The organism is Peribacillus deserti, from assembly GCF_002863585.1.
Taxonomy (GTDB): Bacteria; Bacillota; Bacilli; order Bacillales; family DSM-1321; genus Paraperibacillus; species Paraperibacillus deserti_A.
The window spans coordinates 57,672-115,342 of the sequence record NZ_PGUY01000003.1; the positions used below are offsets into that span (position 1 = coordinate 57,672).

At 43.7% G+C, this 57,671-nt stretch carries 44 protein-coding genes, 1 tRNA gene and 1 pseudogene (2 of these 46 cut by a window edge); 43 read left to right on the forward strand and 3 right to left on the reverse strand.

Annotated features, from left to right (window positions below):
- From CUU66_RS01690 to CUU66_RS01825, 27 genes are all read left to right on the forward strand, one after another.
- A protein-coding gene (locus CUU66_RS01690) for a M16 family metallopeptidase (protein ID WP_101639954.1) crosses the window boundary here: on the forward strand, positions 1-976 show its 3' portion. The gene continues 257 nt to the left of window position 1, outside the view; 976 of the gene's 1,233 nt are visible here — the last part of the coding sequence; the start codon falls outside the window, past its left edge; the stop codon is at positions 974-976.
- Between the two features lie 263 nt (positions 977-1,239).
- On the forward strand, positions 1,240-1,491 hold the full coding sequence (locus CUU66_RS01695; RefSeq protein ID WP_101639955.1) for a YlmC/YmxH family sporulation protein: 252 nt from the start codon (positions 1,240-1,242) through the stop codon (positions 1,489-1,491).
- 1,208 nt (positions 1,492-2,699) lie between these two features.
- Positions 2,700-3,602: a dipicolinic acid synthetase subunit A gene (gene dpaA, locus CUU66_RS01705; protein WP_101639957.1), complete on the forward strand. Its 903-nt coding sequence runs from the start codon at positions 2,700-2,702 to the stop codon at positions 3,600-3,602.
- Positions 3,599-4,198: a dipicolinate synthase subunit B gene (locus tag CUU66_RS01710; protein WP_101639958.1), complete on the forward strand. Its 600-nt coding sequence runs from the start codon at positions 3,599-3,601 to the stop codon at positions 4,196-4,198. The genes dpaA and CUU66_RS01710 overlap by 4 nt, the downstream gene beginning before the upstream one ends.
- Positions 4,199-4,330: 132 nt before the next feature.
- Positions 4,331-5,386 (forward strand): aspartate-semialdehyde dehydrogenase, encoded by a 1,056-nt coding sequence (gene asd / locus CUU66_RS01715; protein WP_101639959.1) that lies wholly within the window; start codon positions 4,331-4,333, stop codon positions 5,384-5,386.
- 70 nt (positions 5,387-5,456) lie between these two features.
- On the forward strand, positions 5,457-6,713 hold the full coding sequence (gene dapG, locus CUU66_RS01720) for an aspartate kinase (protein ID WP_101639960.1): 1,257 nt from the start codon (positions 5,457-5,459) through the stop codon (positions 6,711-6,713).
- A 9-nt stretch (positions 6,714-6,722) separates the two neighbouring features.
- Positions 6,723-7,601, forward strand: coding sequence for a 4-hydroxy-tetrahydrodipicolinate synthase (gene dapA / locus CUU66_RS01725; protein WP_101640011.1), 879 nt, complete (start codon positions 6,723-6,725; stop codon positions 7,599-7,601).
- Between the two features lie 329 nt (positions 7,602-7,930).
- Complete coding sequence (locus CUU66_RS01730; RefSeq protein WP_101639961.1) at positions 7,931-9,598, forward strand: ribonuclease J; 1,668 nt, start codon at positions 7,931-7,933, stop codon at positions 9,596-9,598.
- A gap of 148 nt (positions 9,599-9,746) precedes the next feature.
- Positions 9,747-10,487: a ClpP family protease gene (locus CUU66_RS01735; RefSeq protein WP_101639962.1), complete on the forward strand. Its 741-nt coding sequence runs from the start codon at positions 9,747-9,749 to the stop codon at positions 10,485-10,487.
- Positions 10,484-10,714 carry a YlzJ-like family protein gene (locus CUU66_RS01740; RefSeq protein WP_101639963.1) on the forward strand — a complete coding sequence of 77 codons (231 nt, stop codon included), beginning with the start codon at positions 10,484-10,486 and terminating at the stop codon, positions 10,712-10,714. Before CUU66_RS01735 ends, CUU66_RS01740 begins: the two co-directional genes overlap by 4 nt.
- A 332-nt stretch (positions 10,715-11,046) precedes the next feature.
- A complete protein-coding gene (locus CUU66_RS01745) occupies positions 11,047-13,401 on the forward strand; it encodes a DNA translocase FtsK (RefSeq protein WP_101639964.1) in 2,355 nt (784 codons plus the stop codon).
- A 1,041-nt stretch (positions 13,402-14,442) separates the two neighbouring features.
- A complete protein-coding gene (locus tag CUU66_RS01750; RefSeq protein ID WP_101639965.1) occupies positions 14,443-15,168 on the forward strand; it encodes a GntR family transcriptional regulator in 726 nt (241 codons plus the stop codon).
- A 63-nt stretch (positions 15,169-15,231) separates the two neighbouring features.
- Positions 15,232-16,308 carry a BMP family lipoprotein gene (locus CUU66_RS01755; RefSeq protein ID WP_101639966.1) on the forward strand — a complete coding sequence of 359 codons (1,077 nt, stop codon included), beginning with the start codon at positions 15,232-15,234 and terminating at the stop codon, positions 16,306-16,308.
- A gap of 195 nt (positions 16,309-16,503) precedes the next feature.
- Positions 16,504-18,042, forward strand: coding sequence for an ABC transporter ATP-binding protein (locus CUU66_RS01760; RefSeq protein WP_101639967.1), 1,539 nt, complete (start codon positions 16,504-16,506; stop codon positions 18,040-18,042).
- Positions 18,035-19,081 (forward strand): ABC transporter permease, encoded by a 1,047-nt coding sequence (locus CUU66_RS01765; RefSeq protein WP_101639968.1) that lies wholly within the window; start codon positions 18,035-18,037, stop codon positions 19,079-19,081. Before CUU66_RS01760 ends, CUU66_RS01765 begins: the two co-directional genes overlap by 8 nt.
- On the forward strand, positions 19,082-20,041 hold the full coding sequence (locus tag CUU66_RS01770; protein WP_101639969.1) for an ABC transporter permease: 960 nt from the start codon (positions 19,082-19,084) through the stop codon (positions 20,039-20,041).
- An 869-nt stretch (positions 20,042-20,910) separates the two neighbouring features.
- Positions 20,911-22,188, forward strand: coding sequence for an EF-P 5-aminopentanol modification-associated protein YfmF (yfmF, locus tag CUU66_RS01775; protein WP_101639970.1), 1,278 nt, complete (start codon positions 20,911-20,913; stop codon positions 22,186-22,188).
- A gap of 1 nt (position 22,189) precedes the next feature.
- On the forward strand, positions 22,190-23,476 hold the full coding sequence (gene yfmH, locus CUU66_RS01780; protein WP_101639971.1) for an EF-P 5-aminopentanol modification-associated protein YfmH: 1,287 nt from the start codon (positions 22,190-22,192) through the stop codon (positions 23,474-23,476).
- A 110-nt stretch (positions 23,477-23,586) separates the two neighbouring features.
- Positions 23,587-24,309 carry an elongation factor P 5-aminopentanone reductase gene (gene ymfI, locus CUU66_RS01785; protein WP_101639972.1) on the forward strand — a complete coding sequence of 241 codons (723 nt, stop codon included), beginning with the start codon at positions 23,587-23,589 and terminating at the stop codon, positions 24,307-24,309.
- Between the two features lie 1,316 nt (positions 24,310-25,625).
- Positions 25,626-25,889: a DUF3243 domain-containing protein gene (locus CUU66_RS01790; protein ID WP_101639973.1), complete on the forward strand. Its 264-nt coding sequence runs from the start codon at positions 25,626-25,628 to the stop codon at positions 25,887-25,889.
- 294 nt (positions 25,890-26,183) lie between these two features.
- Positions 26,184-26,975 (forward strand): YmfK family protein, encoded by a 792-nt coding sequence (locus CUU66_RS01795; RefSeq protein WP_101639974.1) that lies wholly within the window; start codon positions 26,184-26,186, stop codon positions 26,973-26,975.
- Positions 26,976-26,990: 15 nt separating this feature from the next.
- Positions 26,991-27,875 (forward strand): helix-turn-helix domain-containing protein, encoded by an 885-nt coding sequence (locus CUU66_RS01800; protein WP_101639975.1) that lies wholly within the window; start codon positions 26,991-26,993, stop codon positions 27,873-27,875.
- Positions 27,876-27,933: 58 nt separating this feature from the next.
- A complete protein-coding gene (gene pgsA / locus CUU66_RS01805) occupies positions 27,934-28,542 on the forward strand; it encodes a CDP-diacylglycerol--glycerol-3-phosphate 3-phosphatidyltransferase (RefSeq protein WP_257967872.1) in 609 nt (202 codons plus the stop codon).
- Positions 28,543-28,561: 19 nt separating this feature from the next.
- A complete protein-coding gene (locus CUU66_RS01810; RefSeq protein WP_101639977.1) occupies positions 28,562-29,812 on the forward strand; it encodes a competence/damage-inducible protein A in 1,251 nt (416 codons plus the stop codon).
- A 479-nt stretch (positions 29,813-30,291) separates the two neighbouring features.
- Positions 30,292-31,335 carry a recombinase RecA gene (gene recA / locus CUU66_RS01815; protein ID WP_101639978.1) on the forward strand — a complete coding sequence of 348 codons (1,044 nt, stop codon included), beginning with the start codon at positions 30,292-30,294 and terminating at the stop codon, positions 31,333-31,335.
- A 318-nt stretch (positions 31,336-31,653) separates the two neighbouring features.
- Complete coding sequence (rny, locus tag CUU66_RS01820) at positions 31,654-33,213, forward strand: ribonuclease Y (RefSeq protein ID WP_101639979.1); 1,560 nt, start codon at positions 31,654-31,656, stop codon at positions 33,211-33,213.
- A gap of 301 nt (positions 33,214-33,514) precedes the next feature.
- Positions 33,515-34,312, forward strand: a complete 798-nt coding sequence (locus CUU66_RS01825) for a TIGR00282 family metallophosphoesterase (protein ID WP_101639980.1) — start codon at positions 33,515-33,517, stop codon at positions 34,310-34,312.
- Positions 34,313-35,111: 799 nt separating this feature from the next.
- On the opposite strand, the gene CUU66_RS01830 is transcribed toward CUU66_RS01825, so the two are convergent.
- Complete coding sequence (locus CUU66_RS01830) at positions 35,112-35,876, reverse strand: SDR family oxidoreductase (RefSeq protein ID WP_101639981.1); 765 nt, start codon at positions 35,874-35,876, stop codon at positions 35,112-35,114.
- A 399-nt stretch (positions 35,877-36,275) separates the two neighbouring features.
- Here CUU66_RS01830 and spoVS point away from each other — a divergent pair, with 399 nt between their 5' ends.
- From spoVS to CUU66_RS01880, 9 genes are all read left to right on the forward strand, one after another.
- Positions 36,276-36,536, forward strand: coding sequence for a stage V sporulation protein SpoVS (gene spoVS / locus CUU66_RS01835; protein ID WP_003211281.1), 261 nt, complete (start codon positions 36,276-36,278; stop codon positions 36,534-36,536).
- A 343-nt stretch (positions 36,537-36,879) separates the two neighbouring features.
- Positions 36,880-38,631 (forward strand): 2-oxoacid:acceptor oxidoreductase subunit alpha, encoded by a 1,752-nt coding sequence (locus tag CUU66_RS01840; protein ID WP_101639982.1) that lies wholly within the window; start codon positions 36,880-36,882, stop codon positions 38,629-38,631.
- The gene (locus CUU66_RS01845; RefSeq protein WP_101639983.1) at positions 38,618-39,484 is read left to right on the forward strand and encodes a 2-oxoacid:ferredoxin oxidoreductase subunit beta; all 867 of its coding nucleotides are present in this window, start codon (positions 38,618-38,620) and stop codon (positions 39,482-39,484) included. Before CUU66_RS01840 ends, CUU66_RS01845 begins: the two co-directional genes overlap by 14 nt.
- 222 nt (positions 39,485-39,706) lie before the next feature.
- Positions 39,707-40,747 carry an L-threonine 3-dehydrogenase gene (gene tdh, locus CUU66_RS01855; RefSeq protein ID WP_101639985.1) on the forward strand — a complete coding sequence of 347 codons (1,041 nt, stop codon included), beginning with the start codon at positions 39,707-39,709 and terminating at the stop codon, positions 40,745-40,747.
- Between the two features lie 154 nt (positions 40,748-40,901).
- Positions 40,902-42,077 carry a glycine C-acetyltransferase gene (locus tag CUU66_RS01860; protein ID WP_101639986.1) on the forward strand — a complete coding sequence of 392 codons (1,176 nt, stop codon included), beginning with the start codon at positions 40,902-40,904 and terminating at the stop codon, positions 42,075-42,077.
- A 604-nt stretch (positions 42,078-42,681) separates the two neighbouring features.
- Positions 42,682-43,230 carry a 2TM domain-containing protein gene (locus CUU66_RS01865; protein WP_101639987.1) on the forward strand — a complete coding sequence of 183 codons (549 nt, stop codon included), beginning with the start codon at positions 42,682-42,684 and terminating at the stop codon, positions 43,228-43,230.
- Positions 43,231-43,516: 286 nt separating this feature from the next.
- Positions 43,517-44,107 carry a TetR/AcrR family transcriptional regulator gene (locus CUU66_RS01870; RefSeq protein WP_101639988.1) on the forward strand — a complete coding sequence of 197 codons (591 nt, stop codon included), beginning with the start codon at positions 43,517-43,519 and terminating at the stop codon, positions 44,105-44,107.
- A gap of 183 nt (positions 44,108-44,290) precedes the next feature.
- Positions 44,291-45,835, forward strand: a complete 1,545-nt coding sequence (gene miaB / locus CUU66_RS01875; protein WP_101639989.1) for a tRNA (N6-isopentenyl adenosine(37)-C2)-methylthiotransferase MiaB — start codon at positions 44,291-44,293, stop codon at positions 45,833-45,835.
- Positions 45,836-46,264, forward strand: coding sequence for a RicAFT regulatory complex protein RicA family protein (locus CUU66_RS01880; protein WP_101639990.1), 429 nt, complete (start codon positions 45,836-45,838; stop codon positions 46,262-46,264).
- Positions 46,265-46,371: 107 nt separating this feature from the next.
- On the opposite strand, the gene CUU66_RS23720 is transcribed toward CUU66_RS01880, so the two are convergent.
- On the reverse strand, positions 46,372-46,800 hold the full coding sequence (locus CUU66_RS23720) for a hypothetical protein (protein ID WP_142383688.1): 429 nt from the start codon (positions 46,798-46,800) through the stop codon (positions 46,372-46,374).
- A gap of 287 nt (positions 46,801-47,087) precedes the next feature.
- On the opposite strand from CUU66_RS23720, the gene cotE reads away from it, so the two are divergent.
- The 4 genes and pseudogenes from cotE to CUU66_RS23900 all read left to right on the forward strand — a co-directional run bounded on the left by cotE (position 47,088) and on the right by CUU66_RS23900 (position 53,052).
- Positions 47,088-47,636, forward strand: coding sequence for an outer spore coat protein CotE (cotE, locus tag CUU66_RS01890; RefSeq protein WP_101639992.1), 549 nt, complete (start codon positions 47,088-47,090; stop codon positions 47,634-47,636).
- A gap of 134 nt (positions 47,637-47,770) precedes the next feature.
- Positions 47,771-50,380: pseudogene (gene mutS / locus CUU66_RS01895) on the forward strand (DNA mismatch repair protein MutS).
- 302 nt (positions 50,381-50,682) lie between these two features.
- Entirely contained in the window at positions 50,683-52,599 is a 1,917-nt protein-coding gene (gene mutL, locus CUU66_RS01900) for a DNA mismatch repair endonuclease MutL (protein WP_101640012.1), read from the forward strand.
- A gap of 360 nt (positions 52,600-52,959) precedes the next feature.
- Positions 52,960-53,052, forward strand: a tRNA-Sec gene (locus tag CUU66_RS23900).
- 139 nt (positions 53,053-53,191) lie between these two features.
- On the opposite strand, the gene CUU66_RS01905 is transcribed toward CUU66_RS23900, so the two are convergent.
- The gene (locus CUU66_RS01905; RefSeq protein ID WP_101639993.1) at positions 53,192-54,016 is read right to left on the reverse strand and encodes a hypothetical protein; all 825 of its coding nucleotides are present in this window, start codon (positions 54,014-54,016) and stop codon (positions 53,192-53,194) included.
- A 557-nt stretch (positions 54,017-54,573) separates the two neighbouring features.
- Between CUU66_RS01905 and CUU66_RS01910 the strand changes: the two genes are divergently transcribed.
- From CUU66_RS01910 to CUU66_RS01920, 3 genes are all read left to right on the forward strand, one after another.
- The gene (locus tag CUU66_RS01910; RefSeq protein WP_101639994.1) at positions 54,574-55,542 is read left to right on the forward strand and encodes a tRNA dihydrouridine synthase; all 969 of its coding nucleotides are present in this window, start codon (positions 54,574-54,576) and stop codon (positions 55,540-55,542) included.
- A 1,061-nt stretch (positions 55,543-56,603) separates the two neighbouring features.
- On the forward strand, positions 56,604-57,065 hold the full coding sequence (locus CUU66_RS01915) for a RidA family protein (protein WP_101639995.1): 462 nt from the start codon (positions 56,604-56,606) through the stop codon (positions 57,063-57,065).
- 114 nt (positions 57,066-57,179) lie between these two features.
- Positions 57,180-57,671, forward strand: the 5' portion of a protein-coding gene (locus tag CUU66_RS01920; RefSeq protein WP_101639996.1) for a helix-turn-helix transcriptional regulator. 150 nt of this gene lie beyond the right edge of the window; 492 of the gene's 642 nt are visible here — the first part of the coding sequence; its start codon is at positions 57,180-57,182; the stop codon falls past the right edge of the window.

Below are 57,671 nucleotides of genomic sequence, written 5' to 3' on the forward strand. Positions count from 1 at the left end.
TTACGCAAAGGTTCTTGATAATCATGCCAGCTATGCACTAGAAGTTTTGGCGGATATGTTTTTTAATTCTACTTTTGTAGAAGAAGAGCTTACAAAAGAGAAAAAAGTGGTCTACGAAGAAATTAAAATGTATGAAGATACTCCGGATGACATTGTCCACGACCTTCTCAGCAAGGCCGTTTATGAAAATCATCCATTGGGCTACCCCATCCTTGGTACGGAAGAAACACTGGAAACCTTCACAGGCGAAACTCTGAAACAGTATATCCATGATTTCTACACTCCGGATAACGTCGTAGTTTCAATCGCAGGCAATATTGATGAATCCTTTATCAAGGATGCCGAGAAATACTTTGGTGAGTATAAGGGCGGAAAAGGCAGCGGACCTGTGGTCAAAGCGGACTTCCATCAAAATACCCTCAGCAGGAAAAAAGAAACAGAACAGGCCCATGTCTGCCTAGGCTTTAACGGGCTGCCTATCGGCCATGAGCAGGTTTACAGCCTTGTGGCCCTGAACAATATTCTAGGAGGCAGCATGAGCAGCCGCTTGTTCCAGGAAGTAAGGGAACAAAGAGGACTGGCTTATTCCGTCTATTCCTACCATTCAGCATACCAGGAGAACGGCTTAGTCACCATCTACGGAGGCACAGGAGCAAGCCAGCTTGATGTACTTCTCGAAACCATCCAGGAAACCCTGGCGAAGCTAAAAGCAGAGGGCATCACTGAACGAGAACTACGAAACAGTAAAGAGCAGCTAAAAGGAAGCCTGATGCTGAGCTTAGAAAGCACAAACAGCCGAATGAGCCGCAACGGGAAAAATGAATTGCTGCTGGGCAGACATCGTTCACTGGATGAAATAGTCGAAGAAATCGACAGTGTATCTGAGGAAAGTGTAAATACACTGGGCAGGGAAATCTTCAACGACCAATATTCATTATCATTGATCAGCCCGCTTGAAGGCTGGGTGCAGAAATAATAGGCATGAAGAGAGACAGATTGATTCTGTCTTTTTTTTTTGGACTAGAAGAGGAATTGCCGTGTTAAAGTCCCCGCAGGGTTTTGTTGTAGGTTCATGCTCCGCGCATGATGTTTATAAAAGAGTTCGTAGACCATTCACTTCAAAATCCTGGGAGATTAAACTCAAAAAATCACGCCTTCACTAAAAATATTTTTTCAGGCTTCTATATTGTGTCCCCTCTTTATAAGATGTAGTAATGGGACAAATCGGAGGTGATGCCTGTGAGGCTAAGTGAACTAAGCGGCAAAGAGATTGTGGATGTGAAAAGGGCGGAAAGGCTTGGAGTGCTCGGGCAGACGGACCTTGAAATAAATGAAAAGGGCCAGATAACCGCTCTCATCATTCCCAATGTTAAATGGTTCGGCTTCAAGAAGAACGGTACAGAGATCAGGGTGCCGTGGAATCACATTAAAAAAATTGGAACAGATATGATCATCATTGATATACCGGGCGCCGGACCGGAAACTGAATAAAGGAAAAAGGGCAGTTCTCTGTGAAGGAGAACTGCTCAGGCTGCCGGGCAAGTCTCGGCGGCTTTTTCTTACTGTCCTGATATACGCGTAATTAGCTTGTTTCCCTGGGAAATAGGCGAGCCCTGCCTGATCTTCTGCAAATGGATTGAAGCGCTGCTATGGATACAAAGGACTCCCGCTCGGTAATAAGCATATTCCTCACAAGAAGAACATAAAGGCGGCTGGAAAAGCATAAAGCAACAAACATAAGCATAGAAAGAAGCGAGATAATCATAAACATGGAAAACATAAGCATAAAACCTAGAAACATAAGCGTAAACCTTCAGCATATAAGCATATCTCTATAGAAGGTAAGCATAAATCCTATTGCATGGTTCCATTCCCTTCAAAATTTAATAAAAACTCTTCCAAAGAGCCTGTTTTTCCAAAGCTCCGGGAGACAAACTGTAAAACGTAACGAAGAATTGCGGTGCATCCGTAAAAAATACTTGTTTTTCGACAGATTTCCCCAATACTGCAATCGTGCGGAATCAAAAAATCGATACCCTAAAATGGAATCAAACCGGATGAAATTTGCAGAGCAGTTCTCTGTAAAGGAGAACTGTTCTTTTTACGGAAGTGTTGATTGATGAAACAGAATAAGCAGGTACATCAAGGTTTACGAGAGGGAGGACATCAACCATATTTTCTATATGTCCTTTTATATACTAACAGGGACTATAAAGTGGACTATAGATGTTGAGAATGTGCTCAGGGTGTGTATTAGGGTTCTATTAGGCTAGATATTTTCCAAAGTTCCTTTGTTTTCGAGATGGCTCATTTTCCTTCCTTCGCATACCCAAAAGGTCGATTTCCCTATCTCCTGTGTCCCCTTGTATTCATCGGACCTATCCATTTTTTGACTCGTTGTAATTTAGCCGCACTACTCTGGTCTTCCAAGCAAATCAGGGCCATTCCAAAAGGCCTAAAACCTTCGGTTCGTTTTTATATATTCCCCAATACACCTTCCTCTGCCGCCGCAAGTCCCCTTAACTGCCTCCCCCAGTGTATTCACCTTAATCACTGATACCTCATATTATAAAAAGTATTGAGAGACTTCCTTCGATTCATGATGTATTTTCTAAACAAAAGCGCAGTTCGATAATTTGTCTGGCAGGCCTAAATACTGCAAGCTTAGAACATTTTCTACAGAAGAAGGTGACATGTAAATGCTGACGGGCATACAAATCGCTGTTATCGGCGGAGATGCAAGACAGCTTGAAGTGGTGAGGAAGCTGACACAGCTTGATGCCAAACTCTGGCTGGTGGGCTTTGAGCAATTAGACCATGCGTTCACCGGGGCGGTTAAGGAAAAGCTGGGAGACCTTAATATGAGCGGCATTGACGCAATTATACTTCCCGTTCCCGGAACAAATGCGGAAGGCAGTATAGAAACCATTTTTTCCAGTGAAAAGGTTACGTTAACAGAAGATATATTAAAAAAGACACCGGAACATTGCACCATCTACTCCGGTATTTCCAATGCTTACTTAGATAAAATAACCAAAAATGCAGACAGGAAGCTTGTAAAGCTGTTTGAACGTGATGATGTAGCAATCTATAATTCTATACCTACTGTTGAAGGAACCATCATGATGGCAATTCAGCACACAGACTACACGATTCATGGATCAAATGTAACGGTGCTTGGCCTCGGCAGGGTTGGGATGAGTGTAGCCAGGACATTCCATGCTCTAGGAGCCAAGGTGAAGGTTGGCGCACGGAAGAGCGAAGACCTTGCGCGGATTACGGAAATGTCTTTAATTCCATTCCATATTAAGGATTTAGAGCAGGCCGTCAAGGATACCGACATTTGCATTAATACGATACCTTTTCCGGTTGTCACAGCGGCTATATTGGCTAATATGCCAGCGCACACACTCGTCATTGATCTAGCATCAAAGCCCGGCGGAACGGACTTTAGATATGCGGAAAAAAGAGGGATCAAGGCATTGCTTGCACCGGGGCTTCCCGGTATTGTGGCACCGAAAACAGCAGGGAAAATCCTGGCCAATGTGCTTGCCCAGCTTCTCGATCACGATATGAAACAGCGAAAGGGGAATACACCATGAGTTTGAAAGGCAAAAGAATTGGTTTTGGATTGACCGGGTCTCACTGTACGTACGATGCAGTCTTCCCAGAGATTGAAAAATTGGTGAATGAAGGGGCGGAGGTTATCCCGATCGTTACCCATACGGTCCAAAATACTGAGACACGTTTTGGAAAAGGCGATGACTGGGTCAAACGGATCGTCGAGCTGACAGGCAACAATGTGGTTGATTCAATCGTTAAAGCAGAGCCGCTTGGACCGAAGCTTCCACTCGATTGCATGGTCATTGCGCCGCTCACGGGAAGTTCGATGAGCAAGCTTGCGAACGCCCAGACCGATTCCCCTGTGCTGATGGCTGCGAAAGCCACGATGAGAGGCCACAGGCCCGTTGTATTGGGGATTTCTACCAATGATGCCCTCGGCTTAAATGGAATCAATTTAATGCGTTTAATGGCAGCTAAAGATTTGTATTTTATCCCTTTTGGCCAGGACGATCCGGAGAAGAAACCAAACTCGATGGTGGCCCGGATGAGCCAGTTAAGAGACACCATTATCCACGCAATGAATAAAGAACAAATTCAACCCGTTATTGTCGAAAGGTATCGGGATCCAAATTAATTCAACAAAATTCAATGCCTTTAGTCTGCTATTATGTTAAAATAGATATGTTTTATTAGATTATTAAACAGATAAACATTACAATAACATCTAAAGTCAATTTACATTAGTAATTATGGAGGGTAATAGAAAATGGGGGAAGCAAAAGGTTTAAATATAGCAGTAGTCGGAGCAACCGGAGCTGTTGGACAGCAGATGCTCCGCACACTAGAAAATAGAAATTTTCCTATCAAACATTTAACCCTGTTGTCTTCAGCAAGATCTGCAGGAACAAAAGTCACATTTAAAGGTGAAGAATATGTTGTCCAGGAGGCGGCCCCAGACAGCTTTGAAGGTATAGATATCGCTCTTTTCTCAGCAGGAGGATCCGTTTCAAAAGCACTTGCACCGGAAGCCGTTAAACGCGGTGCGATCGTGGTGGACAATACAAGCGCTTATCGCATGGACACAGATGTCCCGCTTGTTGTGCCTGAAGTGAATGAAGAGGACCTTAGAGGCCATAATGGTATTATTGCGAATCCGAATTGCTCTACAATCCAGATGGTGGTGGCGCTTGAGCCATTAAGACAGCAGTACGGATTAAATAAAGTAGTTGTATCCACATACCAGGCAGTTTCAGGTGCCGGTGCAGCGGCTGTGGCTGAAATGAAAGACCAGGCTCGTGCCATTTTGAATGATGAAGAATTTACACCTCAAATTCTTCCGGTTGGCAGTGACGTGAAAAAATACCAGATTGCGTTTAATGCCGTACCGCAAATCGATAAGTTTCAGGATAACGGATTTACCTTCGAAGAAATGAAGATGGTGAATGAAACGAAGAAGATTATGCATATGCCTGAACTGAAGGTTGCCGCAACCTGTGTGCGCCTTCCTGTTGAAACAGGACATTCAGAATCTGTCTATATTGAAATCGATCAGGAAGGCGTTACCGCATCAGATATTCAACAGCTTTTGGAAAAAGCGCCTGGGGTAGTGCTTCAAGACAACCCAAGCGAACAAATTTATCCAATGCCTGCACACAGCGTTGGTAAAAATGACGTGTTTGTGGGAAGAATACGCAAAGACCTAGATGAAGAAAAAGGCTTCCACATGTGGATTGTTTCAGATAATCTGTTAAAAGGTGCTGCATGGAATTCAGTTCAGATTGCAGAAAGCCTGTTAAGAATGGGTTTAGTTGAAGAAAAATAAGATTACGGATTAATAGCATAACGAACAGCCTTCCAAAAACGGAGGGCTGGACTTCATTTGAGGTGTAAACATGAAAATCATCGTTCAGAAATTCGGCGGGACATCGGTACGTGATGAACAAAGCCGCAGCCATGCACTTCGACATATCCAGCGGGCATTGAAGGAAGGATACAAAGCCGTAATAGTCGTCTCTGCAATGGGACGTAAAGGCGAACCCTATGCGACCGATACTCTTCTATCGCTGGTAAATGGAACAGACAGCAAGATCACAAAGCGTGAGTATGATTTATTATTATCTGTGGGAGAAACGATTTCATCAGTTGTATTTACAAACCTCCTGCTTGAAAATGGGATTAAGGCAACCGCCTTTACAGGAGCGCAGGCAGGCTTCCGCACCACCAATGACCATACGAATGCGAAAATCGCTGAAATGAAATGCGATAGAATCAAAAGGGAACTCGAACATTATGATGCCATTGTGGTGGCTGGTTTCCAAGGGGCAGCAAGGAACGGAGATATCACTACACTCGGACGCGGCGGCAGCGATACATCAGCAGCGGCACTCGGGGCAGCCCTGAATGCAGAATGGGTGGATATTTTTACGGATGTAGAGGGTATCATGACTGCAGATCCCCGCATTGCCGAAAATGCAAGGCCTCTAGAAGTGGTAACGTATAACGAGGTCTGTAATATGGCATATCAGGGAGCAAAAGTGATTCATCCTAGAGCAGTTGAGATTGCGATGCAGGCAAAAGTTCCGATCAGGATCAGGTCCACCTATACAGACGGCATGGGTACTCTTGTTACGTCGATCAGCAAGGATAAGCGCGGTACAGATATTAAAGAACGGCTAGTTACCGGAATTGCCCATGTTTCCAGCATTACGCAAATCAAGGTTTCCGCCAAAAAGAATCAGTATGATCTGCAGGCAGAAGTATTTAAAGCGATGGCGAACGCACAAATCAGTGTAGACTTTATCAATATTTCTCCACAGGGTGTTGTATATACAGTCAGTGAAGAGATGACTGACCTCGCTGTCGAGATTCTTGAAAAATTGGATTATGATCCTAAAGTACAGCGCAACTGTGCCAAAGTTTCAGTTGTTGGAGCTGGTATTACCGGGGTTCCGGGGGTAACTGCAAAAATTGTTACAGCCCTTTCAGAGCAGGGGATCAGTATTCTGCAGTCAGCGGACAGCCATACTACCATTTGGGTCCTTGTGAAGGCAGAGGATTTAATACAAGCAGTGAATGCATTGCATGATGCATTTGAGCTGCATATAGAAACATTAGAAAATGGGCCTGGGGAAACTGCCCCTAAGAATTAAGGAGTGAATATTGTGCATTTTGGAAGAGTTTCGACGGCAATGGTAACCCCATTTGACGCCAAGGGCAATATTGATTTTGCCAAAACTACTCAGCTTGTAAATTATTTAATTGAGAATGGCACCGATTCTTTAGTCATTGCCGGTACAACCGGGGAATCGCCGACACTTTCTACTGAAGAAAAAATCGCGTTGTTCCGCCATGTGGTTAAGGCTGTAAACAATCGTATTCCTGTTATCGCGGGAACCGGGAGCAATAACACACGGGCTTCAATCGAACTTACAAAAAAAGCGGAGGAAACTGGTGTCGATGCCATCATGCTGGTTGCCCCGTACTATAACAAACCAAATCAAGAAGGCCTTTACCAGCATTTTGCAGCCATTGCTGAAAGCACTTCTCTTCCAGTCATGATCTATAATATTCCTGGCAGAGCTGTTGTTAATATAGCTGTTGATACAGTTGTAAGACTTTCTAAAATTCCTAATATCGTAGCAGTCAAAGAAGCAAGCGGAGACTTGAACGCTATGACAGAAATATTAGCAAATACGGATGAGGACTTTATGCTATACAGCGGAGATGACAGCTTAACCCTTCCTGTCCTTGCAATTGGCGGAACGGGCATTGTTTCTGTATCTTCCCATATTGTCGGAAACGAAATGCAGAAAATGATTGAAGCATTCTACACAGGAGACTACAAGGGGGCTTCAAGCCTTCATCAGCAGTTAAGTCCGATCATGAAAGGCCTGTTCGCTGCCCCAAGCCCGGTGCCTGTGAAAACAGCGCTGCAATATAAAGGCTTGAATGTCGGATCGGTAAGACTGCCGCTTGTATCTTTAACAGAAGCTGAAAGAAGTTCATTGATCAATCTGCTTCAGCAGATGCCTCATTAATGATTGCATGACCTGCCTCTGGCAGGTTTTTTTATGGGCAATGTTTAAAGGTATTGTTGATTTGCATTGCGTTGATCTCGCTGCAGGTCCCGAAGACATCCTGCGGAATTATCTGGTCAAGGGGAGACCCCACGAGCATAAGCGGGAAAGGGAGGCATCCCCAGCCGCCCGGCGGAAAACAAATCCTACCCTCTGATAAACAGGGGAGTTTAACAGGCTTATAATAAATGAAATTAATATTTTAAGAGTCTATTGGTTGTCACCTGTTTTTTGATTCATGTATAATGAAAATAATTGGAATGGGACGGTTTATTTCAGCATAGGAGGACATGAATTTGAAAACAGAAAATAAAATAAGAATCATTTCACTTGGAGGCCAGGGAGAGTCAGGGAAGAACATGTATCTGGCCGAAGTGGACGAAGATATATACATACTAGATGCAGGACTGATGTATCCGGAGGTTGGCATGCTGGGAATAGATGTAGTGATCCCGGATATTTCCTATCTGCTTGAACATAGAAATAGAATACAGGGGATCTTTCTAACGCATGGCCATGAAGACCATATTGGAGCACTCCCTTTTATTCTAAATCAGCTGAAAGTGCCTGTTTATGGTACGAAGCTGACGCTTGAACTCGCCAAAGCGAATTTAAGAGAGCACGATTTCACTGAAGATGTGGACTTTGAATTAATCAATTCTTCATCCATCCTTCAATTCCCGGCAAGTACCATTTCTTTTTTCAAAACCAATCATAGCATTCCAGACTCTGTAGGGATTTGTATTGATACTACCGAGGGTGCCATTGTATACACAGGCGACTTTAAGTTCGACCAGGCAGCTGCAGAGCTGTACCAGCCTGAGATAGGGAAAATGGCAGCCATTGGGGAAAAAGGAGTAGCTGTCCTATTATCTGTCAGCTCAGGAGCCGAAAAACCAGGATATACAGCATCGGAAGCGATTGCGGCTAAAGGGATGATGGACGTTTTTTACAACGCAAAGAAACGGATTATTGTTGCATGCTTTGCGTCTCATATTAACAGGATCCAGCATGTATTCAATGCAGCATCCGAAAATGGAAAAAAAGTGGCGGTTGTCGGCAAAAGCCTTCAGCGGGTTTACGATATTGCACTTTCAAATGGGTATCTAGATGTACCTGAAGATATTATTATTCCCATATCCGAAATTGGGAGCTATCCCGATAACGAAGTGGTTGTCCTGGTGACTGGTTCACAGGGGGAGCCTATAGAAGCCTTACAAAAAATGGCCAAAAAAAACCATAGGCAGATTAATATCCAGGAAGGCGATACGGTACTGATTGCTGCACCTCCAATTAAAGGCGGCGAGATCAATCTCTACAAAACCATGGATATGGTATATCGAGCTGGAGCTGAAGTGGTGTCTGGCCGGAAAGTGATAAATGTACCAGGCCACGGAAGCCAGGAAGAATTAAAAATGATGCTGAACCTGATGAAGCCTAGTTTCCTGCTTCCTGTCCACGGCGAATACAGGATGCTCAAGGCACATGCAAAGCTTGCTGCAGAGTGGGGGATGCCTAAGGAAAGAATCCTGATTCCTGACAAAGGCGAAATTGCTGAAATTCAGGGTGATCACATCAATACGACAGGGAAGGTCCCAGCGGGTAATGTGCTGATAGATGGAAGCGGTGTTGGGGATGTGGGAAATATCGTCCTGCGCGACCGCCGTCTCCTTTCCCAGGATGGCATCCTGATTGTTGTCATCAGTTTAAATAAATCACGCAAAGCCATCTCGGCCGGACCAGAAATCATTTCACGCGGCTTTGTCTACGTCAGGGAATCTGAAAAGCTGATGGATGAAGCCAATTCACTTGTAAAAGGAATCGTCCAGAAGAAAATTTCAGGTGAATCATTTGAATGGGCCAGCTTAAAACAAGAAATACGAGATGGCTTAAATCAATTCTTATATGAGAAAACAAAACGCAGACCTATGATTCTTCCTATCATTATGGAAGGTTAAATCCCATGAAACCCCCTGCCCCGTATGTAGCGGCAGGGGGTTTTGCCGCCTATCCTTTCAATGAAATAATTCGATTCTCTTCAGGCTGGAATGAACTTATTCAAAAAAGTTCATACTACCTATTATCAATAGTGAAGGGGAAATGAATATGACTAACGATGAAAAGCGGGTAGAAGGCGAACGGCAGGAAACAGGCAAGCCTGCTTCTTCGCTTATAGAAAAAATCCAACAGCTTGGACAGACAGATGTCCCCCAGATGTCAAAGGATTCAAAAATTCATTGTTTAACGATTGTAGGCCAGATCGAAGGGCATATGCAGCTGCCTCCGCAAAATAAAACAACTAAATATGAACATGTTATTCCTCAAATCGTGGCAATCGAACAAAATCCAAACATCGAAGGACTTTTGGTGATTTTAAATACAGTCGGGGGTGATGTAGAAGCGGGACTCGCAATCTCTGAAATGCTTGCTTCCCTGTCAAAGCCTACTGTTTCCATCGTGTTAGGCGGAGGTCACTCAATCGGCGTACCAATTGCTGTCTCATGTGATTACTCCTTTATCGCTGAAACGGCAACCATGACCATACATCCAATCAGGCTTACAGGGCTGGTCATCGGTGTGCCGCAGTCCTTTGAATATCTGGATAAAATGCAGGAGCGGATTGTAAACTTTGTAACTAAGCATTCTAATATCTCCGAGGAAAAATTTAAAGAGCTTATGCTTTCAAAAGGCAACCTGACACGGGATATTGGAACAAATATCGTAGGATCGGAAGCCGTGGAAAGCGGTTTGATACATGCTGTAGGCGGCGTCGGCCAGGCAATGAAAAAATTAAATGAATTAATTTCGGCCAGGGCAGATGATAAGAATGGCGGGCTGATCCAATGATCATTTACACGCCGATGCCTCATGAATTAATTTTTGAAAATGAAGCAAAAGAACAGCTGCCTGTAATGGAAATCGATTATATGGGTATTCCTGTACAGGTACAGTTACAATCTGCGTTCAGCTGCAGGGTCGAAAGGATCATAAGCACCAATCCCGATGATTATTTAGACCCTCGTATCCAGCCGGGTGCAGTCCTGCATTATTCCCCGTCGGAATTTGCAAGATGAAAGCTCGTCCAATTCAAGATAATTATGATATAATTAGCAGTATCATCCATAGGCAGCCATAAGGCTGCTTTATTTTCTGCAAATATCTGTGCTAGTGTAAAGGGCGAAATGTTCGGTTCTGCCCTGGGCTGCTAAAGGCTCGGCGACCGCCGGGTTTTTATTATTATTGGATATAGTGAAAATAGCTGCTTTTCTTTCTAGTAAACGCGGATCATTAAGGTGGAGTTCTTGACCCCCTTTGAAAAACGGCGTTTCTGAAAGAAGATGTGAAGAAAATTATTCAGAGATAAGCCCGGAATTCCTGGGTGATATAAGTAAGTAAAGGTGATGAAATGGCAAAACGAAAAAGACGGTCGAAAAAGAAGTCAGAGGGCATTAAAGAGACGCTGAAGTTCGAGCTGATCGGGCTGATTTTATTCGGTTTATCAGCTATTGCTATGGCTGGACTCGGTACCGTTGGCAAATCAATGGTTTTGATGGTTCGTCTCTTTATGGGCGAGTGGTACATACTATTTTTAATTGGACTTAGTATACTTAGTATCTATTTAATGTGGAAAAGAAAGCTCCCATTTTTCTTTAAAAGACAGCTCATGGGAATATATTTTATCGTTGCATCGATTCTTCTGCTCAGTCATGTTACTTTATTTGAGCTTCTGTCAGAGGGCGGGCCATTCAAAAAGCCCAGTGTGATCTCGAATACATGGGAATTATTCTGGATGGAAGTCAAGGGGGACGCCAGCACACGCGATTTAGGCGGAGGAATGATAGGAGCGATTTTATTTGCTGCATGCTATTTCCTATTTGACAGCGCCGGAACGAAAATCATTGCATTTCTGCTGATTGTAATCGGGTTTATTCTCCTTACAGGCAAGACGCTTGGCGACACCCTGGGAAAACTCATCCAAGGCACAGGTGAATTTACAAGATCCCAATGGGGGGCCTTTATCGATGACATGAAATCCTGGCAGGGTGAGCGCGTCGAAAAAAGGAGACAAAGGCAGGAAGAAGCAGAAGCGGAGCAAGAGGCTTCACAAAGGACAGAAATTATTACGCCAGCAATTCCGGAACACACGGAACTGGTCCATGAGCCGGAACAGCCAATTATCTCCAACTTTGCAAGCAGGGCCTATGGAGAGGAAGAAAATTTGCCGGCAAGCGAACAGGAAGCAAATCCTGCTCCAAAAAAATCGTCAAACGACACAGAGGAAGCAAAAGAAGATCTTTCACCGCCGATCAATTTTACAGAAGTGGAGAATGCGAAGTACAAGCTTCCGCCAATGTCTCTTCTAACGGTTCCTAAGAAAACGGATCAGAGCGGAGAATTTAAACTGATCCATGCAAATGCAGCCAAGCTTGAGAAAACCTTCATCAGCTTTGGTGTTAAAGCCAAAGTGACACAGGTGCACCTTGGCCCGGCTGTTACTAAATATGAAGTACATCCTGATACAGGGGTCAAGGTAAGCAAAATTGTCAGCCTGGCCGATGATATCGCGCTCGCTCTTGCTGCGAAGGGCATTAGAATTGAAGCTCCTATACCTGGAAAATCAGCAGTCGGCATTGAGGTGCCTAATACTGAGGTAGCAATGGTCACACTCAGGGAAGTCATTGATTCCAAGGAGCATAACAAACCGGAATCAAAACTTCAGATCGGGCTTGGCCGGGATATAGGCGGGGACGCCGTACTGGCAGAGTTAAACAAAATGCCTCATCTTTTGGTTGCCGGAGCCACAGGAAGCGGGAAGTCTGTCTGTATTAACGGGATTATAACCAGTATATTGATGAGAGCAAAGCCGCATGAAGTTAAATTGATGATGATCGATCCCAAAATGGTCGAGCTGAATGTTTATAATGGGATTCCCCATTTGCTGGCGCCTGTAGTAACGGATGCAAAAAAAGCATCGCAGGCATTGAAAAAAGTCGTCGGGGAAATGGAGAGACGCTATGAATTATTCTCTCACAGCGGAACCAGAAATATCGAAGGGTACAATGAATCCATTAAAAGGCATAATGAGGAAAGTGAAGCTAAACAGCCGCTTCTTCCCTATATCGTCGTCATTGTCGATGAGCTTGCTGATTTAATGATGGTTGCTTCCTCAGATGTCGAGGATGCCATCACACGTCTCGCACAAATGGCCCGAGCCGCAGGGATACACTTAATCATCGCCACGCAGAGGCCGTCAGTAGACGTAATAACCGGGGTGATAAAGGCGAATATTCCTTCTCGAATAGCGTTTAGTGTTTCCTCCATGACCGATTCCCGGACGATCCTGGATATGGGTGGTGCCGAAAAGCTGCTTGGCCGTGGAGATATGCTGTTTCTGCCGGTTGGAGCCTCTAAACCGGTAAGGGTGCAGGGAGCATTTCTGTCAGACAACGAGGTTGAAGAGATCGTGAATTATGTCATTTCCCAACAGAAAGCACAATATAACGAAGCGATGATCCCGGATGAAATCCCGGAAGCGTCGGGTGAAGTGGATGATGATTTATATGATGATGCTGTCCAGCTGGTTGTAGAAATGCAGACAGCTTCAGTATCCATGCTGCAAAGACGTTTCAGGGTAGGATACTCCCGTGCCGCAAGATTAATTGACGAAATGGAACTGCGCGGCATCGTAGGCCCTTATGAGGGTAGCAAGCCAAGAAACGTACTAGTGGGTAAAGATCAAAATGAAGCACATACGTCATAAACGAAAAGAGGGGGCAGCCCCTCTTTTTTTTTGTAACTTTTAGTAATCCCAGTGGTTGGAGGGATGATTTAAGTATACTCGCGGTTTGGGAGCTGCCTTTTTTAGGACTTGACCCACACGAAAGTTATTCACTTAGATTATCTGTGTGGAGTGGGGACACTACGTTTTTTGTTACAGGCCATAAATGTTGCCGACCATCAAAAGGAGCCTTTTTAAGGTGACAGGTCTGCACAAATAATCTTCAGGTTGACTACTAAAGAGGTAGGGGAGACTCTATTTTTGGCAGTTAGATATATGAATTAGGTTCATTTCTCATATTTTTTAATTGCCAGCTGTCTTATACAGGTAATTTGTAACAGTTTTTATCTAATAACTCAGATTTTTGTATCCTGCGAATGGTTTACGCTTATCTTTTTGGAAGTTATGCTTATGTCCTTGCGGTTTATGCTTACCTTTTATGGTTTTATGCTTAGCTTTTAAAGGTTTATGCTTATCTCTCATAAACCAATGCGTATCTTTTTCGCTTTATGCTTATCCTTTTGCCTTTATGCTTATCTCTTAGCAATTATGCTTATCCATAAGTTTTTATATTCTCCTACAGGGGAAAATGCTCTTTGGGGCGGGCGGATATTCACATTAAACGGCTACGTGTCCTTCGGATAGGAAATGCTATTTACTCCGCGAGCGGATATTCATATACATTCTACCTGCTTATTCACGCATGTATAAATGAAATGGTCAGCCTAGAAGGAACTAACCAGGATGAAGTGTCGAAATCTACCGCAAAGTAAAGGTTTAGCACCTTCAAGCCCGCAACATCCGCCAAGCATAATAAATAGGGATTTGCCACAACCTGGAGAGGGAATCTTCCCTCTTTTTTTATGTGGTAAACACATAATATTCTGCATAATTCGACAGCATATAAACAAATTTTTTTCAACTATTTATTTATTCAAAAAAAATGATAAAGTATATTCGATTAGTAGAAAAGATAGAAATCAGAGGTCTGATGACTAGGACAATGTCTTTGGAGGAACGTTCATGCCTATTAAGCTGGATAATCGGCACTTGTATCTGCAAGTAATCGACAGAATTAAACAGGATATTGAATCAGGAGTGTATAAAGAGAAAGAGAAACTGCCTTCTGAATTCGATCTTGCAAAACAGCTGGGAGTAAGCCGTGCAACACTTAGGGAAGCTCTTAGAATCTTGGAAGAGGATAACGTAATCATCCGCCGCCATGGCGTAGGTACCTTCGTCAATGGCAAGCCATTGTTTACATCTGGGATCGAACAGCTTAACAGTGTGACAGGAATGATTCAGAATGCAGGTATGAATCCTGGAACTATTTTCCTAGATTCATATACTCAGGAGCCGACAGAGGAAGATCAGCGGAATTTGTCGCTCGGGAAAGAAGATGCGATGTCCGTTATTGAGCGGGTAAGGACAGCCAATGGGGAGCCTGTGGTTTATTGCATTGATAAGATTTCAGAAGCTATTCTGAAGCCTGATCTTTCACACAGGGAAGAATCACTTCTAGCCCTGATTGAAAAGGAATCATCCATTACCATTACATATGCAATCGCACACATTGAGCCGATCGGTTATCACGAGAAGATATCCCCGATTCTCAATTGTGACCCAGAAACTGCTCTCCTTGTACTGAAACAGACCCACTATGACGCAAAGGACAATCCTGTGCTCTTTTCGGTCAACTACTTTAAAGCTGACAAATTCAGCTTTCATGTCCTTCGAAAAAGGGTATGAAACAGTAGATCCTGAAATATCTTTATAATCTACTAATTCACAAAAAAATGGGGGGTATTATCCTTGAAAAAGCGTAAATTTGGTTTGGCACTGTCGCTAGTATTGGCAGCTGGAACTATGCTTGGGGCTTGTGGAAAGAAAGACGATACAAACGGTGCTGAGGGCGGCAAGAAAGATGCGTTCACAGTTGGTATGGTTACAGATGTCGGCGGTGTAGATGATAAATCATTCAACCAATCCGCTTGGGAAGGCCTGCAGAAATTTGGTGCAGACAACGGCCTCGAAAAAGGCAAGGATGGCTTTAACTACTTGCAATCCAAATCCGATGCTGATTATATAACAAACCTTACAACCTTATCACGACAAAAATTTGACCTTGTATACGGTATTGGTTTCCTAATGCAGGACGCGATCACAAAGGTTGCGGACCAGCGCAAGGATACTGAATTCGCTATTGTGGATGCAGTAGTTGAAAAGCCAAACGTTGCAAGTATTACATTTAAAGAAAACGAAGGTTCTTTCCTTGTTGGTGTTGTAGCAGGTCTTACAACTAAAACAAACAAAGTCGGCTTTGTCGGCGGAGTGCAGGGAGCCCTGATTGAAAAATTCGAAAGCGGATTTAAAGCAGGTGTAAAATCTGTTAATCCAAAAGCTGAAGTTCTTACTAAATATACAGGTGCTTTTGATAAGCCAGACCTTGGACAGGCAACTGCCAACTCCATGATCAAATCTGGTGCAGACATCCTGTTCCATGCAGCAGGAGGAACTGGAATCGGTATGATTAACGAGATTAAATCGGTTAAGCAAAAAGATCCTAGCAAAGAAGTTTGGGCAATCGGTGTAGACCGTGACCAGGCTCCTGATGGTAAAATTGATGCTGATACGAACATTATGCTGACTTCTATGGTTAAACGCGTTGATATTGCTGTACAAGACGTTGCGAAAAAAGCCCAAGATGGCGATTTCCCTGGCGGAAAAGTTACAGAATATGGTCTTGATCAGAACGGTGTAGGCATTGCACCAACGAAAGACAATGTTTCCAAAGAAGCACTTAAGGCTGTTGAAGAATGGACAGCAAAAATCAAATCTGGAGAAGTTAAAGTTCCTGCAACTCCTGCAGAACTTAAAAACTTCAAATAAGTTAACCTTCTATATAAAGGAATATAGGGCTGGCAGGTCCAGCTCTGATATTCCTTTATTTTTGGGTAAAAAACTTTAAAAACTAAATGAAAGACTGTAAGCATCGTTACAGTTTTTCCTTTGATTTTTAAGATCAAGAGAAAGAGAACAACCCTAAAAGGACCATAAATCCTATTAAAAGGAGATGAAAACTAAGTGGAATACGTGATCGAGATGCTCAATATCCGAAAAGAATTTCCTGGGATTGTAGCAAATGACAATATAACTCTTCAGGTGAAGAAGGGAGAAATCCATGCCCTGCTGGGGGAAAATGGAGCAGGAAAATCTACACTGATGAACGTTTTGTTCGGACTTTATCAGCCGGAAAAAGGCGAGATTCGAGTAAATGGCAAACAGGTGAATATAACAGATCCCAATGTAGCCAACAGCTTAGGGATAGGGATGGTCCACCAGCACTTCATGCTGGTGGACAAGTTTACCGTCACAGAGAATATCATTCTGGGGAATGAGCCTTCTAAAGCCGGTAAAATCAACATGAAGGAAGCCATCAGAGAAGTCAGGAAGCTTTCTGAGCAATATGGTTTAAGCGTTGATCCTCAAGCAAAAATTTCCGATATCTCAGTTGGAATGCAGCAGCGGGTTGAAATCTTGAAAACTCTGTACAGAGGTGCTGAAATTCTAATCTTTGATGAGCCTACAGCTGTGTTAACTCCTCAAGAGATTAAAGAACTGATAGGAATCATGCGTACCCTGATCAATGAAGGGAAATCTATTATTCTTATAACGCATAAGCTGAAGGAAATTATGGATGTCTGTGACCGTGTAACGGTTATCCGAAAAGGAGTGGGGATTGGCACGGTCAATGTATCCGAGACAAATCCTAATGAACTTGCAAGCCTTATGGTTGGACGGGATGTTGTATTTAAAACAGATAAAACAGATGCAGCTCCTAAAGAGACCGTACTTGACATTAAGGACTTAGTGGTAAAGGACTCCAGGGGAGTCGCTGCCATCAATGGCCTGTCTTTAGAGGTAAGGGCCGGAGAAATTATCGGGATAGCAGGGGTAGATGGAAATGGACAGACGGAGTTGATCGAAGCCATTTCTGGTCTCAGAAAGTCTGAATCAGGTACGATTTCTTTAAATGATAAGGAAATACAAAACTTGAAACCCCGGAAAATTACGGAATCAGGTCTAGGCCATATCCCGCAGGATCGTCATAAACATGGACTTGTTCTGGACTTTCCGATTGGAGAAAATATGGCGCTCCAGACTTACTATAAGAAGCCTTATTCCAGAAGCGGAATCTTAAATTATAAAGCGATATATGAAAAAGCGCGGACGCTCATCCAAGAATTTGATGTCCGTACTCCGACTGAATATACGCTTGCAAGAGCTCTCTCAGGCGGAAACCAGCAAAAGGCTATCATTGGCAGGGAAGTGGACCGCGACCCGGATTTGCTGATTGCAGCACAGCCGACACGCGGCCTGGATGTTGGGGCCATTGAATTTGTCCACAAGCGTCTTATTGAACAAAGAGACCGCGGCAAAGGCGTACTGTTAATTTCTTTTGAGCTTGAAGAGGTTATGAATGTGAGTGACCGGATTGCCGTTATTTATGAAGGCCGAATTGTTGCAATCGTCGATCCTAAACAAACAACTGAACAAGAGCTTGGATTGCTAATGGCAGGCAGTAAGGTAAGCGGGAAAGAAGGTGAGCATTCTCATGTCTAAGAGATTTACAAATATAATCATACCTATAGTAGCGGTTTTACTGGGATTGATTGCTGGAACAATCATTATGCTGGCTTCCGGATATGATCCTATCGCAGGTTTCTCAGCTTTATTCTACGGAATGTTTGGGGAGGTCTTTTATGCCGGTGAAACAATCCGTCAAGTAACGCCTTATATTCTGTCGGGGCTGGCGGTTGCTTTTGCTTTCCGTACAGGCTTATTCAATATAGGTGTTGAAGGCCAGGTACTAGTAGGATGGCTTGCGGCTGTCTGGGTTGGTTTGGCGTTCGATCTGCCGAAGATTATTCATCTTCCGCTTGCCATCCTTGCAGCAGCAGCAGCAGGGGCTGTCTGGGGATTTATCCCGGGTTTTTTAAAGGCACGTTTCCGTGTACATGAAGTTATCGTATCGATCATGATGAACTATATAGCACTTCATATCGCTAATAATATTATCCGTACAGTTCTTTCAGATAATGGCGACCGTACGCCAGATGTACCTTCTTCGGCTTTGCTGAAGTCGCCGCTTCTTGAAGAGATGACAGATTTCTCAAGACTTCACTGGGGTATTTTAATCGCCTTGTTTGGGGCGTTCCTCATGTGGTTTATTTTAGAAAAAACGGTTAAAGGATACGAATTACGATCTGTAGGCTTTAATCACCATGCCTCGGATTATGCGGGTATGAATGTTAACCGAAATATCATCATGGCCATGGTGATTTCAGGAGCTTTTGCCGGTGTGGCTGGTTCTATGGAAGGACTCGGGACCTTTGGCTACGCATCTGTAAAAGGCGGATTCACCGGTATTGGATTTGACGGTATCGCTGTTGCTTTATTAGGTGGAAATACTTCTGTAGGTATCATTCTTTCTGCCATCCTTTTCGGGGGATTAAAAGTAGGTGCCCTTAATATGCCGCTTGAGACAGGGATTCCCCCGGAACTGGTTGATATCGTTATTGCATTAATCATATTTTTTATTGCTTCCAGTTATATTATACGCTGGGCGCTTACCCGGATTAATAAGAAGGGGGCAAAGTAAGTGAGCTTCTATCAAGTACTTCAAATTATCGTTCCTTCGATGATCTTCCTTGCTACACCTCTGATATTTACTGCCCTTGGCGGTGTATTTTCGGAAAGATCCGGTGTTGTTAACATCGGTCTAGAAGGACTTATGGTCTTTGGCGCATTCGCAGCTATCGTTTTTGATTTGACTTTCGCGGATACCTTTGGTGCCTTGACACCATGGCTGTCCCTCGTTGTGGCAGTGATTGCTGGAGCTGTTTTCTCGCTGTTCCATGCAGTGGCTTCCATTACATTTAAGGCAGACCAGACAGTCAGCGGTGTAGCTCTAAACTTCCTCGCGCTGGGTCTGGCAATGTTTCTGGTAAAGTTAATATATGACAAGGGTGAAACGGACAGTGTAACCGTTACGTTTCCAAAAGTGGACGTCCCATTGTTAAGTGATATTCCCGTTTTAGGTCCTTTGTTCTTCAGTGATGCTTATTATACATCGTACATTGCAATAGCTTTAGCTGTACTTGCATGGTATGTAATCTATAAAACTTCATTCGGTCTTCGCCTCCGTTCTGTAGGTGAGCACCCGATGGCCGCAGATACAATGGGGATCAATGTCACAAAAATGAGATATGTCGGAGTCATGATTTCCGGAGGACTTGGTGGACTTGGAGGCGCAGTTTTTGCTCTGACAGTCACAAATAATTTCGGACATGCCACGATAAGCGGACAGGGTTTCATGGCACTCGCTGCCATGATCTTTGGTAAGTGGCATCCAATCGGTGCTTTAGGTGCAGCTTTATTCTTTGGATTTGCGCAAAGTTTAAGTATCGTCGGTTCGGGACTTCCCTTTTTCAAGGATATCCCAAACGTATACCTGCTGATTGCACCATATGTGCTTACCATTCTAGCTTTAACAGGTTTCATTGGCCGCGCCGATGCTCCTAAAGCATCAGGACAGCCTTATGAAAAAGGAAAAAGATAATCAAGTTAGCTCTTTTCTAAAAGATTGTTGTTTTTTTAATAGTTCTGTGAACCTGTCCTATTGTGCAGGTTGATTGGAACGTAAGGTGCGAGACTCCTTGATCCAGCTACAAGCTGAGACCCTCGAGTCATAAGCCAATCCGTCTATGGGGAGAAAAGCACTCCCCACAGCCGGCTCGTCTTATGCTTGTCGGGTCTCTGCCTGCCGATTTGTTTAGAATTTTATATTAATTGGGATTATCACTGAGGGTTTAATATTTATATGTTGGGCAGGCACCGCTTTCCGCTTTTCTGTGCGGGAGCAGCGGGTATTGTCCGGCTCCAGCGCCTAGACCCTCGAGTCATAAGCCAATCGGTCCATGGAAAGGAAAACCGCTTTCCACGGCCCGCTTGTCTTATGCTTGGCTAACGCACGAAGCACAGGATGTGCGAGCCAGGCGTGGCCACAGGACGTGGCGTTCGAGCGTGGTAAGCGCGACTAAGCTTCTGTCTTCGCTAACGCTCGTCAATCAGCAAGTCTTCTTTATCGGGTCTGAACAAGGCGCTTCCGCTTTTCGATCAGGTGAGTCCCACAGGCGAAGCCGAGGAGGCTCAGGCGCCCGCCCCGCGGAAAGCGAGAATCCTCACGTTCCAATCACCCCCCTTGTTCAATAACAAAACTTTGCAAAAACAGCCATCACTTAAAACAGCTCAGAACCGATTTGGTTTTGAGCTGTTTTTTTGCGGGAATAGAGAGCTTTCAGGGTCTGACTATATAAATTAACGTGTATAATGAGAGTGGATGAACAAAATTGGTTAAAATAGTCTTAAAGAGAAAAAATAGGTTATCATAATGATATTATTTTGGTGTTTAAAAGGAGGACTATTCTATTGGCTATAATCAATGAAGTGATCAAACAAAAGCCAGGCTATAAACTTCATATTGTCAATACCGGCAAATATAAAACAAATACATTTGTATGGAAAATGAAAGCTCCGCTGCAAAAGGAAACAGTGACTAAGCGATCGCTTTTTCCTTATGTTCTTCAGAGCAATACAAAGAACTATCCTTCAACAACGGTCTTACGCTCGTATTTAGATGACCTGTATGGAGCCAGTTTATTTGTAGATCTCTCAAAAAAGGGAGAATATCATATCATTACTTTTACACTTGAAATAGCCAATGAAAAATTCCTCACCGACCCGGCTCCGCTTTTGGAAAAAGGAATGGGACTACTGGCAGAGGTGCTTTTCGATCCAAATGCTTCCGAGGACTCGTTCGATGCAAGCACAGTGAACAATGAAAAGCGTACCTTAAAGCAGAGGATTCAGTCTTCTCGTGATGATAAGATGCGCTATTCCGCAAACCGGCTCGTTGAGGAAATGTGCAAAAACGAGCCATACGCCCTAGATCCGAATGGGGAGCTTGAAGAAATTGATGCCATTACGCCAGAATCTCTTTATCAATATTACCAGCAGGCTCTGCTTGAAGACGAGCTTGATTTTTATGTAATTGGAGATGTACAGGAAGGTGAAGTGGAAACCGCGGCAGACAAATTATTTAAGCTGCAGGACCGTACACCGCAGATCAGCTCAGAAACGGCTAAGAAAGAAATCAATGAGGTAAACGAAGTAATAGAACGGCAGGATATTAAACAAGGCAAGCTGAATATCGGCTACCGCACGAACATTGTATACGGGGACAGCAAGTATTATGCCCTTCAGATGTTCAACGGCATTTTTGGCGGATTTTCACATTCCAAGCTGTTTATTAATGTGCGGGAAAAAGCGAGCCTTGCCTACTATGCATCTGCAAGGATCGAGAGCCATAAAGGTTTATTGATGGTCATGTCAGGCATTGAAAACAAAAATTATGACCAGGCGGTTACCATTATTAAAGAGCAAATGGAAGCAATGAAAAAAGGGGACTTTACAGAAGACGAAATTTCGCAGACAAAAGCGGTCATCCGTAATCAAATGCTTGAAACAATCGATATTGCCCGCGGTTTGGTCGAGATCCTCTATCATGGTGTCGTCTCAGGAGTCCCTGTTCAAATGGATGAGTGGCTTGAAAAAACAGATGCCATTACCCATAGCGAAATTGTTGAAGCCGCACAAGAGATCGAACTGGATACCATTTATTTCTTAACCGGAATGGAGGGACAATAATATGGAGAAAATACCTTTTGCCCAATTGGATGAAGAATTATACTACGAAAAAATGGATAATGGTTTAAGTGTGTATATACTGCCTAAAAAAGGATTTAACAAAACATACGCAACGTTTACAACAAAGTACGGATCGATTGATAATCATTTCAAGCCGCTGAACGAGGACGAAAGTATTCAGGTACCGGACGGAATCGCCCACTTCCTGGAGCATAAGCTGTTCGAAAAAGCAGATGGCGATGTGTTCCAGCAATTCAGCAAGCAGGGTGCATCGGCTAATGCCTTTACATCCTTCACAAGAACCGCCTATCTTTTTTCCTCTACCTCTGATGTGGAGAAGAACCTGGAGACCCTTATCGATTTCGTACAGGATCCTTATTTTACAGAAAAGACGGTTGAGAAAGAAAAGGGAATTATCGGACAGGAAATCAACATGTATGATGACAATCCCGACTGGCGGCTGTATTTTGGACTGATTGAAAACATGTTTAAAAGCCATCCGGTTAAAATTGATATAGCCGGCACAATCCCGTCCATCGCTGAAATTACTGATAAGCTTCTGTATAAATGTTATGAAACCTTCTATCACCCAAGCAACATGCTGCTGTTTGTAGTAGGTCCGGTGGATGTAGAGCAGATCATGAACCAGATCCGAGATAACCAGTCCAAAAAAGATTATAAGGATCAGCCGGAAATCGAGCGCAGTTTCCCTGATGAACCGGTTGAGGTGGCTGAAAAGCGGAAAGTTCTTAATATGAACGTCCAGACTTCAAAATGCCTTCTCGGAATAAAGGCGATCGATACCGAACAAACCGGCAACGACATGCTGAAGAATGAACTGGCCGTCAATGTCCTGCTCGATATGCTCTTCGGTAAAAGCACGAAAACTTATGAAGAGTTATATAATGCAGGCTTAATCGACCAGACGTTCTCGTACGATTATACGCAGGAGTTTGGATTTGGATTTGCAATGATCGGAGGCGATACCGACAATCCGGATCAATTAGAAGAGAAACTAAGGGGCTATCTGCTGGCTGCAAAAAACGGGGGAAGCATAAGTGAAGATGCCCTCAGCCGCACGAAAAAGAAAAAAATTGGCGCTTTTCTCAGAGCATTGAATTCACCTGAGTACATAGCCAACCAATTTACCAGATATTCGTTCAACGAAATGAATTTATTCGATGTACTCCCGGTCCTCGAGCAAATATCAATAGAAGACATCAAAAACACGGCTTCACGGCTTATCGATGAAAGCCGTATGACCGTATGCCAGGTCGTTCCTAAATAATCTGCCGAAAGAAGCCCGCCTGCGGCTTCTTTTTTTGGCGCATGGATTGACTTCACTATTTTTACATAGGTAAAGTGGGATATAAGCATTCGGATATAGGGGGAATAGTTTTGGAGAAATATGCATTGATAACAGGTGCCAGCGGAGGCATCGGGCGATCGATCGCACAAAAACTTGCATCAGAAGGGTACTCGCTTTACTTGCATTACCATACAAATGAGAAAGCAGTCACTGAATTAATGGCGGAGCTGGATTCATTTGAGATAGAGCTCATCCCTATCCAGGCTGATTTATCTTCGAAAGATGGATATCTTCACCTGGCGAACAACATATTTTCTTTGGACGCGATCGTACTGAACAGCGGCAGCAGTGTCTACGGGCTCGTGACCGAAATGGAAGAGCACACAGTCCAGCAAATGGTGCAGCTGCATGTGACCACTCCATTTCTCATCAGCAAGATGCTCCTTCCCAAGCTCATGAACAAAAAACAGGCAGCCATTGTGGCCATCACTTCGATTTGGGGACAGACCGGCGCATCCTATGAAGTTCTTTATTCCATGGTAAAAGGAGCTCAAAACGCCTATGTTAAAGCCCTGAGCAAAGAACTCGCCCCAACAGGCATCCGGGTAAACGCCATAGCACCCGGCGCCATTTCCACCCCCATGATGGAAGACTTCAGCCCAGAAGACCTGCTGAACCTTCAAGCCGAAATCCCCATGGGACGTATGGGAACTCCCGGGGAAATAGCCGAGACCGCAGCCTTCCTGCTATCGGACAAAGCATCCTACATGACCGGGCAGATCTTGGGGGTGAATGGGGGATGGTATACTTGAAGGCGGAGAACGGTGCTTTTCTATGAAAGTTCCTCCTAAGCACAATGATGAAGGAGTCATTTGTGAACTCAGAATATTATGAAAAGCAGACACCTGAAAGGCAATAAGACAAGCGGCAGCGAAAGGCCGCTTTTGCCTTTTGATGGCGATTGGCTTATGACCGAAGGTGTAAGTTCGCAGCTGGACAACTAGAAAAGCGGAGGCCGGTGCTTTTCAGGAAGGCTTGATAGGGGCATAATGATAAAGTAACTTAAGTTCGGAGCTGGACAACTAATAAAGCGGAGGGGCAGTGCTTTTTAGGAAGGGCTTGACAGGGGCACAATGATAAATAACTTAATGCAAATCGTTCAGATAATGAAAAGCAGCTACATGAAAGGCATATGACTGGAGGCAGGCGAAGGCTGTTTTTACCTTTTGATGGCGATTTACCTATTACCAAGGAGTCACAGTCTGGAGCAGGAGATATCCGGTATTCTTAAGGAGGAATAATCCGCACGAATTGAAGGTTGAGCTGCACTTGTACAAAATTTCTCAGTTTTGGAGTGAAAAAAAAGCAAAACAAGCAGGTATTTTAGGTGTTGTATGAAAAAATCCCATCCAAGAAATCTAAAACCATTCGATTTCTAAGGATAATTTATGACTTTTGCTTATTTACATAAGACCGCCAGCAGGTTTATGCTTATGTTTCCGTACTTTATGCTTATGTTTCGAGACTTTATGCTTACCTTTGACAACTTTATGCTTATGTTTAAGACCTTTATGCTTATCCTTGTGAAACCTATGCTTAAGTTGAGGGTGTTATGCTGATGTGTCCGTTCTTATGCTGATTAACTGACCATTATGCTTATGTAGCAAACTTAGGAGCATATGAACGAAAAGCCATCCATCTTCAAAACCCTTGACTAGCATATATCCGATGCCGCTGCTTATATCCCCGTGTAAGCTCCTATTAATTGACCGCATAATATTTGCAGCCGCCGCACATACCGAGCAATCTCTTTGGTTGTATTGGCTGGCTTTTCAATTAACAAGAGGAAAAAACGCTTTTTATGATTTGTGTGGATTTTTAAACATACTAGTTCTGCGGCAAAATTGAAGTTGTTCGCTCAAAAAAGCATATTTCATGCGTCAAAGTCAGGTTAATATGCGTCTTAGCTGCTGGCGTCATGCAACCTATCTCCAGCCAAACGTGTCAATTTTTAATTTCTGATCCAAATCCGGAAATCATCCAAAAATTTTTTTCCTAAAACATGAATGAATCACTGAGAACCTTCACACACTATGTTTGACTTAAACAATAGAAGGGATGATTGTACATGTCAGTTTTACAAAACTGGGAAGAATGGAAAGGTTTTTTAGGAAGCAGATTAAATCATGCACAAAATGAGGGAATGGACCAATCAGTTGTTTCTAATATGGCTTACCAAATTGGCGGCTACCTTGCTAAGCAGGTTGACCCTAAGAATGAGCAGGAGAGAGTTCTGGCTGATCTTTGGTCTGTAGCTTCTGAAGATGAAAAGCATGCAATTGCTAATATGATGGTTAAACTTGTTGAGAATAACGGAACAGAATCTAAATAATTTAATATGCAGCAAACCAAGTCTGGCTTCATCTTGAAGCCGGACTTTATTTTATTTAGAGATCAGATTTACTAGTACCTGCAAACCAAATTTTTCCTTACAAAATGAGTCCTGCTTCAGATAATAAAATGAAGCAGGACTCATTTTTTTTAGGAAGTTTCGGCTAACGAAATTCCTTATAATAAAAGGATTTTTTATATCATTTTCCTTTTAACTTAATAGAAAATCATATATTATAGTAGAAGCTAGAAAAATAAAGCCGAAAGCTGTCGCTGTCGAGGAGGAGTGGTTTTATTGGATAATAAAGAATGGTACTTTGAATATGAAATACAAAAAAACCGTCCTGGACTGTTAGGTGACATTTCTTCTTTGCTTGGTATGCTATCGATTAATATCGTAACAATAAATGGAGTCGACGAAGGCAGACGGGGTCTGCTGCTGTTAGCACAGGATAGCAAAAACATACAGCGGCTGGAATCTATTCTGCAGACGATGGACACGATAAAAGTAATTAAACTAAGAGAGCCTAAACTCCGTGACAGATTAGCTGTCAGACACGGGAGATACATACAAAGAGATGCCGATGACAAGAAAACGTTCAGGTTTGTCCGCGATGAGCTTGGATTGCTGGTTGACTTTATGGCCGAGCTTTTTAAGCAGGAGGGCCATAAGCTGATCGGGATCAGAGGCATGCCGCGCGTTGGGAAAACGGAATCTATCGTTGCTTCAAGTGTTTGTGCAAATAAGAGATGGCTGTTTGTTTCATCTACCCTTTTAAAACAAACGATCCGGAGCCAGCTGATAGAAGATGAATATAGCGAAAACAACCTATTTATTCTGGATGGAATTGTATCCACAAGAAGAGCCAATGAACGGCATCTGCAGCTTGTGCGGGAAATCATGCGCCTTGATGCGGTAAAAGTGGTGGAACATCCAGATATTTTTGTTCAGAATACGGAATACTCTCTTGAAGATTTTGATTATATTATTGAGCTTAGAAACGACCCTGAAGAAAAGATTACGTATGAAGTAGTAGATCAAAGCCATGAATTTGGAGAATCTGATTTCGGCTCTTTTGACTTTTAAAATGGTGGTGGTAGTGTGACAGAGTTAGGTATCAGACTGAAGGAAGAAAGGGAAGCTAAGGGCCTGAGCTTAGATGACCTGCAGAAAGTTACAAAAATCCAGAAACGGTATCTGGTAGGCATTGAAGAGGGAAATTATGATATGATGCCTGGGAAATTTTATGTCCGCGCTTTTATTAAGCAATATGCCGAAGCGGTCGGCCTTGAACCTGAGGAGATTTTTGAAGTATATAAGAACGATATACCCGTTACATATAATGAAGAGCTGCCACAGCAGCTATCCCGGGTTCAAACAAGAAAAATGGTTGCTCCCAGCAATTCCAAGGTGCTTGAAGCTCTGCCGAAAATCCTTGTCAGCCTCTTTGTAATCGGTGCAGCCGTACTGGTCTGGGTGCTTGTGTCGAAAAGCTCAAATGATCCGACGAGCAATAAAGTGGACGAGACAAACCAGCCGGTAAATTACGAAGAAAGCAAAGATTCTCCGCTGAAAAAGAAGAACGGTACGGCTGAGAAAGATGCAAAAAAAGAAAAGGAAAAGAAAGCTGCCGAACAGACCAAACCCGAGCAGGAAGTTAAGCCGGAAATTAAGGTTGTAAATTCAGAAGGCCGTAATTCCACGTTCTCCCTGAATCATGCAAAAGATTTCAAGCTGAAAGTGTTATCGACAGGGGAAACCTGGGTAAACATTAAAAACAGCCAGAATAAATCCTTGTACCAGGGCATTCTAACCAAGACTCAAAGCAAGGAATTCGATTTAACTAAGGATCCTGAAGCTAACCTGGTGATTGGAAATACAACGCAGACTGAGATTTACATCAATGGTGAAAAGCTTCAGTATGCTGTTTCTCCTCAAAGCTCGGTATCCCAGAACATTAAAGTTCAATTTAAGCCCGTACAATAGTCATCTTATGATGGCTATTTTTCGCTTATATAAGTAAAAATAGATATAATAGAGAAGAATGTTGAATTTTGGAGGTTTTTCTGTGAATTTACCTAATAAGATTACTGTTTCACGAATTTTATTAATTCCTATCTTTATGCTGATCATGCTGCTCCCGACTAATTGGGGCGAACTGCATGCCGCTGGCGAATCGATTCCTGTCAATCATTTGATTGGAGCAATCATTTTTATCATTGCTTCTACTACGGACTGGATTGACGGCTATTATGCCAGGAAGCTGAACCAGGTGACGAACCTGGGCAAATTCCTTGATCCGCTTGCTGACAAATTACTGGTTTCTGCTGCGCTAATCATTTTAGTAGAACTAAATGATGTGTATGCTCCGGCTTGGATTATCATTGTGATCATCAGCCGCGAGTTTGCCGTAACGGGACTAAGGCTCATCTTAGCTGGAACGGGAGAAGTAGTTGCAGCGAATATGCTTGGTAAAATTAAAACATGGGCGCAGATCATTGCGGTTTCAGCGCTTCTTCTTCATAATCTGCCGTTCGAATGGATTAACCTTCCATTTGATAAAATTGCCCTATGGGTAGCGCTGATCTTCACAATCTGGTCTGGCTGGGATTACTTTGATAAAAATAAGGGAATATTTAAAAACTCAAAGTAAATAAAGGGAGTTAATAGATATGAACGCAGAGATCCTTGCAGTTGGCTCTGAGCTTCTCCTGGGCCAAATCAATAATACAAACGCTAAATTCTTGTCAAAGCAGCTGGCTGAGCTGGGCATCAACGTCTACTTTCATACCGTGGTAGGAGATAATTCTGACCGGTTAAAAAGTGCCCTTTCGATTGCCGAGTCGCGTTCTGACTTGATCATCCTTACCGGCGGGCTTGGCCCGACTAAGGATGATATGACGAAAGAGACGATATCCTGGCATTTATCCCTGCCTTTAGTAACGGATCAAAAGGCAATGGATTCAATCGAGGACTATTTCAAAAAAACAGGGCGGGAAATGACAGAGAATAATAAAAAGCAGGCTCTTGTCCTAGATGGATCTGAGGTTCTGCCAAATGATCACGGGATGGCACCGGGCATGCTTGTAGAAAAAGGAAAAACTTCGTACATGCTGCTGCCAGGACCTCCGAAAGAAATGGAACCCATGTTCATTGAATATGGTTTTAAAAAGCTGTTAGACAAACTGGATATACAAGAACGGATTGATTCCAAAGTACTTCGTTTCTTTGGGATCGGCGAATCCTTGCTCGAAACCAAAATTGAAGATCTGCTGGAAACTCAAACAAATCCAACCCTTGCACCACTTGCAGCCGATGGGGAAGTTACATTAAGGATTACGGCAAAGCACGCTTCGAAAGAAAAGACCCAGCAGCTTATTGCTGACATGGAGAAGGAAATTCTTTCGAGGGTAGGAGAATACTATTACGGTGATGATGAAACATCATTAATGAAAGAAGTAGTAAAAGAGCTGAGCAGCAAAAGGTATACCATCTCCGCAGCGGAAAGCCTGACCGGCGGAATGTTTCAGGAAGAACTGACTGCCATTCCGGGTTCAGGGCTTATCTTAAAGGGCGGAATCGTGAGCTATACCAATGAAGCAAAGATGAAGCTGTTAAAAATTAAAGAAGAAACGATCAACACCTATGGAGTCGTGAGTGAAGAATGCGCGAGAGAAATGGCTGAAAACGTGAGATCACTTGTTGATTCGGATGTTGGGATCAGCTTTACCGGTGTTGCAGGCCCCGATTCCTTAGAAGGCCATCCGGTCGGTACGGTGTTTATTGGTATTGCTATTAAAGACAGCAAGACTGTCTGCAAAAAACTCAATCTATCGGGAAGCAGGGCAGGGAATAGAATCCGTACAGTCAAATGGGGCTGCCACTATCTATTAAAAGAACTCGGCCTGCATCCAAACAGCTGATTATCATGCCTGTCAGAAATGACAGGCATTTTCTTTTATCTATGGCTTTATTTCATTGGTGATTTTTGGCACAATGCTGATCTTCGCTGCAGGCGCGAGACTCCTGCGCGAAAAGGGGCAGCAGTCTCGCGCATGCGTTTAATGCCGGGGAGGTCCCCGGCCGCCCGACGAAAGCGAATCCTTTTGCTGCAACCAACTAATCGGCAAGTTTAAGAGAGTTTTTATTTATAAAGGCCAAATCTCTGTTTTTTGTACATTTTGGTAGAGAAAAAGGCTTTTCCCTTAAGTGGAAATGGGAATATGAAATAGATTAGCCCTTTAAAAAAAGGCGAATAAATGTTCGATTTTTTACTTGTCAAACGACCGGAAGTGGTATATAGTTAAGATAGGTTTTGAGATGAGAAATGCTTTAAAAACAACTGGAATTTCAACTATTAACCTACATAGATGGTTAATGTATATATAAAGGAGGAACTTTTGTGAGTGATCGTCAGGCAGCCCTTGAAATGGCATTGAAACAAATAGAAAAGCAGTTTGGTAAAGGTTCCATTATGAAATTGGGAGAGCAGACGGACCGTGAAATTTCAACTATATCCAGCGGATCTCTTGCTCTGGATGTAGCCCTTGGAGTCGGCGGCTATCCTCGCGGCCGGGTTATTGAAATTTACGGCCCGGAGAGCTCAGGTAAAACGACAGTTGCGCTTCATGCAATTGCAGAAGTACAGGCTAATGGAGGACAAGCAGCATTTATTGATGCTGAACATGCCTTGGATCCTGCCTATGCCCAAAAGCTTGGAGTTAACATTGATGAACTTCTTCTTTCTCAGCCGGATACCGGTGAACAGGCATTAGAAATCGCTGAAGCGCTGGTTCGAAGCGGCGCGGTAGATATCATCGTCATTGACTCTGTAGCTGCTCTTGTTCCAAAAGCTGAAATTGAAGGGGAAATGGGAGATTCACACGTCGGTCTTCAAGCGCGTTTAATGTCACAGGCACTCCGTAAGCTGTCTGGGGCTATCAACAAATCCAAAACAATTGCGATCTTCATTAACCAGATTCGTGAAAAAGTCGGCGTAATGTTCGGTAACCCTGAGACTACTCCTGGTGGACGTGCATTAAAATTCTATTCTTCGGTCCGCCTGGAAGTAAGACGTGCAGAAGCCTTGAAACAAGGTAATGATATTATGGGTAACAGGACCAAAATTAAAGTAGTTAAAAACAAAGTAGCTCCTCCGTTCCGTGTGGCGGAAGTAGATATTATGTACGGAGAAGGCATTTCCCGTGAAGGTGAAACGATTGATATGGGTTCAGACCTGGATATCGTTCAAAAAAGCGGATCATGGTATTCTTATAATGAGGAAAGACTGGGCCAGGGACGTGAGAATGCGAAGCTGTTCCTAAAAGAAAACCCTGAGCTTCGTGACGAAGTGAGACAAAAAATCCGTGACCATCATGGTTTAGATGGAGACCATGTTGCTCCTGAAGATGCCGATGACCAGGAAGAACTTAACCTAATAGATTAATTGAAACAGGACTTGAAACTTGGATTTCAAGTCCTTGATTTATACATAAAGTGACAAAAAGTGCTGTTTATAAAACGTGGTGAGGCAGCGCAAGATAACTATTTCCAAAAAATACAGTCAATTAGCGGTTTCATAAAGTACTAACCCTTGACAATAAATTTCCTCAGGCTTACAATTAACATGTATATTTTACATTTTTTCAAATAAGTGAAATGATGAAAAAAAGCCTTTGTGCTGTATATTGAAGTTATGTAACAATGTACATGCCGACATTCACATTTAACAAAAAACAAGTTCATAGCAAGAGGAGGTGTTACGATGGAACCCATTACAATCATCTCCATTTTGCTTGGCCTATTCGTCGGTGCAGTTGTTGGCTATTTTGTTCGAAAATCCATAACGGAGAACAAGATTGCCGGGGCAAAAGTTTCTGCAGAACAGATTATCGAAGATGCAAAACGAGAAGCTGATTCTAAAAAGAAAGAAGCCCTGTTGGAAGCTAAAGATGAGATTCATAAGCTTCGTTCTGACGCTGAAAGGGATGTGCGCGAACGAAGATCTGAATTACAAAAACAAGAAAACCGTTTATTACAAAGAGAAGAGAATCTGGACCGTAAAGATGAAACGTTAAATAAACGCGACATGCTTTTAGAAAAGAAAGACGATTCTCTAAACCAAAGACAACAGCATATTGAAGAGATGGAAAGCAAAGTGGACGAAATGGTTCGCACTCAACAAGTCGAATTGGAGCGTATCTCCGGACTTACTCGCGAGGAAGCCAGATCTATCATTATTGACAAGGTAGAAAAAGAATTGGCTCACGATACCGCACTTATTATTAAAGAAAGTGAAATCCGAGCGAAAGAAGAGGCTGATAAGAAAGCCAGGGAAGTTCTTTCTCTTGCGATCCAAAGATGCGCAGCAGACCACGTAGCGGAAACAACCGTTTCAGTAGTCAACCTTCCTAATGATGAAATGAAGGGACGCATTATTGGCCGTGAAGGACGTAACATTCGTACCCTTGAAACTCTAACAGGAATAGATCTTATCATTGATGATACTCCTGAAGCAGTTATTTTATCAGGGTTTGACCCAATTAGACGTGAAACAGCCCGTATCGCTCTGGACAATCTTGTTCAGGATGGACGGATCCATCCAGCCCGTATTGAAGAGATGGTGGATAAAGCAAGACGTGAAGTGGATGAACACATCCGTGAAATTGGTGAACAGACCACCTTTGAAGTGGGCGTTCACGGGCTCCATCCAGATCTCATTAAAATTATGGGCCGCTTGAAGTTCCGAACAAGCTACGGCCAGAATGTATTAAAACATTCAATGGAAGTTGCCTTTTTATCAGGTCTGCTTGCAGCTGAGCTGGGTGAAGATGAAACCCTGGCCCGCAGAGCAGGATTACTGCATGATATAGGAAAAGCGATTGACCATGAAGTAGAAGGAAGCCATGTGGAAATCGGCGTGGAGCTTGCTACTAAATATAAGGAACATCCTGTTGTTATTAACAGTATTGCTTCCCATCATGGCGATACTGAACCAACTTCTATCATTGCCGTGCTGGTTGCTGCAGCAGATGCTTTATCAGCTGCGAGACCGGGTGCAAGAAGCGAGACTTTAGAGAACTATATCCGCCGCCTTGAAAAGCTGGAAGAAATCTCAGAATCCTATGAAGGTGTTGAGAAATCCTTTGCCATTCAAGCAGGCCGTGAAGTTCGGATCATGGTCCGCCCAGAAGCGATTGATGATCTGGAAGCACATCGATTGGCGAGAGATATTCGCAAACGTATTGAAGAAGAGCTCGATTACCCAGGACACATCAAAGTAACGGTGATCCGGGAAACCCGCGCTGTTGAATACGCTAAATAAAAGAGTGGCATCTGCCACTCTTTTTCCATTTTGGCTATGTTAAAGCACTTTGTTGATTTAACACTATGTTTCGGATAAGCGTGCCACCTGCGAAAAGCGGATCAAGGGAGCCACCCGGACGCTTCAATCGTTGGCGGGGCTGCATAGATAGGGGGACTGCCGCGGATAGCGGGCACCCGAAGCTGCTTCAACTCGTTTAACAGTGCTTCCGTGTAAAACGGGTATAGAATGGATAATGATGTAAAAAAATAATTTAAAAATGCTGATATGGAAAGTAATTTCCGTTTAGAAAGGGATAGATATGAGAATTTTGTTTGTTGGTGACGTAGTAGGATCGCCTGGAAGAGATATGATTAAAGAATATGTTCCGAGGCTGAAAGAGAAATATAAGCCCCAAATCACCATCATTAATGGAGAAAATGCTGCTGCCGGAAGAGGAATTACCGAGAAAATCTACCGCCAGTTCTTAGAGAATGGTGCCCAGGCCGTTACATTAGGCAACCATTCATGGGATAATCGAGATATCTTTGAATTTATCGATAATGCGAAATACCTCGTTCGTCCTGCCAACTTTCCTGAAGGAACGCCGGGAGAAGGAATCAAGTTTCTAAAGTATAACCAATCAGAAGTAGCGGTGATCAGTCTTCAGGGCCGGACGTTTATGCCTGAATTGGACTGCCCCTTTAGGAAGGCTGACGAATTGGTAGAAGCAGCCAGAAAGCGGACTTCGATTATTTTTGTAGACTTCCATGCTGAAGCTACCAGTGAGAAACAGGCTATGGGCTGGTATTTAGATGGCAGGGTGTCTGCAGTAGTCGGGACACATACACATGTTCAAACCTCAGACAATCGGATCCTGCCAGGAGGAACAGCTTACCTGACGGATGTCGGAATGACTGGCCCGTATGATGAGATTCTTGGTATGGGAAGAGAAGCTGTGATCAAAAGATTCTTGACCAGCATGCCAGTCCGATTTGAAGTGCCTTCAGAAGGAAGAACGATTCTAAGTGCTGTGATCATTGACTTGGATCCGAAAACAGGCAAAGCCAAGAAAACGGAACGAGTTTTAATCAATGAAGACCATCCTTTTTTTAGTTAAGCTCTTTTCTAAAAGATTGTTGTTTTTTAATAAGTTTTGTTACATCACCCTATAGTTAAATCAGGTTGATTGGAGTGTAAGGTGCGAGACTCCTTGATCCAGCTACAAGCTGAGACCCTCGAGTCATAAGCCGAACCGTCCATGCGGAGAAAAGCACTCCCCACAGCCGGCTCGTCTTATGCTTGTCGGGTCTCTGCCTGCCAATTTGTTTAGAATTTTATATCTATTGGGATTTTCACTAGCGTTTAATATTTAAATGTTGGGCAGGCATCGCTTTCCGCTTTTCTGTGCGAGAGCAGCGGGCATTGTCCAGCTCCAGCGCCTAGACCCTCGAGTCATAAGCCAATCGGTCCATGGAAAGGAAAACCGCTTTCCACGGCCCGCTTGTCTTATGCCTGGCTAACGCACGAAGCACAGGATGTGCGAGCCAGGCGGGGCCACAGGACGTGGCGTTCGAGCGTGGTAAGCGCGACTAAGCTTCTGTCTTCGCTAACGATTGCCACTCAGCAAATCTTCTTTATCGGGTCTGAACAAGGCGCTTCCGCTTTTCTATCAGGTGATACCCCGCAGGCGAAGACGAGGAGGCTCACCGCCCGCCCCTAAGGTCCGCGAGCATGCCTTGCGCTCCAATCAACCTCTTGTTCAATAGCAACAAAGTTTGCGAATACAGCCTTTAGTTAAGAAGTTCAAACCAGAATTTCAACAAAAAGTTGAAGATATTTAATAAACAGCATCAGATTTCGCTCGCCAGTGAAAATCTCATGCTGTTTTTACGTTTACAAGACCTCGCCAGACAGCTTTAGCATGACTCCTTCACCCATTGCTCCCAGGTTACCATTCCTCGTTTTTGTTCACCATTCGTATTTTTCCCGTCCTTTATTGCTTTAAATAGTGAATTAGGCACATATGAAACGGGGAGAAGCAGCGATTTAGGCTGTCTATATTGCTTCCAAATAGCATACATTTCCTTAAAAGTAAGTATTTCAGGACCGCCAAAATCATCGACGTGACCTTGAGGCGGCGATTGGCACACCTTTACCAAAAATGAGGCAACTTCGTCGACATCAACGCTTTGGCATCTTAACGGTGCAGGTAAAACAGATAGTGGAAATTTAGTTAAGGCTCGAAACAATTGATCTATAAAAGAATGGAACTGTGTCGCCCTGAGGATCGTGTATGGAAGACCGCTCACCTTTATAAGCCTTTCCGCTTCAAGCTTTGATTGATAGTAAGCCATAGGCATCGATTCGATACCTACTATAGAAGGAAATATCAAATGCTTGATTTCGTAGTCTTTACATGCTTTGATCAGCCTTCTTGTTCCCTCAACATCTACCGCTCTAGAGTTTTTAAGGGGGCTCGTGGCCGCATGTAAAACAACATCTACATCCGATATAGTATTTTGCAATCCCCTCCCTGACTCTAAATCTAATTCTGTCCATTCAGCAGTAAAGGTTTGTGGTTGATGGCGGCTGGCGATTCGGACGTCTAGGTTCTGTTTTACCGATTGTTTTAAAAATGAACTCCCTAAAGTTCCGGTTCCTCCTGTGACTAGAATCTTCATAGCTATCCTCCTCCGAAAGGAAAAATAAATCTAAGTATCACTATATTTTAATGGAGAATCCGTATAGAGATTCCCAGAAATGATGAAATTCACTAAATCTCCTTAAATCCCCAGTGGTGAATGTAGGAGTTATAAGAATCAAAATGAAATAGCGTTCGGTTGAACAATGGATAAATGGAATAGACGAATTTCATGGACAAGGAATACAGGGCTATTTCTATGAATATAGTGAAAGTGAGTCAGATTATCCTGGTGCAGACGCCCGGACTACATAAGAAGGATGTTTGTCACTCGATAAGATAACGATCGTTCCATGGTCTAGGCTTTTGGAACGAAGTTTACTAAATACCTGTTGAACATAAGCAATAGGTATGGGATAAAACAAGGAGGAGCTAGGGAATGGAAATATTAAAGGTTTCAGCAAAATCTAATCCCAATTCTGTAGCAGGCGCACTTGCGGGTGTATTGAGGGAAAGAGGGGCCGCAGAGATTCAGGCGATCGGTGCTGGTGCGTTGAATCAAGCGGTAAAGGCAGTAGCGATTGCACGAGGATTTGTAGCACCTAGTGGAGTGGACTTGATTTGTATTCCTGCCTTTACCGATATTTTGATAGACGGAGAAGAACGGACAGCTATTAAACTGATTGTAGAACCCCGATGAAAAAAATGCCTGCTTGCATGGTTTGCAAGCAGGCATTTGTGATTCTCCCGTCGAAGAATATAAATAAGATTTTAAGCAGGTTATCCAAAAGGAACAAAAGTTTTCTGTAAAGTCTCACTTTTCAGAATAATGAGTTGATTTTTTGGCGCTCTGAGGCTAGAATTGAATCGTTTAGTACACACCTTCCAAAACAATTTTGATGCAGTTTTAGGTTGAACGTACAACACACTTCCAGGTCACTTGCCGGCATACATACCTAGAAAAGTTCTTGATTCTTTGGAAAACGAGTACTACTTTTCGTATGAGTTTACCATTTATGTGAGTTTAAAAGGGGTGTAAGGACATGATCAATCAGCTTTCATGGAAAGTTGGCGGTCAACAGGGTGAAGGTATTGAAAGTACAGGAGAAATTTTCAGTATTGCTCTTAATCGTCTAGGCTATTATTTATACGGCTACCGTCATTTTTCGTCTCGTATCAAGGGCGGCCATACCAATAATAAGATCCGGGTCAGCACCACTGAAACCCGGTCCATTGCAGATGATTTAGATATCCTTGTTGCATTCGACCAGGAAACCATCGATGTGAATTACAAAGAACTTAACAAAACAGGCATTATCATTGCAGATGCCAAGTTCAAGCCTGTCAAACCAGACGATAGTGGTGCTGCTCTTTATGTCATCCCATTTACAGAGATGGCAGCAGATCTAGGGACATCCTTAATGAAGAACATGGTCGCCGTTGGTGCTTCGTCAGCAGTTCTAGGCTTGGACATTCATGTGTTTAATGAAGTAGTTGAAGAAATTTTTGGCCGGAAGGGTGCCCAGATTGTTCAGAAGAACCTGGAAGCAATCCGTGAAGGCTATGATTATATGAAAGCGCTGCTAGGAAATAACCTGGGTACGCTCCAGCTTGCAAAAGCGGATGGGCAGAAGCGGTTATTCATGATTGGAAACGACGCAATCGCCCTTGGAGCCTTAGCGGGTGGCTGCCGGTTCATGGCTGCCTATCCAATAACACCGGCTTCAGAAATCATGGAATACCTGATTAAGAAACTGCCTCCACTTGGCGGTACCGTGATTCAGACAGAAGATGAAATTGCGGCCTGTACCATGGTAATAGGTGCGAATTATGCAGGTGTCCGTGCCTTAACGGCTTCGGCAGGGCCGGGGCTATCGCTGAAAATGGAAGCGATCGGCCTTTCTGGGATTACCGAAACACCGCTCGTGATTGTGGATACCCAGCGTGGCGGTCCCTCTACCGGGCTGCCGACCAAACAGGAACAGTCTGACCTTATGGCTATGATTTACGGTACGCATGGAGAAATTCCTAAGATCGTCATGGCGCCGAGCACGGTGGAAGAAGCCTTTTATGATACGGCAGAAGCATTCAATCTTGCTGAGGAATATCAATGTCCGGTTATCATTTTATCAGATTTGCAGCTGTCGCTTGGGAAGCAGACGGTACATCCGCTGCAATTTGATAAAGTGGAAATACGGAGAGGCAAGCTCGTGACTGACCCTATACCGGAAGCGGTGGACAAATCTTATTTTAAAAGATATGAAGTGACAGAGGATGGCATTTCTCCGCGCGTGCTTCCAGGAACGAAGAATGGCATCTTCCATGTAACCGGGGTAGAGCACGACGAAACCGGCAAGCCTTCGGAGGTAGCATCAAACCGGAAGCAGCAAATGGATAAACGGATGAGAAAAACGAAAAACATCCGCTTCGATACACCCGTTCATAAGAATTGTAAGCATGATGATTCTGACTTACTGATTGTCGGCTTCAACTCGACCCGCGGTGTAATTGAAGAGGCAATGGACCGGCTTGAACAGGAAGGGATCAAGGTAAACCATGCCCATGTGAGGCTGATCCATCCGTTTCCTTCAGCCGAAATGCTGCCGCTTGTCAGCAATGCGAAAAAAGTGGTAGTCATTGAGAATAATGCGACCGGTCAGCTGGCAAATATTTTAAAGATGAATGTGGGACATGCAGATAAAATCACAAGCATCCTAAAATACGATGGAAATCCATTCCTGCCGCATAATGTTCATACCGAGTGTAAGGAGCTGTTTGAATATGGCAACATTTAAGGAGTTTCGTAATAATGTAAAACCAAACTGGTGTCCGGGCTGCGGGGATTTCTCCGTCCAGGCTGCGATCCAAAGAGCAGCGGCTAATGTCGGCCTTGAGCCTGAAGGACTTGCCATCGTATCTGGGATAGGCTGCTCCGGCCGTATTTCAGGCTATATTAATTCATATGGATTCCATGGGATTCACGGACGCTGTCTGCCGATTGCACAGGGTGTGAAAATGGCGAACAGGGACTTGACCGTCATCGCATCCGGGGGCGACGGGGATGGCTTTGCGATCGGAATGGGGCACACTGTCCATGCAATCCGCCGCAATATCGATATCACTTATATCGTGATGGATAACCAGATCTATGGACTGACAAAAGGACAGACTTCACCGCGGTCCGCCGCCGGGTTTAAAACAAAATCGACGCCTCAGGGGTCGATTGAACCGGCGCTTTCTCCGATGGAGATGGCGCTGACGGCAGGTGCTACCTTTGTCGCCCAAAGCTTTTCAACCGATCTTAAAGAGTTAACCGCAATCATTGAGGCTGGCATCAAGCATAAAGGATTCTCTCTTATCAATGTATTCAGTCCCTGTGTCACCTATAATAAGGTCAATACATATGACTGGTTCAAAGAGAATCTCACAAAGCTTGGCAGTATAGAAAACTACGACCCGTCCAGCCGGGAAATGGCCATGCAGACACTAATGGCCCATAACAGCCTGGTTACGGGAATCATCTACCAGGACCCGCAGCGTAAGTCGTATCAAGAGCTGATTCCTGGATACGGAGAAACACCGCTCGCACATTCTGAACTACAATTGGATCAGGATCATTTTGATAAGCTGGCAGCTGAATTTATGTAATTAAACTTGGAACCTCTGATGGAAATATCGGAGGTTTTTACCATTTAATGTACGCAAAATGATTCCGCTTACAAATTTCTGAAAAAAATAAAAAATAATTTTTCCTTCATGCTCACTTGTCCTATTGGAGAGGACAGAGATATTTACACTCATTCTCGCATAATGGTAAACTATGATTATATCAAGGCTCAAATAGTTTCCTTTTAAAGGAGAGTGTGCACGATGAATGGAAAGATGAAAGCACTGGTGAAGCACCATAGAGGGTTCGGTGCTGAACTTCGAATGGTAGATATTCCACAGATCCAGGAAGATGAGGTACTGATCAAGGTAAAAGCAACGTCCATCTGCGGTACAGATGTACATATATATACTTGGGATGAGTGGTCCCAAAGCAGGGTAAATCCGCCGTATGTGTTTGGGCACGAATTCTCAGGTGAAGTGGTTGAAATCGGGTCGAAGGTGACAAGTGTAGAAATCGGTGATTTCGTCTCTGCGGAAACGCACATAGTATGCGGGAGCTGTCCGCAGTGCCTTACAGGCCAATATCATATTTGTAAAAACACAAAAATTATCGGTGTAGATACAGGGGGCTGCTTTGCAGAGTATGTTGCCCTTCCGGCAGTGAACCTCTGGAAGAATCCAAAAGACATGCCGGTTGATACAGCTTCTGTCCAGGAGCCGATGGGAAATGCCGTCCATACCGTGCTCGCTGGCGAAACGGCTGGTAAAACCGTAGCAGTCATAGGCTGCGGTCCGATCGGAATCATGGCCGTTGGAGTAGCGAAAGCAGCTGGAGCGTCCCAGGTGATCGCCCTTGATTTAAATGATTATCGTTTAAATCTCGCGAAGGAGATGGGTGCAACAACGATTATTAACTCTGCAAAAGAAAATCCGCTTGAGGTGATTGATGCGCTGACGGGCGGAAATGGAGTAGATGTGGTTTGCGAAATGAGCGGCCACCCTATAGCGATGAATCAGGGCTTCAAGATGGTCACAAATGGCGGAAGAGTTTCCATTTTAAGCCTGCCGGTCCGTCCTGTCGAAATCGATGTGACCAATGATATCGTCTTTAAAGGTGTCACTGTCCAGGGAATAACCGGCCGTCAGATGTTCAAAACCTGGCAGCAGGTTTCTAACCTGCTGGCATCAGGGCAGGTCGATGTAAAGCCAATGATCACACACCATTTCCCGCTGGAAGAGTTTGAAAAAGGCTTTGATTTAATGATAAAAGGCGAGTGCGGCAAAGTGGTGCTTCAGCCTTAAAAACGGGAAGCTCTGTTAAAGGCGGAAGGCACGTGAATCCTGCCAGGGCCAGGGAGAGTACCCTTGGTGTCTCAGCAGGAGCGCTCCCAAAGCAGGTGCCATCGTTTGGAATCAACAGTAGTCATTCCAACTCAAAAAACAAGGAGGCTGTTTTATGAAAGGCTTTGAATATTTACAAGAAGAACTCGATGCAATGAAAAAGGAAGGTACGTTCCGCAAACTGGTGCCTTTAGAATCAGAACAAGGCTCAAAGGTAGTCATTAACGGAAAAGAAGTGATTCAGCTTTCCTCTAACAACTATCTTGGGCTGACTTCACATCCCCGCTTAAGGAAAGCGGCACTTGATGCAGTCGAGCAGTACGGAGCAGGAACAGGCTCGGTCCGAACGATTGCCGGGACGTTTTCGATGCATGATGAGCTGGAAATGAAATTGGCTGAATTCAAGCACACAGAGGCATCATTGGTATTCCAGTCAGGCTTTACAACAAACCAGGGTGTGCTGTCTGCGATTTTGTCACCTGAGGATGTCGTCATTTCTGATGCTCTGAATCATGCTTCGATCATTGATGGGGTCCGCCTAACAAAGGCTGCCCGCAAGGTTTACAAACATGTTGACATGGAGGACCTTGAACGCGCACTTCAGGAATCAAAGGACTTCCGCAAGCGCCTGATCGTAACAGATGGCGTCTTTTCCATGGATGGAAACATTGCGCCGCTTCCGGAAATCGTTGAACTGGCTGAAAAATACGATGCCTTGATCATGGTCGATGACGCTCATGCTTCCGGAGTCCTCGGACAGAACGGGCGCGGCACGGTTAACCACTTTGGCCTTGATGGACGCGTACATATCCAGGTCGGCACATTGAGTAAAGCAATCGGCGTTCTAGGCGGGTATGTAGCAAGCTCAAGAACATTGATTGACTATCTAATTCATAAAGGGCGCCCCTTCCTGTTCAGCACCTCTCATCCGCCAGCGGTCACCATGGCCTGCATTGAGGCCATTAATGTATTGCTTGAAGAACCTGAGCTGATTGAAAAGCTTTGGGATAATACCCGCTTCTTTAAAAAGGGCCTTGAGGAGTTAGGATTCAACACAGGAAAAAGTGAAACTCCTGTAACACCGGTTATTGTGGGCGAAGAAGCCCTGTCCCACCAGTTCTCAGACAAACTGCTCGAATACGGCGTATTTGCACAGGGAATCGCCTTCCCAACGGTGGCAAAAGGTATGGCCCGTGTACGAACCATCGTAACCGCACAGCATTCAAAAGAAGAATTGCAGGCTGCACTTGATGCGTTTGAAAAAGCCGGTAAGGAATTAGGTATTATTTAAGCGTTATATTCACAGCCGTGTCCTTCCAGGATACGGCTGTTTGTTTACAGCGGGATTCTCAAATGCCTGTTTCGCGCGAGAAATTTGTTTTCGCGCAGAATGGGATGAATTTCGCGCAAGACTTTGAAGTTTTCGCGCCAACTATATTGAATTCCGCGCACAAAAGTCATTTTATCGCGCAGTGACCAGCTTTCAGCTGGCTCCGTTTATGCATATATCTCATTTTTCCTCCGATTCCACAAATAATCATCTGTATCATAATCAAGAAGCGGCTGTTTGTTTGAAGTTGGATTATCAAATGGCTGTTTCGCGCGAGAATTTTGTCTTTCACGCAGCACCAGGTGAATTTCGCGCAAAACCTCGAAGTTTTCGCGCCAACTATATCAATTTCCGCGCACACAAGTCATTTTATCGCGCAGCGACCAACTATCAGCTGGCTGGGTTCCCAAGTATGTAAGCTACTCTTAAAATTTTATCCACAGATTCATTTATTCCTAGAATACAAAGCCCCTTACAAGATTGGTTATTTTTACCTTGTTTTTCTAATACACTCGTGCTATATTCTTTTTATTACAAATGTATTATTAAAAAGGGGTGCTGCTCAATGGGTTGGCTGATTATGGCATGTGAAGTAGGATTTTGGGTTCTAGTGATTACTGGTCTTATTTCAAGGTATCTATTCCAAAAGAAGCAGCTGGGTGCGTTCTTCCTGCTGTGCACACCAGTGATTGACCTTCTGCTGCTGGCGGCTGTGGTGATTGATCTGAGAAATGGCAGCTCGGCAACTTTCTTCCACGGAGTCGCCGCTTATTATATCGGCATGACGATCGCGTTTGGGAAAGGGATGGTCGATTGGGCCGACAGACAGTTTGCCTATCGCTTCAGCAATGGGTCAACACCAGCTAAAAGGTCGGTGTACGGAGCAGAACATGCCCGGAGAGAGAGAAGGGGCTGGCTGCGGCATTTATTTGGATGGGTGATCGGAAATGCAATTCTATTAGCCATCATTCTGATTACAGGAGATGCTAGCCGCACTAAGGAGCTTCTGTACGTCATGCAGTTATGGGCGATTATATTGGCAGTCGATTTTGTCTGGAGCTTCAGTTATACACTTTTCCCAAAGAAAAATAACACGATCAGTAAAAGTGAATAGGTTATACCGTCCAAGCTGAATTCAACGTTCAATCTCGAAACCTTAATCTGATTGTTTCTCTACTTTTAAGCTACATGTAAACCTATGCACTCGAGACGGATACAGCTTAATTACGAAAACCTGGCAGATGCCCGGTAAACTTTGCACAGCGACCCTACGGCCTGATGCCTGTTCCTGTGGTGGTGTTTAGGCACAATATTTCCGGGCGGAGTCGCCGCAAAATTTATAAAAGCAGCACGGGTCTGTTAAAATGGAATGGAAATATAGATAGGTGGTTGAACATCTTATGCCTAAATTCGTCGATCATGAAAAACAAAAAATATTACTCGCAGAAGCTGTCTGGAGAATTATACGAAGAGAAGGCATTGAAAAAGCATCAGTCCGGAATATTGCGGAGGAAGCGGGTATTTCTACAGGTTCCATGAGACATTATTTCTCAACACAATCAGAGCTCTTTGCCTTTGCTATGGAGCTGGTGGCAACCCGGGTGAAAGAACGGATGGAGCGGTTTGCCTTCAGCGGAAATCCGGTTGAGGATATGAGAAAGCTGCTGCTGGAGCTGCTGCCGATGGACGAGGAAAGAAGGGCGGAGACGGAAGTCTGGCTGGCTTTTAATATAAAAGCACTTTCGGATCCTAACCTAAAAAAACTCAGCACCCGGGTATATCAAGAAATGAAACAAGGCATGTCCCTTATGGTTGATACTCTTATACAGTATGACCTAGCAGTAAGTGAAATCGACCGGGATAGTGAAATCGAGAATTTGTACGGTCTTATCGATGGCCTTGCACTGCATGCGATCATTAGAACGGATGATCTGCCGCCTGAAACCATGGAAGAGGCTGTCTCGCAGTATATTGGCAGGCTATGTAAATGAGCGGACAGTCTTAAGAGAGCAGTGCCGGCAATTTCAACACATTGGTGAATATACCTGTGAAGTATTGTTTAAGCCTGTAAAAAGCTTTATACTATGTTAGGTGTATAAATGCCATATTTGGCTGGAAATTTAACTGATTATTCAATCGTTATTCCTTTAGGTTTGTGAAAGGGGACATATAAAATGAATGAAAAGCAGCGCCTTGAATCTGCGCAAGTAAGTACGGCTAATTCTCCGGACAAAAAATCCGAGAAGGATTACAGCAAGTACTTTGAATCCGTATACACGGCTCCATCTTTGAAGGATGCCAAAAAACGCGGGAAAGAAGAAGTACAGTATCACAATGATTTTGCCATTCCTGAAGAATTCAGGGATATGGGGAAAGGCCGGAAGTTTTATATCAGAACATACGGCTGCCAGATGAACGAGCATGATACAGAGGTAATGGCAGGTATTTTAATGGCGCTTGGCTACGAGCCGACAAACGGCGTCGAGGATGCCAATGTGATTCTTCTGAATACATGTGCGATCCGTGAAAATGCGGAAAACAAAGTGTTCGGGGAGCTTGGCCACCTGAAAGCTCTTAAACTAGAAAAACCGGACCTGCTTCTTGGTGTGTGTGGCTGTATGTCACAGGAAGAATCTGTTGTAAACCGTATCCTTTCTAAACATTCGTTCGTGGATATGATTTTCGGTACTCATAACATCCACCGCCTTCCAAACATTTTAAACGAAGCTTACCTTTCAAAAGAAATGGTGGTTGAGGTTTGGTCCAAAGAAGGCGACGTGATTGAAAACCTACCAAAGGTACGTAAAGGAAATATCAAAGCCTGGGTCAACATTATGTACGGTTGTGATAAGTTCTGCACATACTGCATTGTTCCTTATACACGCGGAAAAGAAAGAAGCCGCCGTCCTGAAGAGATCATCCAGGAAGTACGCCACCTGGCTGCACAGGGATATAAGGAAATCACACTGCTTGGACAGAATGTGAATGCTTATGGCAAAGACTTGACAGACATTAAATATGGCCTTGGGGATTTAATGGATGAAATCCGTAAAATAGATATCCCGCGGATCCGCTTCACAACGAGCCATCCAAGGGACTTCGATGACCATTTAATAGAGGTCCTTGCAAAAGGCGGAAACCTGGTGGAGCATATTCATCTTCCCGTTCAATCCGGCAGTACGGATGTGCTTAAGATCATGGCACGTAAATATACAAGAGAGCAGTATTTAGAGCTTGTCCGTAAAATCAAAGCCGCCATTCCAGGTGCTACGCTTACCACTGATATCATTGTCGGCTATCCAAACGAAACGGAAGAGCAATTTGAAGAGACGCTTTCTCTTTACCGCGAAGTGGGATTCGATTCTGCGTACACGTTTATTTACTCTCCGCGTGAGGGAACGCCGGCTGCCAAGATGGTCGATAATGTTCCGATGGAAGTGAAGAAGGAAAGACTGCAAAGATTAAATGCAGTTGTAAATGAATTTGCTGCGGGAAGAATGAAAGATCACCAAGATCAAATTGTGGAAGTTCTTGTTGAAGGGGAAAGCAAGAGAAATCCGGAGGTATTGGCTGGCTACACAAGAAAGAATAAATTAGTCAATTTCAAAGGACCTAAATCTGCAATCGGCCAGCTTGTGAAAGTGAAAATCACAAGTACGAATACATGGTCATTAAATGGTGAGATGATAGTAGAAGAAAAGGCAGAGGTGTTAATATAAATGGGGAAATATACAAAAACGGATATTTTAAACAAAGCTGATGAACTTGCTAAAATGATTGCTGAAACGGAAGAAGTGGATTTCTTTAAAAAAGCAGAAGCTCAAATCAATGAGAACCAAAGAGTAAGAGAGCTTATTGCCAGCATGAAGAGCCTTCAAAAGCAGGCGGTTAACTTCCAGCACTACGGAAAAACAGAAGCGTTAAAGATGGTAGAAGCGAAAATTGAAGCAATCGAACAGGAAATCGATGAAATTCCGATCGTTCAGGAGTTTAAGCAGTCACAGGTTGATGTGAACGATCTTCTACAGATGGTAGCTTCATCCGTTTCTAACACAGTGACAGATATAATCATTGAATCTACAGGCGGCGACGTGCTTCGCGGCGAAACCGGTTCAAAGGTAAACAGCGGCTCAGGCGGCTGCCACTAAGAGAATCGTTGAGAAAGAAACAGCAGCTTCCAGCGGGGAGCCGCTGTTTTTTTCAATGGACAGGAAAAAGGTGCAAAAATATGCACCTTTCATACACTACATATATATTAGTAGTTGTTGTCGTGGTTGTTGCGGTTGTTGCGTCTTCTGCGGCGGCAATTGCATCTAGAGGAATAGGATCTTCCTTCGTCATAGTTATTGTTCACTCCGCGATTGTTTCTATTGCTGTTACTGTTTCCGCGATTACCATAATTGCTGCGATTACCGGAGTTTCCTCTGTTACCGTGATGGCCTTTGCCATCATTATTTGAACCAAAGTTATTATTTACACCATTGTTATAGCCGTTATTATTTACACCGTTGTTATAGCCGCCGTTATCATTTCTTCCTTCTTTATAGCCGTGGTTGCCTGAACCATGGTTGTCGCTGTATCTTCTGGTGACTCTACGCCCGCCTTCATATCTGTTATCGGAGTACTCTCCATACCCTCCGTTGTTGCTTCCGCAGTAATGGCCCCAATAATTCCAAAATGTCATCTATAAAATCCCCCTTTCAATATGTTCTCTATAAAATATGACAAGCTAGGAATTTAAGTGTGGACAAGTGTACTAATAGATTTGTGTATTTTATGAAAGTGTGAGTCTATTTTTCAGGAAGGGCAAGAAAAAGGGGAGGAATATATGTGCACACAAAATAGGCTCTGGGCATACCATGTGGGTGAGATAAAGTTGGCAATGATGCTATTTCTTCATATATAAGGCAAGCACATTAGACATTTAACCCGCATAGGATGAATTGAAACTGAAGAGGAGGGTTCGCTCACATGTCCCAATATAGAGAGATTATAACAAAAGCGGTGGTGGCGAGAGGGCGCAAATTTACGAAATCTAATCACCATATTTGCCCGGCTCATCAACCTTCAAGCATTCTGGGTTGCTGGATCATCAACCATAAATACGACGCGAGAAAAGTCGGCGGTAAAGTGGAGATCACAGGAACTTTCGATATTAACGTCTGGTATTCATTCAGCAAGAATACAAAAACAGAGGTAGTGACGGAGAAGGTGCGTTACTCTGATGTCATAAAGCTTAAATATCGTGACCAGGATTACTTTGATGATGATGAAGTTGTGGCACGCGTTGTACAGCAGCCAAATTGTATTGAAGCCTGCATTTCCAATGACGGAACAAAAATTGTCGTAGACGTTGAAAGAGAATTCTTCGTGGAGGTAGTCGGAGAGACAAAGGTAACCGTAGCCGTTCACCCAGAAGGCTTCAACGAAGATGATGATGATTGGGATTGCGATGTAGAAGATGAAGAATTCGAAAGCATTAATACCGACTTTATTGAAGATAAAGAAAGAGATTCGTAAACTAGGAGGGATTCTTCCTAGTTTTTTCTTTTGGCGTGGAGGCTGGATAATTGATACAATCATTTCTCAGGCAAAAAATGATATAATGAAGACAGCATTTTTAGGAATCAAGCGTGGAAAGGTTTTGAATACATATGGCAGGATATACGCCAATGATACAGCAATATTTAAAAATTAAGGCAGAGTATCAGGATGCCTTTTTATTTTTTCGCTTAGGCGACTTTTATGAAATGTTCTTCGAGGATGCCACACGTGCATCACAGGAGCTTGAAATCACATTAACGGCCCGTGAAGGCGGAAGCGACGAGAAAATCCCGATGTGCGGCGTGCCTTACCATGCGGCGCCCAATTATATAGAGCAGCTGATCGCCAAAGGCTTTAAAGTAGCCATCTGCGAACAGACCGAAGATCCAAAGCAGGCAAAAGGAGTCGTCCGGCGTGAAGTCGTCCAGCTGATTACGCCTGGAACGATGATGGAAGGCAAAGGGATGCTTGAAAAAGAGAACATCTTTATCGCATCCATTACACCATACGGGGAAAAAACGTTTGGACTGGCTTACAACGATCTTTCAACCGGGGAATTAAAGGCCACTATCATCTATGGCGATTTTAATGATTTGATTAATGAATTAGCTTCGCTTGGCGCGAAGGAAGTAGTGATACCTTCAGATCTTTCCGCTGAGCTTCAAAAGTCTCTCAAAGAAAGAATGAATGCAGCCCTTTCTTATGAAGATGAATGCTCTGAGAGTATAAATTTTGGAAATCTGCTGAATCCTGTGAAGCATCAGAAGGAGCTGGCAGAAACGGTTTCCAGGCTGCTGCATTATTTATTCCGGACCCAAAAACGCAGCCTGGATCATCTTCAGCCGGTTTCCTCCTATGAGAGCAGCCAGTATATGAAAATAGATTATCATTCTAAAAGAAATCTGGAGCTCACCGAAACCGTCCGGTCAAAAGGGAAAAAAGGTTCGCTGTTATGGCTCTTAGATGAGACGAAAACAGCCATGGGCGGAAGAATCTTGAAGCAGTGGATCGACCGCCCGCTGTTAAGCCGAAGCGCAATTGAGCAACGGCAGGAGCTTGTTTCCCTCTTCATTCAGAACTTCTTTGAACGTGAGGAGCTCCGTGAGCGGTTGAAGGAAGTTTATGATCTGGAACGGCTGGCAGGAAGAGTGGCCTTTGGGAATGTGACGGCCCGGGACCTCTTACAGCTAAAGAAATCACTCCAGCAGGTGCCTGCGATTATTTCAGTGGTGCAGGGAATGGGCGGATAGGCTGAGGAATTGGCAGGTAAAATGGATCCGTGCGGCGATCTAGCAGAACTTCTTGAAAGAGCTATCGGTGAAAACCCGCCTCTTTCTATTAAAGAAGGAAATATGATCCGGGATGGCTATCACGAGGAGCTTGACCAGTACCGAGATGCCAGCAGAAACGGAAAGACCTGGATCGCTCAGCTAGAGAAGCAGGAACGCGAGCGGACAGGCATCAAGTCCTTGAAAATCGGCTACAACCGTATCTTCGGCTACTATTTAGAGATTACCAGACCAAATCTGCACCTGCTGCAGGACGACCGCTATGAGCGCAAGCAGACACTTTCCAATGCGGAGCGGTTTATCACGCCTGAATTAAAAGAAAAAGAAGCCCTGATTTTGCAGGCAGATGAGAAATGTGTACAGTTGGAATATGACTTGTTCCTCGCTCTTAGGGAAACGGTGAAAACGTATATTCCTAGACTGCAGCAGCTTGCAAGAGTTATAAGCGAGCTGGATGCGCTGCAATGCTTTGCAACAATCAGCGAGCAGAGACGATACACGCAGCCTAGATTTTCTGATGATAACGTGCTTCACATCCATAACGGCCGCCATCCGGTTGTTGAAAAAGTCATGCAGGCCCAGGAATATGTGCCAAACAGCTGTACGATGAATGCAGAACGGGAAATCCTGCTCATCACAGGGCCGAACATGTCCGGTAAAAGTACCTTCATGAGACAGATCGCCCTGACATCGATCCTGGCTCAGATTGGCTGCTTCGTACCAGCAGAAGAAGCGGTGCTGCCAATCTTTGATAAGGTATTTACTAGAATCGGGGCAGCGGATGACTTAATTTCCGGCCAAAGTACCTTCATGGTCGAAATGCTGGAAGCTAAAAATGCAATCGACCATGCAACCCAAAACAGTTTAATCTTATTTGATGAGATAGGGCGGGGCACATCCACATACGACGGAATGGCCCTGGCGCAATCCATCATTGAATATATCCATGATGAAATCGGAGCCAAAACCATCTTCTCAACTCATTACCATGAGCTGACTGTACTTGGCGGGAAGCTTAGCCGGGTGAAGAATGTCCATGTTAGTGCTGTTGAACAGAATGGCAAAGTCGTGTTCCTTCATAAGGTGAAAGAGGGTGCAGCCGACAAGAGTTATGGAATTCATGTTGCCCAGCTGGCTGAGCTGCCTGACAAACTCATTAAGCGGGCGAATGAAATACTTGCCGAACTTGAAGAAGGGAAGCCGGAGGTGCGGCAGGAAACTCCTGTTAAGCAAAATGATAGAGTCCAGGAAGAATTAGCAGCCGTGGACGAGCAGCTATCCTTCTTTGGGGAACAAAAATCGGTGAAAAAGAACGAGAATACAAAAGAGCACAAAGTAATAGAAGAATTAAAGTCTTTAAGTGTGCTGGAAATGACGCCGCTTGAAGCGCTGAACGCGTTATATCAGATTCAGAAAAAAGTGAAGGGCTGATTGCGAATCGTTCGGAGGGTCTAGAGGCGTTGCGAGCCGTTCGTAAGGCGGTTCCCAACCCATTTATTGCCCTCCGGATGTTTCGGAAGCAGGTTCCGAAGGTGAATAAACACTTCCGAATACATCGGAAGCTCTTTCCGAGTATGAATCGAAGAGTTTCGAAGTCTTCGAAAGCAGGTTTCGAATAGATGTATAGACGTCTGAAGCTTGCAGAAGTCTGTTCCGAAAGAATGGCTTTGGAGTCTTCCGAACTCTTCAAAACACAGGAAACATTCCCGAATCACACAGTGGAGGTGACCGTAATGGGAAAAATCGTACAGCTTGATCATGCCTTGTCCAATAAAATCGCCGCTGGTGAAGTGGTCGAGCGCCCGGCATCTGTAGTGAAGGAATTAACAGAAAACGCCATTGATGCAGGCAGCACGATGATTGAAATCCATCTTGAGGAAGCGGGCCTTGCAAGCATCCGGATCATCGACAACGGCCACGGCATCGAAGAGGATGATGTGCTGACTGCTTTCCAAAGGCATGCAACCAGTAAAATCAAAAACGAGCAGGATTTATTCCGGATCAGAACACTTGGCTTCAGGGGAGAAGCCCTGCCAAGTATCGCATCCGTCTCCCGTCTGGAGCTTCGGACAAGCACCGGGGAGGGGCCGGGAACAAGGGTGTTTTTTGAAGGCGGAGAGCTGAAGGAACATGAAGGCTATTCCAGCCGTAAAGGAACCGACATCACGGTAGCGGATCTTTTCTTCAACACGCCTGCCCGACTAAAATATATGAAATCGATTCATACAGAGCTCGGGAATATCACCGATTGTGTGAACAGACTTGCACTTTCTAACCCGAATATCTCTTTTAAACTGATAAACAATGAAAAGAAACTGCTCCATACAAACGGCAACGGAGATATTCGCCAGGTGCTGGCAGCGATCTACGGATTAGGAATCGCAAAAAGCATGGTTCCCATTAGCGGCCAGTCACTGGATTTCAAGGTCACTGGCTATGCTGCGCTGCCAGAAGTAACGAGGGCATCCCGGAACTATATTTCTACGATGATCAACGGACGTTTTATCAAAAACTATGCCCTGGCCAAAGCCATCATGGAAGGTTATCATACACTGCTGCCCATCGGCAGGTATCCGATTGCCATACTATCGATTGAAATGGACCCGCTGCTAGTAGATGTGAACGTACATCCGTCCAAAATGGAAGTACGCCTCAGTAAGGAAGCGGAATTATTCCAACTTGTCGATGAAAGCATTAAAGCTGCCTTTAAAACAAGAGAACTGATCCCAAGTAACACTCCTGTTAAAAAGAAGGAAAAAGATGAAAGCGAGCAGACTCAGTTTGTTTTTGAAACGGCCCCTGCTCCCCTGCAGGCATCTGTAACACCGGCTGCAAGCACGGAAGAAAATAGACAGCCGCTCTGGAGAGAGCCTGTTGTCAGGATAGAAGAGCCCATCGAAACTCCGGATACAAAGACAGATTACAAGCCATTCATCAATTCGGTTGTGAACAGCGGCAATGAAAGTCAGGAGGAGTATAGAGTTCCTTCTTATCAAGATGTCTTTAAAGGAGACACAGACGTCTTTCAGGATGATCAAATGACGCCTCAGCAGGAAGAGCCAGCTTCAAGGGTACCCGTCATGTACCCAATCGGCCAGATGCACGGCACATACATCCTGGCCCAGAATGAAAAAGGCTTATACATCATCGACCAGCACGCAGCCCAGGAACGGATCAAATACGAATATTTCCGGGAAAAAGTCGGCAAGGTAGCAAGCGAATTGCAAGAAATGCTTATTCCGATCACGCTCGAGTTTTCGACTGATGAAGTCATACGGATTCAAGAAAATATGGGTGAGCTCGAATCAGTAGGAGTATTCCTTGAAGATTTCGGCTATAACAGCTTCATCGTCCGTTCCCATCCGCAGTGGTTCCCAAAAGGACTTGAGCAGGAAATCATTGAGGAGATGATTCAGCAGGTCTTGAATGTGAGGAAGGTCAACATTAAGAAACTCAGAGAAGAAGCTGCTATTTTAATGAGCTGTAAAGGATCTATTAAGGCAAACCACTACTTGAGGCAGGAAGATATGCAGGCTTTGCTGGATGAACTCAGGAGATCGTCGGATCCGTTTACTTGTCCTCACGGTAGGCCGATTATTATTCATTATTCTACTTATGAGATGGAGAAGATGTTTAAGAGGGTGATGTAACAAGTCTCTATTAACTCTTGAAAATAATGGGAATCAGTAAACTATCTTCACAGGGGGCAAGTCTTAAACGGTTCTTATTTAACTCATATTTAGGTTCTTACGATTTTAAAATCTTAAAACCTTGTACTATTTCGTAACCGAGTTTCAAAGGGTATAGTAATAAACGTAAACAGGGGATAAGGCATTTAAGGTAAGAATTTGTGTTGTTCATAGGGTTTGTGATAGAACTTTTCCAGATTTTCTAACATTAAGACTGGGTAAGAGGGATTAAAAAAAGCTTATATCAAGAATAATGTTTGTTTATTAACTATAGAAATAACCCAGATAGATACGGATATTCATTAATAGCACTTATTGGCAGGGGCTGTTTGGGTGATGGTAACCTTCTCGGTCTTCAAAACCGTTTGTGACCTGCGTGCTAGGTCAGGTGGGTTTAATTCCCACCCAGTCCAGCTAATACAAACCGGAAGCACTATTCCAATAAACTCGAATATGTTATCTTTTTAGCTGGGCTTTTTTCATTTCATTAATAAAAATGGGCCATCCAGACTATCTGGATGGCCCATTTGCATGCTAGGTTTATTTTTCCAAACTAAGCTGACTGCCGCTGGTTCCTTCTTACCCTGTTTTCCTTTTTAGTGGATTTGTCCTTATTTTGGGTTTTGGAAACTCTGAAGAACATCACCAGTCCCGCACTGCCAATCAGCACCCACTCAAGTGCAAATTGATTGCTGCTGACATAGATTCCTGCTGCGGCGATGACCAGCATCAGAATGCTTTTCAGGTAATAATTGGACCTGGAATTGACCAACATCAGTACGGAGAGGATTACGAGCACCGTAGGGACCAGGTTGCTCCTCACTAATAAAGTATGGTTGGTATAAATGCCATAAAAATAATACAGAAACGATGCTAACACTGCGAACAGGGAAAGAAAATACTTAATCCGGGACTGTTTGGCAAACAAAATCCAAACTGCTGCAAAGTTGATACCAGCAGATATTCCCAACTTAATCACCAACTGATTGAATGTAAAGGTGCCGACAGGGTCCTCCATCAGACCCATAACGTATCTAACGTTGATGAGTACCGCTAAGACGGCTGCGATTTTTATTGCAAGATTGACGTTCACTCTGGGCTGTTTTACATTTACTTTCTTAAAGGAAGGTCTAAATTTAAAAATGCGCTTGGAGCTTGTCCTGCTTGGCGGAGTTGACCCCACCTTGGCTTCTGAACCACCGGGTTTGTTTCTTCTCTCCATCCTTGACCGGGTAACCTTGCCTTCACTCGTTTCCCTTATATCACGTCCCCATGGATCCGTTTCCCTTTTTGCCTGCGGTTCCTCAGTCCGTGTTTGTTCTCTATATTGATCACCATCGACTTTTTCGGGATACTCGGATTCTGAATAAAAGTCCAATGCTATCACCTCTAACGTTTTTTGTTGAATACTACCATGAGATTATACAACTTCATGTGTAGAGTGGCTACCCACATAAGTCCTTATTCAACTCCAAAATGTCTGTGCGGGGTATATTGAGTGACTATATAAATCCCTTCGCTGTATACCAACCAAGAGTTAAATATGTTCACGCTAGTAAACTAAACATTTGCCATTACGACCTTGATTTCGTTAAAATATACTTTTGACGAATTCAGGGTCTTTTTCCTTTACACCTTGTTAAGCCAGGGGTCTTCCAATTTTCTTCTCAGTCTTTTTAACAAAACTTTATTTTAACACAAATAGTGGAATACTGGTTAAAGGGGTGTAGTTTAACAGGAGATGTGCTGGTTATGCAGAGAGTGGGAATTAGATTAAACATTTAAACAAACGCCTTATGAAGATTAAACTTTTTGGCAGTTTGATAAATAGTGCTAAAGCATGGTATAAGTGTAAAAGAAGCAGAGATATACTGCTTTTTAATTTTGGGATAAGGGGTTGTCTTGATCCCATAATGAGAGGATTTGAATACAATTATGAAAGACAATTTTTGGCGTGATTTACCACGGCCATTTTTTATACTGGCACCAATGGAAGATGTGACGGATGTTGTTTTCCGTCATGTAGTGAGTGAAGCAGCAAGACCTGATGTGTTTTTTACAGAGTTTACAAACTCTGAGAGTTACTGCCACCCTGACGGGAAAGAAAGTGTGCGAGGGCGTTTGACTTTTACAGAGGATGAACAGCCTATGGTAGCCCATATTTGGGGAGATAAGCCTGAAAACTTTCGGCAAATGAGTATTGGTATGGCGGAACTTGGGTTTCGGGGTATAGATATCAATATGGGATGCCCTGTACCTAATGTGGCACAGCATGGGAAGGGAAGCGGCCTTATCCGCCGTCCAGAAGTTGCAGCAGAATTAATACAAGCAGCAAAAGCAGGCGGACTGCCTGTAAGTGTAAAGACAAGGCTTGGTTACAGTGAAATAGACGAATGGCGAGACTGGCTGACACACATATTGAAACAAGACATTGTGAATCTTTCCATTCATTTGCGCACAAGAGACGAGATGAGCAAAGTAGATGCTCATTGGGACCTGATCCCGGAGATCAAGAAGCTCCGTGACCAGGTGGCACCCCATACTCTCTTGACTATTAATGGGGATATACTTGACCGGCAAACCGGCTTAAAGCTCGCTGAACAATACGGTGTTGATGGAGTTATGATTGGGCGGGGTATTTTCAATAATCCATTTGCCTTTGAAAAGGAGCCAAAAGACCATAGCAGTAAGGAGTTGCTCGATCTCTTAAGGCTGCATCTTGATCTACATGATCAATATACACTGCGTTCGTTCAAGGCTCTTCATCGCTTCTTTAAGATATATATCAAAGGATTCCGAGGGGCAAGTGATTTAAGAAATCAATTAATGAACACAGAGTCAACAGACGAAGTGCGTGCCTTGCTTGATAAATTTGAGTCAGAGAATCTTGATGTAATGGGGTGAACAGTAGAGGTGTTCCCAATTCAAGATAAAAGCGAAGAAAGACTGTAAACGGGTGTGCCCACAATAAAGTTCGAGTTTATACTTAGCAGATAATTGGTTGGTGTGAAGGCGGTTTTGAACCGGACTCATTCCGACCAATTTTTGCTTTATATGTTTGTTAAAATACTCTTGGTAGTTAAACTTTGCCCGTCCGACCCTATTTCGTTAAAAAATCCTTTTGCGAATTCGGGGTCTTTTTCCTTTTGGTCAACTAAATTTATGAAACCCTATTAGAAGAATTAGTATGCATGGTTAAGCTTTTTTAGATGAGGCAACTATTAATTATCCAGTGGATTTCGCACATCAATTTATTCCTTTGGATAGAATTTGATTTGTTAACAGTATAGGTCTTGATTCTGGTAAACAGACACCGGTTCGTCACAAAACCACTTTCCTGAAAGAAGTAGAAGATCAACGATCCATTCGCTGATGGGAAGATCCTGAAGACGGCGGATATGACGGATGTGAAGTCTGGAGGAGATTGATTGGCAGTGGGGGCAGGAAGCGGAAGTACTTTGTACCGTGAATAGCATGGAGTCATCGAATGTTGAAACGTGAACAATATCCAGAACAGGATTTGGTGGTACCCATGAAATTATGATTACTCACTCCCTTTTTGATATGATACTCATCAAATATCCAAGCAACGAATTCATCAAACCACCGTAAGAACCATTTTTTGCTTGCCAAATACAAATGAGACTAGGTTTTAAGCGGCAAAACCTAACCTAAGTGGGGTCAGTACGAACTTTACATATTCATCATCATTGCGCCTTCTGTTATACAGAGGGTGTTTTTATTTGAACGCATTTAAAGATAATTCCCTAACAGACAAAAGGAAATTGAAAATAACTTGTTTACTCTAGTTGGATGGTCACATATAATCTGCTGGTCAAATTTGAAATTTTAAAAGTGAACTTCATGACAATTAACCAAAAAATTTTGAAGATTACAAAAAATTGTTGTAATGTGAGGAAACTATGACATAATTGTGAGTATCAAAATTTTTCAGGAGGAAAAACATGAACGTTAGTGAAAAATTGAAAGAGTTGGGTATTACTTGGCCCGAACAGGCACCCAAGCCAATGGCCAATTATGTAACGGTCAGAAGAAGTGGAAACTTGCTGTTTCTTTCTGGGGCAGGTCCCTTTGTTGATGGCAGGCCAGCTTATGTTGGAAGAGTAGGGAAGGAAGTAAGTGTTGAAGAAGCATATGAAGCAGCAAAACTGTCCGTTATCAACCTGTTAAGCATGATTCAAAGCGAACTAGGAAGCCTGGATAATATCCGGATCATCAAACTTCTTGGTTTTGTCAGCAGTGATCCAGATTTTTTCGACCAACCAAAAGTGATTAATGGGGCATCTGATTTTCTGGTCGATTTACTTGGAGAAAACGGAAAGCATGCCCGGTCAGCAATCGGGACAACAGTATTGCCTTTCAACATTCCAGTGGAAATTGAAATGATAGCTGAAATCATCAATTAGGACCAAAAATTCATTAAAAAGCGGGATACCTGCGGAAAGCATACCGGCCCCTTTCAAGAATGATGCGATAAAAATATTGGGGTTCAGCCATTGACCTAGGAGGGGGGGAATGCTATGCAAATAAACGTTGAAAAGGAAAGTAATCCTATTTTTAAAAACTATCTTCCTATTGCCGAAGCAATCTCGAAAACATTTGGGAGCAGCTGTGAGGTTGTGGTTCACGATCTGACTGATATGTCTTCTTCGATTGTTGCCATTTATAACGGACATGTTACAGGCAGAGAAGTAGGTTCCCCAATGACGGATCTCGGTCTCAAAATATTAAGAAATTGCGGGGACGAAGACCTCCATTTAAATTATAGAAACGAGAGTGTTAAGGGAAAAAAGATTAAATCTTCCTCCATTCTTATTCGTGATGATTCAGGTAGCGTTGTAGGGTCTTTATGTATAAACATTGACATCACGTCATTAACTATGGCAGCCTCCAGTTTACATGAAATGGTCAACATTAATGAAGAAAATAAAGAGGAATCTTTCCCGCAGTCGGTTACAGAGTTAGAAAAGCGTCTGATTGACCGGGCTGTAGAAAAGATTGGAAAACCGATA

Excerpts from the sequence above, each read along its gene's own strand:
- dpaA (WP_101639957.1), top strand. The coding sequence starts at position 2,700 with ATGCTGACGGGCATACAAATCGCTGTTATCGGCGGAGATGCAAGACAG.
- CUU66_RS01710 (WP_101639958.1), top strand. The coding sequence starts at position 3,599 with ATGAGTTTGAAAGGCAAAAGAATTGGTTTTGGATTGACCGGGTCTCAC.
- asd (WP_101639959.1), top strand. The coding sequence starts at position 4,331 with ATGGGGGAAGCAAAAGGTTTAAATATAGCAGTAGTCGGAGCAACCGGA.
- dapG (WP_101639960.1), top strand. The coding sequence starts at position 5,457 with ATGAAAATCATCGTTCAGAAATTCGGCGGGACATCGGTACGTGATGAA.
- CUU66_RS01730 (WP_101639961.1), top strand. The coding sequence starts at position 7,931 with ATGAATTTGAAAACAGAAAATAAAATAAGAATCATTTCACTTGGAGGC.
- CUU66_RS01735 (WP_101639962.1), top strand. The coding sequence starts at position 9,747 with ATGACTAACGATGAAAAGCGGGTAGAAGGCGAACGGCAGGAAACAGGC.
- CUU66_RS01740 (WP_101639963.1), top strand. The coding sequence starts at position 10,484 with ATGATCATTTACACGCCGATGCCTCATGAATTAATTTTTGAAAATGAA.
- CUU66_RS01745 (WP_101639964.1), top strand. The coding sequence starts at position 11,047 with ATGGCAAAACGAAAAAGACGGTCGAAAAAGAAGTCAGAGGGCATTAAA.
- CUU66_RS01750 (WP_101639965.1), top strand. The coding sequence starts at position 14,443 with ATGCCTATTAAGCTGGATAATCGGCACTTGTATCTGCAAGTAATCGAC.
- CUU66_RS01765 (WP_101639968.1), top strand. The coding sequence starts at position 18,035 with ATGTCTAAGAGATTTACAAATATAATCATACCTATAGTAGCGGTTTTA.
- yfmH (WP_101639971.1), top strand. The coding sequence starts at position 22,190 with ATGGAGAAAATACCTTTTGCCCAATTGGATGAAGAATTATACTACGAA.
- CUU66_RS01790 (WP_101639973.1), top strand. The coding sequence starts at position 25,626 with ATGTCAGTTTTACAAAACTGGGAAGAATGGAAAGGTTTTTTAGGAAGC.
- pgsA (WP_257967872.1), top strand. The coding sequence starts at position 27,934 with ATGTTGAATTTTGGAGGTTTTTCTGTGAATTTACCTAATAAGATTACT.
- CUU66_RS01810 (WP_101639977.1), top strand. The coding sequence starts at position 28,562 with ATGAACGCAGAGATCCTTGCAGTTGGCTCTGAGCTTCTCCTGGGCCAA.
- rny (WP_101639979.1), top strand. The coding sequence starts at position 31,654 with ATGGAACCCATTACAATCATCTCCATTTTGCTTGGCCTATTCGTCGGT.
- CUU66_RS01825 (WP_101639980.1), top strand. The coding sequence starts at position 33,515 with ATGAGAATTTTGTTTGTTGGTGACGTAGTAGGATCGCCTGGAAGAGAT.
- CUU66_RS01830 (WP_101639981.1), bottom strand. The coding sequence starts at position 35,876 with ATGAAGATTCTAGTCACAGGAGGAACCGGAACTTTAGGGAGTTCATTT.
- spoVS (WP_003211281.1), top strand. The coding sequence starts at position 36,276 with ATGGAAATATTAAAGGTTTCAGCAAAATCTAATCCCAATTCTGTAGCA.
- CUU66_RS01840 (WP_101639982.1), top strand. The coding sequence starts at position 36,880 with ATGATCAATCAGCTTTCATGGAAAGTTGGCGGTCAACAGGGTGAAGGT.
- CUU66_RS01845 (WP_101639983.1), top strand. The coding sequence starts at position 38,618 with ATGGCAACATTTAAGGAGTTTCGTAATAATGTAAAACCAAACTGGTGT.
- tdh (WP_101639985.1), top strand. The coding sequence starts at position 39,707 with ATGAATGGAAAGATGAAAGCACTGGTGAAGCACCATAGAGGGTTCGGT.
- CUU66_RS01860 (WP_101639986.1), top strand. The coding sequence starts at position 40,902 with ATGAAAGGCTTTGAATATTTACAAGAAGAACTCGATGCAATGAAAAAG.
- CUU66_RS01865 (WP_101639987.1), top strand. The coding sequence starts at position 42,682 with ATGGGTTGGCTGATTATGGCATGTGAAGTAGGATTTTGGGTTCTAGTG.
- CUU66_RS01870 (WP_101639988.1), top strand. The coding sequence starts at position 43,517 with ATGCCTAAATTCGTCGATCATGAAAAACAAAAAATATTACTCGCAGAA.
- miaB (WP_101639989.1), top strand. The coding sequence starts at position 44,291 with ATGAATGAAAAGCAGCGCCTTGAATCTGCGCAAGTAAGTACGGCTAAT.
- CUU66_RS01880 (WP_101639990.1), top strand. The coding sequence starts at position 45,836 with ATGGGGAAATATACAAAAACGGATATTTTAAACAAAGCTGATGAACTT.
- CUU66_RS23720 (WP_142383688.1), bottom strand. The coding sequence starts at position 46,800 with ATGACATTTTGGAATTATTGGGGCCATTACTGCGGAAGCAACAACGGA.
- cotE (WP_101639992.1), top strand. The coding sequence starts at position 47,088 with ATGTCCCAATATAGAGAGATTATAACAAAAGCGGTGGTGGCGAGAGGG.
- mutL (WP_101640012.1), top strand. The coding sequence starts at position 50,683 with ATGGGAAAAATCGTACAGCTTGATCATGCCTTGTCCAATAAAATCGCC.
- CUU66_RS01910 (WP_101639994.1), top strand. The coding sequence starts at position 54,574 with ATGAAAGACAATTTTTGGCGTGATTTACCACGGCCATTTTTTATACTG.
- CUU66_RS01915 (WP_101639995.1), top strand. The coding sequence starts at position 56,604 with ATGAACGTTAGTGAAAAATTGAAAGAGTTGGGTATTACTTGGCCCGAA.